The organism is Clostridium tertium, from assembly GCF_902652255.1.
GTDB classification, from domain to species: domain Bacteria; phylum Bacillota; class Clostridia; order Clostridiales; family Clostridiaceae; genus Clostridium; species Clostridium tertium_A.
On the sequence record NZ_CACRTO010000014.1, the window covers coordinates 1 to 57,671 of the forward strand.

Annotated in this window: 58 protein-coding genes (1 of these 58 running past the window's edge); 49 read left to right on the forward strand and 9 right to left on the reverse strand. The window is 27.4% G+C overall.

What is annotated here, in order from left to right; genetic code table 11:
* Positions 1 to 126: 126 nt before the first annotated feature.
* Positions 127 to 1,011 carry a cation diffusion facilitator family transporter gene (locus GPX08_RS06180; protein WP_156625971.1) on the reverse strand — a complete coding sequence of 295 codons (885 nt, stop codon included), beginning with the start codon at positions 1,009 to 1,011 and terminating at the stop codon, positions 127 to 129.
* 135 nt (positions 1,012 to 1,146) lie between these two features.
* Between GPX08_RS06180 and GPX08_RS06185 the strand changes: the two genes are divergently transcribed.
* Together GPX08_RS06185 and GPX08_RS06190 are read left to right on the forward strand one after the other, a co-directional pair.
* The gene (locus GPX08_RS06185) at positions 1,147 to 1,677 is read left to right on the forward strand and encodes a hypothetical protein (protein ID WP_156625972.1); all 531 of its coding nucleotides are present in this window, start codon (positions 1,147 to 1,149) and stop codon (positions 1,675 to 1,677) included.
* Between the two features lie 51 nt (positions 1,678 to 1,728).
* Positions 1,729 to 2,157 carry a DUF3783 domain-containing protein gene (locus GPX08_RS06190; protein WP_156625973.1) on the forward strand — a complete coding sequence of 143 codons (429 nt, stop codon included), beginning with the start codon at positions 1,729 to 1,731 and terminating at the stop codon, positions 2,155 to 2,157.
* Positions 2,158 to 2,339: 182 nt separating this feature from the next.
* On the opposite strand, the gene GPX08_RS06195 is transcribed toward GPX08_RS06190, so the two are convergent.
* Positions 2,340 to 3,182 (reverse strand): DegV family EDD domain-containing protein, encoded by an 843-nt coding sequence (locus tag GPX08_RS06195; RefSeq protein ID WP_156625974.1) that lies wholly within the window; start codon positions 3,180 to 3,182, stop codon positions 2,340 to 2,342.
* A 171-nt stretch (positions 3,183 to 3,353) separates the two neighbouring features.
* Here GPX08_RS06195 and GPX08_RS06200 point away from each other — a divergent pair, with 171 nt between their 5' ends.
* The 7 genes from GPX08_RS06200 (at position 3,354) to GPX08_RS06230 (ending at position 9,739) form a co-directional block, all read left to right on the forward strand.
* Positions 3,354 to 4,031 carry a cytochrome c biogenesis protein CcdA gene (locus tag GPX08_RS06200; protein WP_156625975.1) on the forward strand — a complete coding sequence of 226 codons (678 nt, stop codon included), beginning with the start codon at positions 3,354 to 3,356 and terminating at the stop codon, positions 4,029 to 4,031.
* 12 nt (positions 4,032 to 4,043) lie between these two features.
* A complete protein-coding gene (locus tag GPX08_RS06205; RefSeq protein ID WP_156625976.1) occupies positions 4,044 to 4,595 on the forward strand; it encodes a redoxin domain-containing protein in 552 nt (183 codons plus the stop codon).
* A gap of 65 nt (positions 4,596 to 4,660) precedes the next feature.
* Complete coding sequence (locus GPX08_RS06210; protein WP_156625977.1) at positions 4,661 to 5,824, forward strand: ATP-binding protein; 1,164 nt, start codon at positions 4,661 to 4,663, stop codon at positions 5,822 to 5,824.
* Positions 5,825 to 5,881: 57 nt separating this feature from the next.
* Positions 5,882 to 6,298 carry a rhodanese-like domain-containing protein gene (locus GPX08_RS06215; protein ID WP_156625978.1) on the forward strand — a complete coding sequence of 139 codons (417 nt, stop codon included), beginning with the start codon at positions 5,882 to 5,884 and terminating at the stop codon, positions 6,296 to 6,298.
* Between the two features lie 80 nt (positions 6,299 to 6,378).
* Positions 6,379 to 6,951, forward strand: coding sequence for a hypothetical protein (locus GPX08_RS06220; RefSeq protein ID WP_156625979.1), 573 nt, complete (start codon positions 6,379 to 6,381; stop codon positions 6,949 to 6,951).
* Between the two features lie 250 nt (positions 6,952 to 7,201).
* A complete protein-coding gene (locus tag GPX08_RS06225) occupies positions 7,202 to 7,885 on the forward strand; it encodes a helix-turn-helix domain-containing protein (RefSeq protein ID WP_156625980.1) in 684 nt (227 codons plus the stop codon).
* A gap of 75 nt (positions 7,886 to 7,960) precedes the next feature.
* On the forward strand, positions 7,961 to 9,739 hold the full coding sequence (locus GPX08_RS06230; RefSeq protein ID WP_156625981.1) for a M3 family oligoendopeptidase: 1,779 nt from the start codon (positions 7,961 to 7,963) through the stop codon (positions 9,737 to 9,739).
* Between the two features lie 514 nt (positions 9,740 to 10,253).
* On the opposite strand, the gene GPX08_RS06235 is transcribed toward GPX08_RS06230, so the two are convergent.
* On the reverse strand, positions 10,254 to 11,393 hold the full coding sequence (locus GPX08_RS06235) for a metallophosphoesterase (RefSeq protein WP_156625982.1): 1,140 nt from the start codon (positions 11,391 to 11,393) through the stop codon (positions 10,254 to 10,256).
* A gap of 151 nt (positions 11,394 to 11,544) precedes the next feature.
* Between GPX08_RS06235 and GPX08_RS06240 the strand changes: the two genes are divergently transcribed.
* The 6 genes from GPX08_RS06240 to GPX08_RS06265 all read left to right on the forward strand — a co-directional run bounded on the left by GPX08_RS06240 (position 11,545) and on the right by GPX08_RS06265 (position 18,238).
* Positions 11,545 to 14,157: an AAA family ATPase gene (locus GPX08_RS06240; protein ID WP_156625983.1), complete on the forward strand. Its 2,613-nt coding sequence runs from the start codon at positions 11,545 to 11,547 to the stop codon at positions 14,155 to 14,157.
* A gap of 48 nt (positions 14,158 to 14,205) precedes the next feature.
* Positions 14,206 to 14,619 (forward strand): UDP-N-acetylglucosamine pyrophosphorylase, encoded by a 414-nt coding sequence (locus GPX08_RS06245; RefSeq protein WP_156625984.1) that lies wholly within the window; start codon positions 14,206 to 14,208, stop codon positions 14,617 to 14,619.
* A 204-nt stretch (positions 14,620 to 14,823) separates the two neighbouring features.
* On the forward strand, positions 14,824 to 15,588 hold the full coding sequence (locus GPX08_RS06250; RefSeq protein WP_156625985.1) for a threonine/serine exporter: 765 nt from the start codon (positions 14,824 to 14,826) through the stop codon (positions 15,586 to 15,588).
* A 1-nt stretch (position 15,589) separates the two neighbouring features.
* The gene (locus tag GPX08_RS06255; RefSeq protein ID WP_156625986.1) at positions 15,590 to 16,060 is read left to right on the forward strand and encodes a hypothetical protein; all 471 of its coding nucleotides are present in this window, start codon (positions 15,590 to 15,592) and stop codon (positions 16,058 to 16,060) included.
* A gap of 134 nt (positions 16,061 to 16,194) precedes the next feature.
* Positions 16,195 to 17,121: an MBL fold metallo-hydrolase gene (locus GPX08_RS06260; RefSeq protein WP_156625987.1), complete on the forward strand. Its 927-nt coding sequence runs from the start codon at positions 16,195 to 16,197 to the stop codon at positions 17,119 to 17,121.
* Positions 17,122 to 17,335: 214 nt separating this feature from the next.
* Complete coding sequence (locus GPX08_RS06265; RefSeq protein ID WP_156625988.1) at positions 17,336 to 18,238, forward strand: oxidoreductase; 903 nt, start codon at positions 17,336 to 17,338, stop codon at positions 18,236 to 18,238.
* 142 nt (positions 18,239 to 18,380) lie between these two features.
* Here GPX08_RS06265 and GPX08_RS06270 read toward each other — a convergent pair whose 3' ends face one another.
* Positions 18,381 to 18,803, reverse strand: a complete 423-nt coding sequence (locus GPX08_RS06270) for a hypothetical protein (protein ID WP_156625989.1) — start codon at positions 18,801 to 18,803, stop codon at positions 18,381 to 18,383.
* Positions 18,804 to 18,914: 111 nt separating this feature from the next.
* Between GPX08_RS06270 and GPX08_RS06275 the strand changes: the two genes are divergently transcribed.
* The 4 genes from GPX08_RS06275 to GPX08_RS06290 all read left to right on the forward strand — a co-directional run bounded on the left by GPX08_RS06275 (position 18,915) and on the right by GPX08_RS06290 (position 22,556).
* On the forward strand, positions 18,915 to 19,247 hold the full coding sequence (locus GPX08_RS06275; protein ID WP_156625990.1) for a hypothetical protein: 333 nt from the start codon (positions 18,915 to 18,917) through the stop codon (positions 19,245 to 19,247).
* 29 nt (positions 19,248 to 19,276) lie between these two features.
* Entirely contained in the window at positions 19,277 to 19,951 is a 675-nt protein-coding gene (locus GPX08_RS06280; RefSeq protein WP_156625991.1) for a hypothetical protein, read from the forward strand.
* A gap of 16 nt (positions 19,952 to 19,967) precedes the next feature.
* Positions 19,968 to 20,381 carry a hypothetical protein gene (locus tag GPX08_RS06285; protein ID WP_156625992.1) on the forward strand — a complete coding sequence of 138 codons (414 nt, stop codon included), beginning with the start codon at positions 19,968 to 19,970 and terminating at the stop codon, positions 20,379 to 20,381.
* A 165-nt stretch (positions 20,382 to 20,546) separates the two neighbouring features.
* Positions 20,547 to 22,556, forward strand: a complete 2,010-nt coding sequence (locus GPX08_RS06290) for a hypothetical protein (protein ID WP_156625993.1) — start codon at positions 20,547 to 20,549, stop codon at positions 22,554 to 22,556.
* 60 nt (positions 22,557 to 22,616) lie between these two features.
* Here the strand turns inward: GPX08_RS06290 and GPX08_RS06295 are convergent, their stop codons facing one another.
* Positions 22,617 to 23,141, reverse strand: coding sequence for a DnaJ domain-containing protein (locus GPX08_RS06295; RefSeq protein ID WP_156625994.1), 525 nt, complete (start codon positions 23,139 to 23,141; stop codon positions 22,617 to 22,619).
* Between the two features lie 111 nt (positions 23,142 to 23,252).
* Here GPX08_RS06295 and GPX08_RS06300 point away from each other — a divergent pair, with 111 nt between their 5' ends.
* The 5 genes from GPX08_RS06300 to GPX08_RS06320 all read left to right on the forward strand — a co-directional run bounded on the left by GPX08_RS06300 (position 23,253) and on the right by GPX08_RS06320 (position 28,897).
* Positions 23,253 to 24,128, forward strand: coding sequence for a radical SAM protein (locus GPX08_RS06300; protein ID WP_156625995.1), 876 nt, complete (start codon positions 23,253 to 23,255; stop codon positions 24,126 to 24,128).
* A gap of 12 nt (positions 24,129 to 24,140) precedes the next feature.
* Positions 24,141 to 25,133, forward strand: coding sequence for an aromatic acid exporter family protein (locus GPX08_RS06305; RefSeq protein WP_156625996.1), 993 nt, complete (start codon positions 24,141 to 24,143; stop codon positions 25,131 to 25,133).
* A 32-nt stretch (positions 25,134 to 25,165) separates the two neighbouring features.
* Entirely contained in the window at positions 25,166 to 25,951 is a 786-nt protein-coding gene (locus GPX08_RS06310) for an ATP-binding cassette domain-containing protein (protein ID WP_156625997.1), read from the forward strand.
* A 4-nt stretch (positions 25,952 to 25,955) separates the two neighbouring features.
* Complete coding sequence (locus GPX08_RS06315) at positions 25,956 to 27,608, forward strand: hypothetical protein (RefSeq protein ID WP_156625998.1); 1,653 nt, start codon at positions 25,956 to 25,958, stop codon at positions 27,606 to 27,608.
* Positions 27,609 to 27,694: 86 nt separating this feature from the next.
* Complete coding sequence (locus tag GPX08_RS06320; RefSeq protein WP_156625999.1) at positions 27,695 to 28,897, forward strand: aminoacetone oxidase family FAD-binding enzyme; 1,203 nt, start codon at positions 27,695 to 27,697, stop codon at positions 28,895 to 28,897.
* A gap of 90 nt (positions 28,898 to 28,987) precedes the next feature.
* Here GPX08_RS06320 and GPX08_RS06325 read toward each other — a convergent pair whose 3' ends face one another.
* Positions 28,988 to 30,301 (reverse strand): hypothetical protein, encoded by a 1,314-nt coding sequence (locus GPX08_RS06325; RefSeq protein ID WP_156626000.1) that lies wholly within the window; start codon positions 30,299 to 30,301, stop codon positions 28,988 to 28,990.
* 579 nt (positions 30,302 to 30,880) lie between these two features.
* On the opposite strand from GPX08_RS06325, the gene GPX08_RS06330 reads away from it, so the two are divergent.
* The 9 genes from GPX08_RS06330 to GPX08_RS06370 all read left to right on the forward strand — a co-directional run bounded on the left by GPX08_RS06330 (position 30,881) and on the right by GPX08_RS06370 (position 41,210).
* Positions 30,881 to 31,687: a cation transporter gene (locus GPX08_RS06330; protein WP_156626001.1), complete on the forward strand. Its 807-nt coding sequence runs from the start codon at positions 30,881 to 30,883 to the stop codon at positions 31,685 to 31,687.
* 103 nt (positions 31,688 to 31,790) lie between these two features.
* Positions 31,791 to 32,969, forward strand: a complete 1,179-nt coding sequence (locus GPX08_RS06335; RefSeq protein ID WP_156626028.1) for a sensor histidine kinase — start codon at positions 31,791 to 31,793, stop codon at positions 32,967 to 32,969.
* Complete coding sequence (locus tag GPX08_RS06340; RefSeq protein WP_156626002.1) at positions 32,953 to 33,630, forward strand: response regulator; 678 nt, start codon at positions 32,953 to 32,955, stop codon at positions 33,628 to 33,630. The genes GPX08_RS06335 and GPX08_RS06340 overlap by 17 nt, the downstream gene beginning before the upstream one ends.
* 346 nt (positions 33,631 to 33,976) lie before the next feature.
* Positions 33,977 to 36,709: a PRD domain-containing protein gene (locus GPX08_RS06345; protein WP_156626003.1), complete on the forward strand. Its 2,733-nt coding sequence runs from the start codon at positions 33,977 to 33,979 to the stop codon at positions 36,707 to 36,709.
* A gap of 200 nt (positions 36,710 to 36,909) precedes the next feature.
* Positions 36,910 to 37,215, forward strand: coding sequence for a PTS sugar transporter subunit IIB (locus tag GPX08_RS06350; protein ID WP_156626004.1), 306 nt, complete (start codon positions 36,910 to 36,912; stop codon positions 37,213 to 37,215).
* A 40-nt stretch (positions 37,216 to 37,255) separates the two neighbouring features.
* Complete coding sequence (locus tag GPX08_RS06355) at positions 37,256 to 37,567, forward strand: PTS lactose/cellobiose transporter subunit IIA (RefSeq protein ID WP_156626005.1); 312 nt, start codon at positions 37,256 to 37,258, stop codon at positions 37,565 to 37,567.
* Position 37,568: 1 nt separating this feature from the next.
* A complete protein-coding gene (locus GPX08_RS06360) occupies positions 37,569 to 38,660 on the forward strand; it encodes a DUF871 family protein (RefSeq protein WP_156626006.1) in 1,092 nt (363 codons plus the stop codon).
* 972 nt (positions 38,661 to 39,632) lie between these two features.
* Entirely contained in the window at positions 39,633 to 40,961 is a 1,329-nt protein-coding gene (locus GPX08_RS06365; protein WP_156626007.1) for a PTS sugar transporter subunit IIC, read from the forward strand.
* A gap of 90 nt (positions 40,962 to 41,051) precedes the next feature.
* Positions 41,052 to 41,210: a hypothetical protein gene (locus GPX08_RS06370; protein ID WP_156626008.1), complete on the forward strand. Its 159-nt coding sequence runs from the start codon at positions 41,052 to 41,054 to the stop codon at positions 41,208 to 41,210.
* Between the two features lie 42 nt (positions 41,211 to 41,252).
* Here the strand turns inward: GPX08_RS06370 and GPX08_RS06375 are convergent, their stop codons facing one another.
* Positions 41,253 to 41,657, reverse strand: coding sequence for a hypothetical protein (locus GPX08_RS06375; protein WP_156626009.1), 405 nt, complete (start codon positions 41,655 to 41,657; stop codon positions 41,253 to 41,255).
* 167 nt (positions 41,658 to 41,824) lie between these two features.
* Here GPX08_RS06375 and GPX08_RS06380 point away from each other — a divergent pair, with 167 nt between their 5' ends.
* The 10 genes from GPX08_RS06380 (at position 41,825) to GPX08_RS06425 (ending at position 50,736) form a co-directional block, all read left to right on the forward strand.
* On the forward strand, positions 41,825 to 42,124 hold the full coding sequence (locus GPX08_RS06380) for an ATP-dependent Clp protease adaptor ClpS (protein ID WP_156626010.1): 300 nt from the start codon (positions 41,825 to 41,827) through the stop codon (positions 42,122 to 42,124).
* A 1-nt stretch (position 42,125) separates the two neighbouring features.
* Positions 42,126 to 44,354 carry an AAA domain-containing protein gene (locus GPX08_RS06385; RefSeq protein WP_156626011.1) on the forward strand — a complete coding sequence of 743 codons (2,229 nt, stop codon included), beginning with the start codon at positions 42,126 to 42,128 and terminating at the stop codon, positions 44,352 to 44,354.
* Between the two features lie 154 nt (positions 44,355 to 44,508).
* On the forward strand, positions 44,509 to 44,847 hold the full coding sequence (locus tag GPX08_RS06390) for a hypothetical protein (protein ID WP_156626012.1): 339 nt from the start codon (positions 44,509 to 44,511) through the stop codon (positions 44,845 to 44,847).
* 11 nt (positions 44,848 to 44,858) lie between these two features.
* Positions 44,859 to 45,788: a tetratricopeptide repeat protein gene (locus GPX08_RS06395; protein WP_156626013.1), complete on the forward strand. Its 930-nt coding sequence runs from the start codon at positions 44,859 to 44,861 to the stop codon at positions 45,786 to 45,788.
* 341 nt (positions 45,789 to 46,129) lie between these two features.
* Entirely contained in the window at positions 46,130 to 47,062 is a 933-nt protein-coding gene (locus GPX08_RS06400; RefSeq protein WP_156626014.1) for a 4Fe-4S dicluster domain-containing protein, read from the forward strand.
* A gap of 30 nt (positions 47,063 to 47,092) precedes the next feature.
* A complete protein-coding gene (locus GPX08_RS06405) occupies positions 47,093 to 47,980 on the forward strand; it encodes an RnfABCDGE type electron transport complex subunit D (protein WP_156626015.1) in 888 nt (295 codons plus the stop codon).
* 4 nt (positions 47,981 to 47,984) lie between these two features.
* The gene (locus GPX08_RS06410; protein ID WP_156626016.1) at positions 47,985 to 48,599 is read left to right on the forward strand and encodes an RnfABCDGE type electron transport complex subunit G; all 615 of its coding nucleotides are present in this window, start codon (positions 47,985 to 47,987) and stop codon (positions 48,597 to 48,599) included.
* Positions 48,600 to 48,620: 21 nt separating this feature from the next.
* Positions 48,621 to 49,334 (forward strand): RnfABCDGE type electron transport complex subunit E, encoded by a 714-nt coding sequence (locus GPX08_RS06415; RefSeq protein WP_156626017.1) that lies wholly within the window; start codon positions 48,621 to 48,623, stop codon positions 49,332 to 49,334.
* A gap of 13 nt (positions 49,335 to 49,347) precedes the next feature.
* A complete protein-coding gene (locus tag GPX08_RS06420) occupies positions 49,348 to 49,926 on the forward strand; it encodes an RnfABCDGE type electron transport complex subunit A (protein WP_156626018.1) in 579 nt (192 codons plus the stop codon).
* A gap of 12 nt (positions 49,927 to 49,938) precedes the next feature.
* The gene (locus tag GPX08_RS06425) at positions 49,939 to 50,736 is read left to right on the forward strand and encodes an RnfABCDGE type electron transport complex subunit B (RefSeq protein WP_156626019.1); all 798 of its coding nucleotides are present in this window, start codon (positions 49,939 to 49,941) and stop codon (positions 50,734 to 50,736) included.
* A gap of 38 nt (positions 50,737 to 50,774) precedes the next feature.
* On the opposite strand, the gene GPX08_RS06430 is transcribed toward GPX08_RS06425, so the two are convergent.
* Both GPX08_RS06430 and GPX08_RS06435 read right to left on the reverse strand, forming a co-directional pair.
* Positions 50,775 to 52,043 (reverse strand): FAD-dependent oxidoreductase, encoded by a 1,269-nt coding sequence (locus tag GPX08_RS06430; protein WP_156626020.1) that lies wholly within the window; start codon positions 52,041 to 52,043, stop codon positions 50,775 to 50,777.
* Positions 52,044 to 52,303: 260 nt separating this feature from the next.
* Positions 52,304 to 52,624: a cytochrome C biogenesis protein gene (locus tag GPX08_RS06435; RefSeq protein ID WP_156626021.1), complete on the reverse strand. Its 321-nt coding sequence runs from the start codon at positions 52,622 to 52,624 to the stop codon at positions 52,304 to 52,306.
* A 256-nt stretch (positions 52,625 to 52,880) separates the two neighbouring features.
* Between GPX08_RS06435 and GPX08_RS06440 the strand changes: the two genes are divergently transcribed.
* From GPX08_RS06440 to adhE, 6 genes are all read left to right on the forward strand, one after another.
* The gene (locus GPX08_RS06440) at positions 52,881 to 53,333 is read left to right on the forward strand and encodes a MarR family transcriptional regulator (protein WP_156626022.1); all 453 of its coding nucleotides are present in this window, start codon (positions 52,881 to 52,883) and stop codon (positions 53,331 to 53,333) included.
* A 224-nt stretch (positions 53,334 to 53,557) separates the two neighbouring features.
* Positions 53,558 to 53,977, forward strand: a complete 420-nt coding sequence (locus tag GPX08_RS06445; protein WP_156626023.1) for a hut operon positive regulator HutP — start codon at positions 53,558 to 53,560, stop codon at positions 53,975 to 53,977.
* Between the two features lie 330 nt (positions 53,978 to 54,307).
* A complete protein-coding gene (locus tag GPX08_RS06450) occupies positions 54,308 to 55,312 on the forward strand; it encodes an ABC transporter substrate-binding protein (protein WP_156626024.1) in 1,005 nt (334 codons plus the stop codon).
* Positions 55,312 to 56,229 carry an ABC transporter permease gene (locus GPX08_RS06455; protein WP_156626025.1) on the forward strand — a complete coding sequence of 306 codons (918 nt, stop codon included), beginning with the start codon at positions 55,312 to 55,314 and terminating at the stop codon, positions 56,227 to 56,229. Before GPX08_RS06450 ends, GPX08_RS06455 begins: the two co-directional genes overlap by 1 nt.
* Positions 56,195 to 56,989: an ATP-binding cassette domain-containing protein gene (locus GPX08_RS06460; RefSeq protein ID WP_156626026.1), complete on the forward strand. Its 795-nt coding sequence runs from the start codon at positions 56,195 to 56,197 to the stop codon at positions 56,987 to 56,989. The genes GPX08_RS06455 and GPX08_RS06460 overlap by 35 nt, the downstream gene beginning before the upstream one ends.
* Before the next feature lie 550 nt (positions 56,990 to 57,539).
* Positions 57,540 to 57,671, forward strand: the 5' portion of a protein-coding gene (adhE, locus tag GPX08_RS06465; protein ID WP_156626027.1) for a bifunctional acetaldehyde-CoA/alcohol dehydrogenase. Its footprint extends 2,493 nt past the window's final position; only the first 132 of its 2,625 coding nucleotides appear in the window; the start codon lies at positions 57,540 to 57,542; its stop codon lies beyond the right edge, outside the window.

The following is a 57,671-nucleotide window of genomic DNA, read 5'->3' on the forward strand; positions in this document are numbered from 1 at the left end:
TAAATAATCTTCAACAGCTTGGACTTTTATCTCGGTTGATACTTTTGATTTTCTTGACATAAAAAAATCCTCCCATTATAGAACAGTTTTATTATTTTAACTGTCTACTATAATGGGAGCATATCATTATAAGTAGTCACTTTTATTATTTTTATTAGGTTCAACATGAATTATTAAATCTACTTTTTTATTAAGCCTATAATTTAATGTATCTTCTATTTTATGAACTAGAGTATGGGCCTCATCAACATTTAGTTTTGAATCTACTTTAATATGCATATCTAGGAAAATATGATCTTTATAACCTCTAGATCTAATATTATGAATGTCTTCAATATCAGCGAAATCTTTTAATATATCTATGACAACCGACTCTTCTATCATAATTTTATCAGTTAATGAAGATATATTTTCTTTAATAATTTCATAAGAGGCATGTAGAATGAAGAAGGCTACAATAAATGATACAAAGGTATCTAAAGTAGGGGGCAGACCTAATTTAACGCCTATTAAAGTTACTAACACTCCAATTGATACAAATATATCACTTTTAGTATGAATGGAATCGGCAATTAGAATCTTACTATTTAATTTTTTACCTTGTTTATTTTCATATATGGCTACAAAAATATTTATTATTAAGGTTATCAATATAATAATTAGACTATCTATAGTAATTGTTAAAGTATATGGAATGAAAAGTTTGGAAATTGATGTTTTAATAACATTAATACCTAAAAGTAATAACATAAGTCCAATAAATATACTTGATATTGTCTCGAATTTTTTATGGCCATATGGATGTTCGGTATCTCGAGGTTTAGATGCCATTGTAATTCCTATTATACCAACTATATTTGATGCACTATCAGATATAGAGTGTAATCCATCAGCCATTACACTAGAACTATTAACAAATAATCCAATTATGATCTTAGATATTGCAACAAATAAATTTGCTAATAAAAGAATGAGTAAAATATTTTTTACTTTTTTATAGTTAGACTCTATTTTAATCTCTCCTTTTAAGTACTATAGTCTATCTTATTCTCAATAAATTAAAAAGTTTCATTGTATAAAATTAGGTATTTAATTAATTTCATTGGTTAAACTAAAAGTAAAATTTATTAAAGGTTGGTGCTTTTAATGACAATACTTAATTTTACTATATTTAACCTAATTTTATATTCTATAGTAGGGTGGATTATAGAAGGGATTTACAGTTATATAACTACAGGAAGATTTAAAAAAAATGGATTTTTAAAAGGACCATATAAACCTATGTATGGAATTGCCTTTACATTATTAATATTAATTAATGAATATTTTAATTTAAATATTATTTTTACTATAATACTTTACATAGCAATACCTACTGTAGTTGAATTTATAAGTGGTTATTTACTTTTAGAGATCTTTAATGAAAAGTATTGGGATTATAGTAACCTAAAATATAATTATAAAGGATTAATAACTTTAAAATTCTCAATATACTGGGCACTATTATCTTATATAGGAATAACTTATGTTAGCCCAATGATAACTAATTATTATTTAAGTTTAGAAACCATGATAAGGCCAATTAATGCTCTTTTAGCGATAATAATTTTAGCAGATACAATATTAACTGTTACATCAAAACTAAGCTTGAAAAAATCAAGGTTGCTTAATTCTTAAGTATTTTATATGATATAAATAAGAAATGTTTTTGAAGAAAAGGAGAAATTTATGTCATTTGAATTATTAGATACTAAAGAAACAACAATAGATGAAGGCAGAAGTTGTTTAATATTATGTAACTTTAATGGTAAGGAAGTTAAAACTGTAAGTAATTTGGCAGGGATGCTTGGAATAAGAGATAAGGTACTTGTAAATTATAAAAATGGGAATACTTTAGTTAAAGATGTTATAAATAATAACTTATTAAATGATGCGGAAGATGGAGTGAAAAGTAAAGCGGTAATATTTAATAACATACCAGGAAATAAGATAGGATTATTTATAGAAAATCTAAAGAAGTTTAGATTGAATAATGTGTTAAAAGCTACAGTTACTGAAACTTCAAGAGAATGGACAGTAGATGTTTTATTAAAGAACTTATTAGCTGAAAAAATAGCTATGCAAACAGGAAAAGACTTCGAACATGAAGAGCAATAAAAGTAATGATAATAAAAGGGATGCGAAAGCATCCCTTTTACAATTAAGAATTAAGAATGAAAAATGAAGAATTAAGGAGGTAATTCCGAAGGAATTACTGTAAATAAATTATTTTTTTAAAACTCCTAAGGGAGTTTTTTTCATTCATTTTACATTCTACATTATTCATATTACATTTTAAACTATTCTAGCATTACTGCTACAGCTAGTAGCTGTGGACCTGAATGAATTCCAACTGCTGGTGTAATAGTACCCTTGTATATAAATGTAGTATTTATATGATTTTCTAAGATTTCTTTTAATCTATTTGCTTCTTCGTGCATGGTTCCAGTCATAACTATTACTTTTCCCTTGCCTTTATCTAAAATGCTAGTTGCTAATGACGATAATTTATTAAAAGCTTGCTTTGATCCTCTTACCTTTGCATAATTAGTATAAGAACCATCTTCATCTATAGTAATTATAGGTTTCAAATTAAGAATTTCTCCTATACCTCCAGTAACCTTACCTATTCTACCACCTTTAATTAAGTATTCTAATGTATCAACTGTGAAATACATCCATAAATTTTCTCTAATCTTTGGAATTCTATTGCAAATATAGTCAAAGTCTTTATTGTCTTGGATCATCTTACCTACTTCTATAACTATTAATCCAACAGCCATAGATAAGATTTTAGTATCAAAAATAAAACTATTAATATTAGCAAAATCTTCACTAGCTAATCTAAAGCTATTTATAGTACCAGATAATCCAGATGATACAGGTAATACTATTGCATGAGTATAACCTTCAGCTTCTAACTCTCTGTATAAAGACTTAACATCTTCAACAGAAGGCATAGAAGTAGTAGGAAGTTCCTCTTCAAGTCTAGAATATACTTCTTCTGGAGTAATAGTAACTCCATCAATATATTCTTTATGCTTATATAATATTTTTAAAGGTACAATCTTAACATTGTATTTATCTACATATTCCTTAGGTAAACCACAAGTACTATCAGTTATTAAAGCAATTTTATTCATTCATAACAACCCTCTCATATCTTATTATATTAATAAGATATCATAAAAATAAGGATAGTGCAATATATAGTTTTCGAAACTATATAAAACTATATGAGTATAATAATCATTATCTTTATACATTATCCTTAGTATGATATAGTATAGTAAAAAAGAAAAAGGAGTGAAGGTGTGAATTATTTTATATTATTTTTAGAAGGTATAATTACTTTTATTTCTCCTTGCATTTTACCAATGATACCAATTTATATTTCATATTTTATAGGTGGAAATAAAGAAAATAAAAGTTCTAAGGCTTTAGTTAATTCAATGGGGTTTGTTATTGGATTTTCAATAATATTCACTATTTTAGGTGCAGCCTTTGGTACCTTTGGCGCTTTTCTAAAGGAATATATGAATACATTCAATATAGTGGCAGGAGTTATATTAATATTGTTTGGTTTGAATTATATAGGTATTTTAAAAATATCCTTACTTAATAGAAGTTTTAAACTAAATAGTAAAAAAACAAGAGATTTAAACTTTTTAGCTGCTATAACATTTGGAATGATATTTGCAATAGGTTGGACACCTTGTGTTGGAACTTTTTTAGGATCAGCATTAATGCTAGCTGCAAACAGTCAGACTACAATAGAAGGTATATTTATGCTTTTAAGCTATAGTTTAGGTTTAGGAATACCTTTTGTAATTTCAGCTTTATTAATAGATAGTTTAAAGTCGGCTTTTAAATTTATAAAAACTCATTATAAAGTTATAAACATAATTTCTGGATCATTACTTATTATAATTGGATTATTAATGATAACTGGATATTTTAATTTATTACTTTCATATCTTACATTGTTTTAAGGAGGGATAGAATTGAAAAATATAAGCAAGATTGTAATACTTACTTTAGCTTTAGTATTACTGATTTTAGTGGTTAAGTTTGGATACGGATATTTAACTGGGCAATATTTAAATGTGGCAGATAATAATGTTAACCAGGAAGTAAAAGAAGCAAAAGATTTTGAGGTTTATGATGAGGATGGTAACATTGTAAAATTATCAGACTTTAAAAATAAAAAGCCTGTAGTAATAAATATATGGGCAAGTTGGTGTGGTCCATGTAAAGCAGAAATGCCTTATTTTGAAGATGCTATTAATAAATATGGCGATAAAGTGGAATTTCTAATGGTAAACTTGACAGATGGTAAAAGGGAAACAAAAGAAAAAGCATTAAAGTTTTTAAAAGACAATAATTTAGAAATGGATATATTATTTGACTTAGATTATAGTGCAGCAGATGCTTATAATATTAGAGGAATTCCAAGAACTATTTTTATAGATAAGGATGGGAAAATAGTTTATGATAGGGAAGGTGCATTAACTAATGAAATGCTAGAAGATAATGTTAAAAAACTCATAAAATAATATACCTTAATTTTAGTTTATAGTAATATAATATTATAAAGTATAAAAGTGGGGTGTATCTTATTATGGACAGCAAAAGATTACTATCCTTAATAAAAAAGGAAGAGGGAACTAAGTTAGACTTTAAATTAAGACTGTCTTTAGAATACGAAAGTAGCAAAAAGGAATTAGCTAAAGATGTATGTGCGATAGCTAATTCTAGAGGGGGAAGAGGATATATAGTAATTGGAGTAGAAGACAAGACAAGGAGAATAGTTGGATTAAGAGAAGAAGATTTAATTAGAGAGGAACAAATTCAACAGATTCTATCTTCAAGATGTGAGCCTCCAATACCAATAGCTGTAGATACATGTATTATAGATAATAAAAAGCTTTGTGTAATTACTATTTATTCTGGAGAACAAAAGCCCTATCAAACTAGGGAAAATGGTGCTTTCTACATTAGAAGAGGATCTACTACAGATACTATGAGAAAGCAGGAACTTATAGAGGCTTTTGAAGAAAACTTAGATTTATTTATGGAAACAGCTATGATAGCTAAAAGTGATATTTCATATTTAAATACAGAGATTTTAGAAAGTTACTTTGATAATAAAGGAATAGAATTAAATGATGAAAATAAAGAATTCTTACTTGAAAGTTCAAGAATAGCTATTAAAGAAAAAGAGTCTCTTAAAATGAGTTGCACTTTAGGAGGGCTTTTAGTATTTTCAAGTTTTAATAGTCTTTGGTTACCACATAATATGATAAGAATTGTAAATAAGGTAAATAAGAATAAAAAAGAGATAATCATAATACAAGGAAGCATTATAGAAATGGTTGATAAAGCTAAAGAAGAGATATCTCATATAATACCAAAAGATTATCCTATTTCCGCTATACTAGAAGCAATTAATAACGCAGTTTTATATAGAGATTATTTAGCTTATAATAAGAACATAGAAGTAGTTATTGCTGATAAGAATATTAGTATTTTTAGTCCAGGCTCATTAATTAATAGTAATGTTAATAAAGAGAGTAATAGGAAAAAAAGAAATATGTGGCTTTATGAAAAGCTAATAACTTTAGATAAGGATAATAAGAGGTTTTTAAATAATGGTGGAGGCTTTTATAGAATGAAAAATTCATTTAAGTCAATAGGTAAGGTTAAAATGATTAATTCTATAAAAGAAGATTATTTTAAGGTTGTGTTTCCAGGAATCAGTGCATTTAAGAGTAGTGAGAATTAAGTTTGTGACTTTATTACAAACTTAATTCTTTTTTTATATTATAATATCTGTGAGGTGATGGATTTGAAGAAAAATATAATAGTATTATTTTTAATATTAGGTACTTTTGTGATTTCAGGATGTTCAACTCTAAATAAGGAAGTAAGTACAAATAACGAAGAATCAGTTAAGGTAGTAAAAATTACATCTGAAGAAGCAAAGGAAGAGATGAACAATGGAGATGTAACAATATTAGATGTTAGAACAGAAGAAGAGTATAACAGTGGACATATAGAAAATAGCATATTAATTACAGTAGATGATATAGAAAGTAAAGCTGAGGAAATATTATCTAATAAGGATGAAAAAATATTAGTTTATTGCAGGAGCGGAAATAGAAGTAAAAAAGCTGCTGATTTATTAGTTAAAATGGGTTATACTAATGTATATGATTTTGGTGGAATAAAAGATTGGCCATATGAAGTAGTTAAATAAATATAGGTTGGAAAGTTCACTTTATTATGTTATAATAATCATTATTAAATAATAATATACATAGGTAAGAGGAGTTTAATATGAATAGTAAAGTGGAATTAATATACGAAAATAACGAATATAGAGTTGAAGTTAACGGATCAGTTGTTAATAAGGATAATGATTTAGAAAAAGCTTTTGATCAATTTAAAAATGTTATTAGCAATAATAAAAGTGCTGAAGCAAGGGCTTGGGATGATATAGTAGAAAAGTTTGAGAACTTAAATAGTAAAGACTTAGAAATTAATAAAGAGTATAGAACTATGTCTTATGGAAATATGAAGTATTTTTACAATATGGGAAAAGTATTTTATATGGGAAATGGACAAATGATACCTTTAATTGGTGGATATAGTTTGTTTAAATTCACTTTAAATATAGTATCTAATGGGGATTTAGCCAAAGCAAATGACTTTGTAGAATTCTGTAAAGATGTAATGTTATGCAATGTAAATTATAGAGTAACAGATTCAGGTATAATAGTTTCAAGTGCTAGCTTCAACTATGGATCATGTGAATATAACTTTATAAGCAATAAGATTAATAAAGGTGCTTCTATATCAAGTGGAAGTTTTGAAGAATTTAAATCTTACGTTTTAGACATAATTAAATAATGTAACTATCAAATTGGTGCGTAAATAGAGTTCATTTATGCACCAATTTTTTCTATTTAAAAATTAAAAAACTAATAAAAATTAGAAATTAATATAAAATTAGCATTATAAATAGACATAACCTTTAAATTTGCAAAAAAGATGTACATTTTTTAGGTTATTGTAATATTTTAACAAGGTCATTGAAGAGGATTAAAAAAATATAATATAATGTGTATATAATTAATATTTTATAAAAGGAGAAGAGGATATGAGGGATGTATATGAAGGATATAATGATGAATTTAATATTTTAAATAATAAGGTTTCTTTATTGATTGAAGGTAGAAATAAAGATGAATTAATAGAGATAATAAAAAGTAAACATGTTTTAGAGTTAGAATATGAGCAAGATAAAAATAATAAAATAGATGACTTAATAATATGGAATGCTGTGTACGCTAGAGAAATTACGAGGAATGGCATTCCCAAAAAATATTTATTTGTTATTTATGAGAAATACTATAAAAAAATTAAAGAATCCTCTACATTGATAGAACTACAAGAAATTGAATTAAATATGGTTAAAGAATATATGGAATTACTCAATAATAATAGTGAAATTACTGAAAGTTTTACAGTAAATAAACTTATACAAGCCCTTCATTTAAATGTTGAAAATCATACATCTTTAGAAGAAATATGTAAGAAGCTTAATATATCAATAGGTTATGCATCATCATCTTTTAAGAAATATAAGGGTAAGTCTATAATGAGATATCTAAGAGAAATAAAGATTGAAAGAGCAAAAACCTTACTTCTAACTACTGAAAAAAGTATATTAGAAATAAGCATATTATTAGGATTTCATGATCAAAGTCATTTTACTAATACATTTAAGAAGTTTGTTGGAATATCACCATTAAAATTTAGAAATAAAAATTATATAATGTAGAGTGGTAAATTATTGAAAAACACATAAATTAATACTATAATTTTAGTATTGATTTATGAAAGGAGATTGATTGATATGACATATGAATGGAGTTTAAAAGAAATCTATCCTTCCTTTACTTCGAAGGAATTTTTGGATGATTTAAAAAAATTAGATAATAAGATAGAGGAGCTAAATGCTTTTTCTAACGGAGTTAAAGAAGGAAAAGGAGAGGTTAATGAATTAGAATCTTTTATAAGTAAACTTGAAGGAATTAATTTACTTTTAAATAGAATTGGTTCATTAGCTAATTTAGCAATAAGTGCTGATTCAAAAAATCAAATTGCAAGAAAGTATTTAGATATTGTAAATACTAAATATAGTCTTTTAGCTGAACCTTTAACAAAAGTTTATAAGTGGATTGCTTCTATAGGAAATATAGATGATTTAATTAGTTCATCCAATAAATTAAAGGAACATAGCTTTATAATTAAAGAGATAATAGAAAAAAATAAATATATGTTAAGCGATAAAGAAGAGTCAATCATTGCTAGAATGAGAAATACAGGATCAGATGCATGGCTTAATTATAAAGATTATTTAATTTCTACACATAAGGTAGATATAAATTTAGATGGAAAAGAAGAGGCTTTACCTTTAACTGTAGTCTTAAATATGGCATATAGTAAAGATGCTGAGGTTAGAAAGAAAGCATATGAAGCAGAAATAAAATCCTATGAAAAAATTGAAGAAGGAGTTGCAGCTGCACTAAATGGAATCAAGGGTGAAGTTTTAACTACTGCATCTTTAAAAGGATATGAGTCACCACTCCATATGACTTTAGAAGAGTCAAGAATGGATGAAGATATATTAAATTCAATGTTAACTGCAATTAAGGAAAGCTTACCTGTATTTAGAAAGTATTTAAAGAGAAAAGCTGAATTACTTGGACATGAAAATGGACTTCCATTCTACGACTTATATGCACCTGTAATAGAAAAAGAAATGAAGTTTAACTTTGAAGAAGGAAGAGACTTTGTATTAAAGAACTTTAGAAGTTTTAGTGATAACTTAGCTAATTTTGCTAAAAAGGCCTTTGATAATAACTGGTTAGATGTTTATCCTAAAGAAGGTAAAGTGGGTGGAGCATTCTGTGAAAGTATTAAAGAAATAGGTGAAAGTAGAATACTTCTAAACTATGGAGATAGTTTTAGTGATGTTGTTACTATGGCTCATGAGCTTGGCCATGGATTCCACGGAGAATGCTTAAATAGTGAAACAGCATTAAATTCAGAATACCCAATGACTTTAGCTGAAACAGCTTCAAATTTCTGTGAAATAATAATTAAAAAGGGTGCTGTTAAAGATGCTCCTAAAGAAGAAGCTTTTGCTATATTAGAAGCAGAGATATCAGACTGTACACAAGTAATAGTAGATATTTATTCTAGATACCTTTTTGAAAGCGAAGTTTTTGAAAAGAGAAAAGAAAGTTCTCTTTCAGTAGAAGAAATTAATGACGCTATGCTTAGGGCGCAAAAAGAAGCTTATGGTGATGGTTTAGATAATAATTATCTTCATAAATATATGTGGACATGGAAACCGCATTATTACTATGCCACTGCAAACTTCTATAACTTCCCATATGCCTTTGGTAATCTTTTTGCAAAAGGTTTATATGCTGAATATTTAAATAGAGGAGAGGCTTTCTGTAGTGAGTATGAAGAATTACTTAAGGTAACAGGAAAGAATAAAGTTGCTGACGTAACTAAAATAATGAATATTGATGTTTATGATGTTAATTTCTGGAGAAGTTCTTTAAAGCTTATTGAAGAAGATATAGAAAAATTTATTCAATTAAGTTATGAAGTAAAATAAAAGGCTGCCTTAGGGCAGCTTTTTTATTTAGGAAATTAATAGAAAAACATAAAATAATTCTAAGTTTATTATTAATTAAAAGTATGACACTTTATAAAATTAGAGGATTTATATCTATGAATCTAAATTCTATTTGTAGTGATAGCAGTTGAAGTATACAAGCGGCACTAAAGAGATTAGTAGATTCAGGGTGAGCAACTTATAAGGAATTTGTAGAGAATGGTTTAAATAAGTGAAGATATATTAAGGAAAAGAATGGGGCTGTCGCACAAACAGCCCAAATTAAGAATTAAAAATTAAAAATGAAGAATTATTGATGTAATTCTTACAGAATTACTAAAATTAACTTCTTTTAAAAACTCCTTAAGGAGTTTTTTCATTAATTTTTAATTATTCATTCTTAATTTTTCATTGTGCGACAGCACCATAAAAAATGTGATTCTAGATTATATTAAAAATAGCATCTGTCTTTATATTATGGCATGAACAGATGCTATAATTATTTATAAAAATATTAGTTTAATTGTATTTTAACTATTTCACTTCTACTGCCTATTCTTATAGGAGGTCCCCAGGTTCCGTAACCAGAAGATACTACAACATTTAAGTTATCTTTTTTTAAGTAACCATAGTCTACTTCAAATAAACTATTTGTAACTAGATCACCAGGAGTTATTTGACCTTTATGAGTATGACCAGAAACTTGAAGGTCAATATTTGCATCTAAGCTTTCATTTATATTTTTAGGATTATGATCTATAACTATAGTTGGTTTTGATTTATCTATATCTTTTGTTATATCTTCAATGGATGCCCTATCTTTATTAGAAAAACTGCTTACACTAGAGTCATCTCTACCTATTATATAAAGAGTATTATCTATAAGAAGCTTGTCATCTCTTAATACAGTCACAGAATTTTCATTTAAAAGATTAACTATTTCATCTTCAGATCTAGTTAAAAAGTCGTGATTTCCTAAGGCTGCAAAAGTTCCATACTTAGATTTTATTTTAGAAAATTCTTTTGCCATATTGTTATTTATAAATGGATTAATATCGCTATCGACAATATCACCTGCAATTAATACAATATCAGGATTAAGGTCATTAATTTCATTTACTAATGTTTCAAGACGTGAATTTTTAATAATATTGCCTAGGTGAATATCTGAAACCATAACTATATTTATAGGATTGTTTAAAGTTTTATTTTCTAGGTTAATATTATAAGATGTAACTTTAGAGTTCCTAGCATTAAAGCTACCTATAAGAGTTATTGTAGTAAATGCTATTAGAATTATTATTGTTTCAAATATAAATATTTTATTATTATTTAAACTGATTAAGTTAGATTTTCTTAAAATAGAATTGATTAGACCTATAATTGGAAAAGTCAGCAGGCTATACATAAGAATACTAAGCCAATAAGAGCCTATTAAATATAAGAAATCTGTTATTGATGAAGGAAGAAATTTACTTAAAGTCATAGATGCTATATAGGCTAATGATAAAAACCAAAATATAATCCAGAATATTAAAGGAGTTACTTTGAATATATAGTTAAAGCCATTAAATATCTTTCTACCAACATAATAATTAGTTAAAAAGTATAAAGAAAAAAATACTATAAAAATCAATATATATTTAATCTTCAATATAAATCAACTCCCGTCATTAATTTTTTATAATTATAGCATATCTACTTATTTTATCCAATAATAGAAGGCTTAACTATAATTATATGAGTTATTTTATGAAAATCATAATGATATAATATATATAAAAGTAAGTCTAGGAGGAGTAACTATGACTTTTAATAAAGAGCAGAACTTAGTTATAAATGAATTAGAAAACAATATTTTATTATTAGCATCAGCAGGAACTGGGAAAACTAATACATTAGCAGCTAGGATTTCTAATATAATAAATTCAAAAGATGTAAAAGCAGAAGAAATACTTTGTATAACATTTACTAATAAAGCTTGTGCTGAAATGAGAGAAAGAATAGAAAAGGTAGTAGGGGAAAGTGCTAATGATATTACTATTAGAACTTTTCATAGCTTTTGTTTTGATTTAATAAAGAGTGAAGCTAAAAAAAGAACAGATATATTTTCAAACTCAATAGTCTTTGATGAAGAGGATTGTAGAGAAATAATTAAAGAATGTAATTTTTATAATTATCCAATTAACAAATTACAAAACTTTATTGATTTAGTAAAGATTGAAAGGGCAAGACTTAGTTTATTTGGAGAAGACTTATTGAAGTCCTATAATGAAGCGGTTAATCATATATTTAAGTTTAATTACGAAAAGGTTAAATATTTATGTACCAATAAAGGAAGATATGATTTTTATATGGAAGAAAATTTAAAAAAATATGGTGGGAGATTAGTAGTTTTATATAATTCGTTATTATATAACAATCATGGATTAGATTTCGCAGATTTAACCACAAAGGCTAAAGAATTATTATTAGATGAAGAGTTAGTTTCAAACTTAAAAAATAAGTTTAAATATATTAATATAGATGAAGTTCAGGATACAAGTACCTTAGAGTATTCTGTTATAGAAAAAATGTTTGGTAACAACAATATTTTACTTTGTGGTGATATGTTTCAAACCATTTATGGGTGGAGAGGCTCCGAACCAGAAAAAATATTTGATTTCTTTAAAAGGGATTATGTACCTAAAACAATAGTATTCTCTAAAAATTATAGGTCTACAAAATATATTACTGATGGAGCATTAAGCTTTTTAGAAAATGCATTTAATGAGAGTTATAGCTCAATTTATAAAGAAAGAATAACTTCTGAAGCTGAAGAAAAAGGAGAGAAAGTTAAATTAAAAAAGACTAATTCCTTAAGGGAAGAGGCTAGATTTATCTTTGAGGAAATCAAGAAGTTGAATAATAGAGGTGAAGATATCTCTAAAGCTTGTATCCTAAGTAGAGATAATAATTATAATATTAACCTAAGTAGAGAGCTAGGAAGAATAATAGGGTATGAAGGCGCAGATTTTGAGTTTATTTTAGTTGATCAATTTAAGTTTTTTAGGAGACAAGAAATAAAGGACATAATTGCATTTTTAAAGCTTATTGCAAATAAATATGATAGTGTAAGCCTAAAGAGAATAGTAAAGAGATTGCCTACAGGTATTGGGGATGCTACATTAAAGAGTATTGAAAGTAAGGAATACAAAGAGGTAGGAATATCTATAACTGACTTTATAGATAAGAATACTTTAATATATGGAGAAAAATTTGCTTTGCTAATTGAGGAATTTAAAAAAGATAATATAATAGTTTTTGATGTTGAAAGTACAGGAACTGATGTTACTGAGGATGAAATTATACAAATTGCAGCTGTTAAAATTGATAGTACAGGCAATGTGATTCAAAGCTTTGAGAAGTTTTTAAAAAATAAGAAATCAGTTAAAGATTCTTTTAAAGTACATGGGTTTAGTGATGAATTTTTAAGAGATAAAGGTGAAGAGAAGACAAAGGTCTTAGAAGAGTTTATTGAGTTTTCTAGAGACTCTATAATAGTAGGACATAATGTTCAATATGATATTAACATTTTAACTAGTGAGCTTTCAAGAAATAAAATAGAAGGCCCTAAGTTTAAGGCTTTTTATGATACCTTAGATATTTATAGAAGATTCCATAGAAATTTAAGTAATTATAAATTAGAAACATTAAGTAAAATATTTGATACAGATAATAAACCAAGTCATGATGCTATGGATGATATATTGGCTACAAAAGATATATTGGTAAAGGCTATAAATAATGATTTAATACCTACTTCTCTTAAAAGAATTAGTTTAGTAAGTAATCATATTAAATCATTTTCTAAAATAAGTAATGTACTGAATGAACTATTTGTAAGAGCGGAAAATAAAAGACCTCAGGATATAATAGTTGATGTAATTAATAGTTTTAATATTAAATCCTTATATAGTGGAAGAAGTATGGAGATTGAAAAGGAAGCTCATGAAAAGATAGAGAGGCTTAGAGACTTCTATGTACTTGTAAAAGAGTTAGATGATGCCACTAAAAGTAATAGAGATTCTTTATTAGATATTATAAAAATAGTTGGATTGTCAAATGGGGAACTTGAAAGTTTAATAATAAATCGAACTAATAAAAAGAGAATACCAATTATAACAGTTCATCAAGCTAAAGGGCTTGAGTTTGATACAGTTTTTATCGCAGGCTTAAAAGAAGGGGTATTCCCTTCATATATTTCTATTAAGAATAATAGCCTTGAAGAGGAAATGAGAACCTTTTATGTAGCATTAACTAGGGCTAAGAAAAACTTATATTTAACTTATAATATTGAGGGAAGATATGAAAGAGAAGATGAGATAAGTAGTTTTATTAAATATATTAATAAAGAATGTATGGATAATGATTATTAATTGTAGTATAATGAAGAAAATTTAATTTATACAGCGAGGAAATGAGTTATGAAATATGATTTGAATATTTATGAGCTTGGACAATTACTAACAAAGCTAACTAAGAATTATAAAGTTGAACTTTTATCTAAAGCAAAATTAAGCGGTGGATGGATGACTATTACTGGAGAAGTAGACATAGTATCTGTACCTGACGATAAGGTTGTACTTAAGGGTAATAATATAATTACTATAAATATAAAGGACAAGGATTGTAAAGGTAGCTATATTAAAATAACAGGAGCTAAAAATGGAAGCTTTAATATAGATATTGCTAACACTAAGTATAAAGAATTTGGTGCTACTGGTCTTAATTTAAATAAGGTAAAAATAAATGAAAATGAATGCAAGCTTAGAATAGATGAAGATATGATTTTCACTATAAGAAATGCAAGGCTTCAAGATATTGAAGCTCTAATATAAAAATAAAACTTCCAGGTAATATAAGTCTAATCTTCGTAGAAGATTCTAGTGGATGAACTTATATCATCGTGGAAGCTTTTATATTTTCAGTAATTTGGAATCAATTACTTTGTTAATTGTGAATTACGACTTATGGAAAGATAGTCCATAAATAAATACTATACTTAGATAGAGATTAATTATATTCAATATAAGGGGATATATATGGAAGTTAATGAAATATTAGAAGTTGCATCTTATGCAGGGCAGATAATGCTGGAAAGTGGTGCTGAAGCATATAGAGTTGAAGAAACAATAAATAGAATTTGTTTGTCTCTTGGAGTAGAAATAGCAAGTAGTTATGCTACTCCAACAGTAATAGTTACTTCTGTTACTTCTAAGGGGAAGATAAAGTCTTTAGTAGTAAGAATAACTAATAGATCTGTTGATCTTCAAAAAATACATAAGGTTAATGATTTATCTAGAAATATAGATAAGGAGAATCTTGATTTAGATGAAATTAAGAATAGGCTAAAAAAAATACAAGAAGAAAAAAGATATGATAATAAGACTACCATATTATTTTCTGCATTAGGGGCCTTTGGGTTTGTATTTTTATTTGGTGGATCTATTATGGATGCTATAGCAGCATTCTTAATTGGACTAGCTGTTAAGGCTGTTTCTATTAAAGGTGAAGAAATAGGGATAAATTCCTTTTTTAATACTAGTATTTCAGCAGGAGTCTTAGCTTTGCTTGCAATTATATCTATTAAAATAAACTTAGCTAATGATATGGATAAAGTTATTATTGGATCAATAATGCTATTAGTACCTGGACTTGCTATTACAAATGCTATTAGAGATACTGTGGCTGGAGATTTAGTATCAGGCCTTGCAAGAGGTGCTGAAGCATTTTTAACAGCTATTGCTGTAGCAGTAGGTACTGGTGTTGTATTAAGTTTTTGGATTGGAATGTTTGGAGGAATATAATATGATAGTTGAGGTTTTATCTGCATTTATAGCAACCTTTGCTTTTGGAATAGTATTTAATATAAAAGGAAAAAATCTTATATTTTCAGCACTCTGTGGTGCAATAGGTTGGTTTGCCTATAAAATGGCATTATTTCTTGGCATTTCAGATATTACATCTTTATTTATAGCGGCAGTTTCATTAAGTATTTATTCAGAAATATTCGCAAGAATATTAAAAACTCCAGTTACCACTTTCGTAATTGCAGCATTAATACCTTTAGTTCCTGGAGGCGGGATGTATTATACTATGGTTGAAGCTATTACAGGAGACGTAATGATTTCTTTAGAAATAGGAATCAAGACCCTTGCTTCAGCTGGGGCACTTGCTTTAGGAATAATATTAGTATCAACAATTACAAAAACTATAATAAATATAAAAAATAGAAATTCAAATATTAAAGTGAATAATAATAGTACAATTTTCAAATAATAGTATTGTAGTCGGAAAGTTGATTAATTGACTATGACTATGGGGCACTGCAGGACACAATGTAGTGCCTTTTGACATTTACAGGCTTTATGAATATAATGATTAATAGCTTAATATCATAAGGAGGAAGAAATTTGACAAGAGAGAATGACTTAAAAAAATCCTTTGCAAGGAATATGAAGAAACATAAGGGAAATAAAAAAGCACAATTAATAGTTGTAGTAGTTTTTGCAATTATTGCAGTTGTATCATTTTACTTTAATAAAGATAAAGTAGAACCAAGTGTTTCAGCACCTAATGGGAATATAGAAATTTCTTATTTAGATGTTGGACAAGGTGATTCAGCCTACATTAGGGTTAATGATTTTGATATACTAATAGATGCAGGACCAAGAAGTGATTCTGATAAACTAATGAAACAATTAGAAGAAAAGAATATAGATGATTTTGAAATAGTTATTGCTACTCATCCACATGAAGATCATATAGGAGGAATGACTAAAGTCTTTGAAAAGTATGAAGTTGAAAACTTCTATATGCCAAAGGTTAGTCATAATACTAAAACCTTTGAAAATATGATTAAGGCAGTTAGTAATGAAGGAATAAAGGCTAAGGTTATTAAAGAAGGCACAAGTATTGAGCTTGGAGAAGGGGCTAGAATTGATGTTTATTCTCCAATGTATGAATCTTATGATAACTTAAATGATTACTCACCTATAATGAAATTAACATATGGAAATAATAAATTTATTTTCACTGGAGATGCTGAAGTTGAATCAGAAAAAGAAGTATTAGAAAAATATGCTGATAAATTAAAAGGAGATGTAATAAAGTTTGGTCATCATGGATCATCAACATCTTCAAGTAGTGCATTTGTTGAAGCTATTTCTCCAAAGTATGGAATTATAAGTTGTGGAGTAGATAATTCTTATGGACATCCACATAGAGAAACTTTAAGTTTAATAAAAGAAGAAGGTATTAAGGCTTATAGAACAGATTTACAAGGACAAATTACATTAACATCTGATGGAAATAATATAAGTTTTAAAACAGAAAAATAGTTTCATTAAAGAACTTTATGCAAATTATTATAAGGGCACTTAAATAGATATTAGGTGAACCTTATGATATATGCATAGAGTTCTTGTGGTTATAGAGATGATTTTAAAAGTGATAAGTTTTCTAGATTTAATTTTCATATAATTAAATTTTTGTATATTAAGCTGTGATATAATATTAATGTAAACTTTTAAATCAGAATAGGGAGGGGCTTATATGGAAAGAGTTAAATTAAATGATAAATTAGAATTTTCAAGGCTAGTTCATGGCTATTGGAGGCTAATGGATTGGAATCTCACAAATGAAGAGTTAGTTAAGTTGATTGAAGATGTCTATGATTTAGGAATAAGTACTGTAGATCATGCGGATATTTATGGTAACTTTTCTTGTGAAGAAAAATTTGGAGAAGCCTTAAAATTACAAAAAGGTCTAAGAGAAAAACTTGAGATAGTTACTAAGTGTGGGATTAAGTTTAAGTCAGAAAAAAGACCAGAAAATAAATCTCACTGCTACGATACCAGTAAAGAACATATTATAAAATCTGTAGAAAGATCTCTAAAGAATTTTAATACTGATTATATTGATGTTTTATTAATACACAGAGTTGATGCTTTATTAAATCCATATGAAGTTTCTGAAGCTTTTACTAAATTAAAAAAAGATGGGAAGGTATTGAATTTTGGTGTATCTAATTTTTTACCTGCTCAATTTAATATGTTAAATTCATATTTGGATGAAAAGTTAGTTACTAATCAAGTAGAGATTTCTCCTTTATGTTTAAATTCCTTTGAAGATGGTACTTTAGATTTAATGCTAGAAAAGAGAGTTAAGCCTATGGCTTGGTCACCTTTAGCTGGAGGAGAAATATTTAAGGGAGAAAGTGAAAGAGCTGTTAGAGTAAGAAAGGCTTTGGAAAAAGTAAAATATGAAATCTCAGCTAATGATATAGATGAAGTAATATATGCTTGGCTTTTGATGCATCCAAGTAAGATTATGCCGATAGTAGGTTCAGGGAAAATAGAGAGAATAAAATCTGCAGTTAATGGAAGTAAGTTAAAATTAACTAGGGATCAATGGTTTGAAATTTATGTTGCTTCAAGAGGTGTAGATATACCGTAATAATTAAAAATGAATAATGAATAATGAAAAATTAAGGAAGTATTTCTTTAAGAATTATTAAAAAAGAGATTTTTTATAAAACTCCTTAATGAGTTTTATCCTCAATTATACATTATACATTATTCATTATCCATTTTTAAGTTTATGTTCTTAAATCAAATTTATTATTACATCTTTTGCATGTAACAACAATTTTACCTTTTCTTCTAGGTAATCTTAATTTTTGGCCACAGCTTGGACATTTAGTTATTTTATATTTTGACCAATTCTTAAATTTATTAGCAAGTAGTGAAAAGGCATATATAAAATCATTTATAGTAATAGGATTGCTGTTATAAGGTAAAGCCATTCCAAGCTTTCCTAAAGGTTTATTTACTATTCTAACAAAGTTTTGATTTTCGCTTCTTCTTTTATAATGATTTTTAGAAAGCATTCTAAAGAAGGAAAGTATTAGGCAAATAAAGCCTAAAGGTACTGTGAATACCCAAATATTAAACAAAGAACTTAAAATAAGTAAGAATATAGTTAAATAGTCTATTCCGTAAATTCCATTTAAGAATTTCATTTTGTCACCTCGTAATTATTTATTAAAATAATTATAGTACAAAGATTATAGTCTATCAATTAACTAATATATTAAATTAATATTAACATTAGCATAAAGAGGAGTATACATATGAATAATAATGAAAAAGAATATCTAAAGAAAGCATCTAAAGCTTTAACTTATTTTACTTTTAATAATGGACCTATAAAGACTTTAAAAGAAGAAGGTAAAATAAATGAAGTAGAAGTAAAGGAAATACAAAAATACATAGAGAGCCATCTAGGATATATTCTTAAGGTTTTACTTGAAGAGGGTAATATAGAAAAATTTGATTTAATAGTTTCTACCTTAGATAAGTTTTATGTAAATGATAATGAAGAAGTAGAAATAAAAGATGATGGCTTTGATAATATATACAATAATTTGTTTAATATGAATTCTGGGATAAAGTTAAATAAATAGATAAATATAATTAACTAGGGGGAATGGATATGTGGTTTTTATATTTTATTATTTATAGTTTTTTAGGATGGATTTGTGAAGTAATTTATTGTTCGATTCCAGCTAAAAAATTTATTAACAGAGGTTTTTTAAAAGGACCAGTATGTCCCGTTTATGGTTTTGGAGCAGTATTTGTATTATATATTATGACTGAACTGAATATTAAATCACCTATTTTAATATTTATATTTGGTGGAGTTATAGCTTCTGTAATTGAGTTTATAGCAGATATACTTTTAGAATATGTTTTTCATACAAGGCTTTGGAACTATTCTAATAGAAAATTCAATATTAAAGGAAGAGTTTGTTTACTTAATTCTACTTTATTTGCAATGCTATCTCTTTTGTTAATGAAGTTTGTACATCCTCTAATTTCAAGTTTTGTAAATATGCTTTCAAATAAAATTGTTTTAATAACAGTAATTATATGTATAGCGATATTTATAACAGATATTACAATTACTGTTTTTGAAGTAATTAATTTAAATAGCACTCTTAAGAATATGAATATTTTAGAAGAAATTAAGAAAGAATTTAGTAAGAAAGAATTTAAATTTATAAGACTTATTAATGCCTTCCCGCAACTAGAACATAAAAAATATAAGGAAGAGTTTAATAAGCTTAAGATATTAATTAAAGAAGCTATAGAAAACAATATTAAATAATAAGCTGGAGGTAAATATGTATATAGCATTTGGTAATAGAGCACTAGATACTGATGAATTAAAGGATACAATTGAAAAAAATAGTGAGTTTAAAGTTTTAAAAGATATGAGCAAGGGCACTAAGAGGGAAGACACATTTGCATATAATTTAAGTATAAAAGTAGATGTATTAAATGAGATAATAAAAGATGATTATGATTTAGAAGATATTAATGAAGATGAGCTTTTCGATGAATACATAAGTCTGGCTGAAGAGCTAGCTACTGATTTTGAAGATTTTCTGCCAGAAGAATCAATAATAGATATTAAAGCATATAAGTGGGATTTATCAGACAATGATATTAGAATTGTATTAGCAGGAATTCATAAGGATATGAATGAAGGTAAGCTTAAAGACGTAATGAAAAGATTGCTTACTCAATTAGAATAATTAACAAGATAAATATTAAAAATATTATTTTAAATAGCTGCTTAGGTTGATAAATAGTATATTACTAAGGGTTTATTGCAAACTAATAGTAGATATACTATTTATTTACCTTTTTTTATTACAATTTTATGCAATATATGATATAATTAGATACGTCAAACGTGTATGGGGGGGATGAATATGAGTCAAAAAAAACTTACTAACAAGATAATTGGATATTTCATATCAATAGTGATTGTAGGCCTTGTAATAATGTCTTTTATAGCTTATTATTTCGCCAATAATTCACTTGCCAAAAGTAACACTGAATCTATTTTGAGTATTACTAATATATCTTCTACTATGATTAATGATGAAATTAATCATAACGTAATGATATTAGAAGACATTATAAAAAATGAAAAAATAGTCTCTAAAGATATTAAATTAGAAGATAAATACAACATAATTGCTAGCTATTTAAATAATAGAGATTTCGAATCTTTTGGTATAGCTTCAAAGGATGGAAACATAACTTATAATAATGGAAAAGTAGAGTCTTTATCTGAAAAGGATTTCTTTAAAAATGCTTTTAATGGTACAAGTATCTCGAGTCCATTTAGTGTGGATGATAATTTATTTATGTATTATTCAATTCCCTTTAATGATGGAGTAGAGGATAAGTTATTAGTAGCCATAAAAAATGCTAATGCAATAAGTAATATTTTAAATAATATTGATGAGGTTGATAATTCAAAGATATTTATATTAAACAAAGACGGAAATATTATTTTAGATAAGAATTATTTAAATAATGATGGCATTAAGAATTACATTACAGAGAAGGCTAGTGATAGTAATTATTCTGATATTATTAAAATTCATAACAATATGATCAATGGAAATAGCAATGTTGAAAAGTATAAAATGGGAAATGAACAAGGATATATAGCATATTCAAAAATAGATAGTGCTAATTGGTCTATTGGTATAGTAACTAATAAAGTTTCATTCTTAAGTGAATTAAATAGTCTAACTACTTGGCTTATTATTTCAATTATATTAGTAGTAATAGTAAGTATAATAATAGTTAAATCAATTCTAAATAGAATAGATAATATATTAGAGTTACTTAGGAATACAATGGATGAATTTTCTCATGGTAATTTACAAGTTGATTTTCATAAGAAGTATTTAGATAGAGAAGATGAAATTGGCAACATATGTAGAGCTGTAGAATCTACAAGAACTGCTGTAGGTAATATGATAATGGGAATCCAAAATAACTCTAATGATACTTTGGAAGATTCAGCTAATTTAGCGTATATTTCTGAAGTGTTAAATGGCTCTACAGAGAATATATATCAAGCAATGAATGAAGTTGCAAAGGGAACAGAAAAACAATCTAATGAGCTTTTAAATATAGTAAACATTGTAGAGGTACTAGGAGATAGTATAAAGGAAGCTGAAGGTAATATTAACAGAATTAAAAAAGTATCTGAAACAATTGATAGTGATTCTGAAAAAAGTAATGCTGATATGCTTAATTTAATTAAATCTATAAATAGATTTGATGAAAAATTTGATATCTTTATAAAAGGCATTAAAGCTATGAATAATGATATAGATACAGTGAAAAATATTTTTGTGCTTATAGATGATATAGCTGATCAAACAAATCTGTTAGCATTAAATGCAGCGATTGAAGCTGCAAGAGTAGGGGAAGCAGGTAAAGGCTTCGCAGTAGTTGCTGATGAGATAAGATCTCTTGCAGAAACATCTAAGGAAGCTTCAAATAATATATATAACATTTTAAATCAAATAGTAGGTAGCATGAGTCAGATCTCTAATGAGACGGAAGATATGGGAAATGAAGTAGTAAATCAAAGAGAAGTAGTACAAGAAACTATAGATTCATTTAATAATATTTCTAATTCTATTAAGATTGTAAATCCTAGAATAAAGGATATTAATGAATCATTTGAAAAAGTCGAATCTAATAAATCTGTATTACTTGAAAGAGTACAAGAAGTATCTGCATTATCAGAAGAAATTGCAGCTTCAGCTGAAGAAGTTTTAGCATCGTCTGAAGAACTTAAAAATAATGCTAATGGATTAGCTAGTAGTTCACAAAACCTTGCGTATAAAACATCAAGCATGAATGAACTTTTAGATGAATTTAGTATTTACGAATAATAAAAGGACTGTCAAAAGACAGTCCTTTTTATATGAAAAAGTATTATCATATAAATTAACTTAACACATACCGCTGCTTCCACCGCTAGGGTTTCCACCACCACCACATAGATTCATACCACTTTGTGGTGGGGTATTTTGATTAGTTTTTTTATAATAGTTAGCTATTTCATTAGAACGCTTTCTAAGGGTATCTAAAGTATCTAAGTATTCCTCATTATCTGGATCAAGATCCGTTGATTTTAATATATGTTGTATTCCTTGATCAAACCAGCCTTTTTTGAAATATACAAATCCCATTAAATAATTCCATTCAGCAGAGTTCTGTAAATCTAATAAGTTTAATTTACTTTCTGCAATAGAAATATTATTATTATCTATATAAGATCTAATTTCTTTATAAATTCCGCCATTAAGTAATAAATCATATGCCATGTTTGCATCGTTTAAAACATCTTCTGCTAATGGTCGGGAACTAAAGGGTTTTCCATCCCTTGAATATTCATTTAAAATATTTTTATAAGCCCTTTTGATTTCTTCTGTTGAAGCATTTTCAGAAACACCTAAAACCTTATATGGATCCAATACCTTCACATCCTTCTATTATTAATTAAAAATTTACTTATAATACTTAATATATTGGATGTATGGGAATAATATGATAAATTTATTTTATAAAAGTAAAAGGAGATACTAATGCCAAGATTTAAAAAAATATATATAGAGACTACAAATATTTGTAATTTAAGTTGTAATTTTTGTCCTAAAACAAGTAGAAAACTAGGATTTATGGAAGTTGAAAATTTTGAAAAGATTATAGAAAAGATAAAAGGTTATACAGACTATATATACCTTCATCTAATGGGAGAACCATTCTTAAATAAGAATTTAGAAAGTTTTTTAAGAATTGCAAAAGAAGCTAATATTAAGGTTAATATTACTACAAATGGAACGTTAATTAATAATGTAAGAGAAGTATTAATAGATTCTGGGGCAATAAGACAAATAAATATTTCATTACATAGTTTTGAGGCAAATGAAAGCAAAATAGATTTTTATGAATACTTAAATAATATTTTAAGTTTTATAAAAGAGGCCAATGAGAAAAGTGAAATTATATGTGCTTTAAGGCTATGGAATATTGATACTGAAGAGCTTAAGGCTAATAATAATTTAAATAGTAAAATTATAAAAACTATTGAAGATACTTTAGATTTAGATTTTTCCCTTTCTTTAGCATTAAGTGAGAAGAAAGGAATAAAGCTTAAGGATAGAATATACTTAAATATGGCTGAAAAATTTAATTGGCCAGATGCTAATATTTCATTAATAAGTGAAGAAGTTTTTTGTCATGGACTTAGGGACCAAATAGGAATATTGCTTGATGGAACTGTAGTTCCTTGTTGTTTAGATAGTGAAGGAAAAATACCTCTTGGAAATATCTTTGAAGAAGATTTAGGAGAAATAATTAATTCCAAAAGAGCTGTAGGCATTTATGATGGATTCTCTAGAAGAGTTGCAGTTGAGGACTTATGCAAAAGGTGTGGTTATGCAAAAAGGAGATTTAAATAGGAGGTTGATAATTTGAAATATATTTATAATTTGGCCTTTAAAATGGCTATAAGTGCAACAGTAGCATTAGTTATTGCAAATTTTTTTAATGTTCAATTTGCAACAGTAGCAGCAGTTATTGCAATATTAAGTATTCAAGATACGAAGAAGAAAGCATTAATAGTTGGAAAAAATAGAATTGTTGCTTGTATAATAGCCATATTTCTATCAATTGGTATATTTAAGATATTAGGACAAAATGCTATATCTTTTGCTATTTTTCTTTTGATTTTTATACCAGTTACATCAAGGTTTAATATAGCTGAAGGAATGGTTCCAGCTGTAGTATTATCCACTCATTTATTAGTTGCAGCTGATTTAAATGTATATTGGATATTAAATGAACTTTTAATTACTTTTATAGGGGTAGGAATAGCATCTATAGCTAATTTATTCATGCCATCACTTCAATATGAGTTTAATGAGGATAAGGAGTATATTGAGAAAAGCTACAAGATTATTTTATATAAAATGGCTAATTCTTTAGTTAGTTATACTGTTGATATTGATGAAGAGATTATAATGAATGAGCTTGAAAAAAGATTAACAGAATCAGTTAATAGAGCTTATAAAATAGCTAGTAATAATTTGTTAAATAGTGATTCATATTATATAGATTATATGAATATGAGAAAAAATCAGTTTGATATTATAAAAAAGTTAAGATCACATTTTGAAAAGTTCTATATGTCTTTTGAACAAACATATATGATATCAAAGTTTACAAAGAGTGTAGCAGCACAAATTAAGGATAGTAATGATTGTTTAGACTTATTAGAGGAGCTTGAAGTTTTAAAAGGAGACTTTAAAGAGATGGCTTTACCTAAGACTAGAGAAGAATTTGAAAACAGAGCACAATTACTTCAGTTTTTAAATGATATGGAAGATTTATTAAGAATAAAAAGAAACTTTATATTAAACCATCCTACTGAGAATAAAAGGTATAAATTTACAAAAAAAGAATAAAGAGTTATACTATTAAAAGGGGGGGAGAATTTATGGAAGATAATATAATATTAGAACTAAAAGATTTAAAAAAGAATTTTGGAGAAAAAGAAGTATTAAAAGGTATTAATTTAAAAATTAGTAGTGGTAGTATAGTTGGTTATATTGGCCCTAATGGTGCGGGTAAAAGTACTACAGTTAAACTGATATTAGGTCTTGTTACTGGCTATTCTGGAGAGATAAAGGTTATGGGGACTGATATTTCAAAAGGGGATGAAGAGTATAAAAAGAAAATAGGGTATGTACCTGAAGTCCCAGAAATATATGACAGTTTAACAGGAAAAGAGTATTTAACTTTTATAGCACAGATTTATGGAATAGATTATGATAAAGCTAACGATAAATCTTTGAAACTTATGGATGTTTTAGGAATTTCAGAAGCTTATAATAAAAGGATTTCTTCATATTCTAAAGGAATGAAGCAAAAGTTAATACTTATTTCTAGCTTGCTTCATAATCCAGAGATATTGTTTTTAGATGAGCCATTAAGTGGACTAGATGCCAATAGCGTTATGATTATAAAGGAAATATTATACCATCTTGCAAAAGAAGGAAAGACGATATTTTACTCATCTCACATAATGGAAGTAGTTGAAAAAATAAGTGATAGAATAGTACTAATCAATAATGGTGAAATCGTAGCTGACGGGAATTTTGATGAATTAAAAAATAGTTTTAAAGAAAGTAGTCTTGAAAGTATATTTAATGAGGTAACTGGATTTCATGAGTATAAGGAGCTTGCAGATAAGTTTATATCAATAGTAAAGGAAGAAGTATAAACTTATGAAGGAATTTAAAATTTTAAAGGTATTAGACAAGCTTTCTGGCTTTTATAAAAGAGCTGGTGTAGATTATGATGTTTTAAGGATAATATTAAAAGCTAAACTTACAATGGATGGTAGAAGAAAATCTACTGTGTTCAATGATAATAAGAAGAGAAATAAGGATTCAAATGAATTTTTTAAAGCTTTAATTATTTATGGCATTATAGGACTATTTATGAGTTTAATTTTATTATTTGATTTTAATATTATGTATATAATGTCAGCATATTTTTCAGCTATTATGATTATGATATTAACAGTTTTTATATCTGACTTTTCTTATGTTTTATTAGACGTAAGGGATAAGAATATTTTATTATCAAGAGGAGTAAGTAATAAAACTATAAATGCAGCTAAAATAACTCATATATTTATTTACGTTATGTACTTAACGATTTCACTTGTTGGTATTGCTTTTATAATTTCACTTAAAAAAGGAATTGGATTCTTTGTAATATTTGCTTTATCAATAATATTTATAGATATTTTTATGATAATTATAACTGCGCTTAGTTATTTATTAGTTTTAAAGGTTTTTGATGGTGAAAAGCTTAAGGATATGATAAACTTCGTTCAAATATTTTTAAGTGTACTAATGGTAGTAATTTATCAAATAGTACCTAGACTTTTTGGAGTAATTGATTTAAGTAATATAACTTATAATGAGAAACTTTGGCATATATTGATACCTCCTATGTGGTTTGCAGCTCCACTGTCTATTGTTTATGGGGAGGGTATAAGTAGTATTAAAATAATAATGTCTGCTTTAGCTTTAATAGTACCAGTATTGTCAATATTTATTTATATTAAGCTTACTCCAACTTTTGAAAGAAATCTTCAAAAATTAAATAATAATAGTGAAGAAGGAAAAGAAAAGAATAAGTATATAGTTAAGGCTAGTAATATTATTTGTAGAGATAATATAGAAAGAGCTTTCTTTAGATTTTCAGTAGGAATAATTAATTCTGAAAGGGAATTTAAACTTAAAGTTTATCCTAATTTAGGGCTTGGAATAGTTCTTCCGTTTGTATTTTTGTTTATAGGTCTTGAACATGGCGATTCTTTAAGAGATACTATATTATCAGTTAGAAATTCAAATATGTTTTTATCAGTGTATGCTTTTGCTTTAGTTATTCCTAATATAATTATTATGCTTAGTTATTCAGAAAGATATCTTGGCGCTTGGATATATAAGGTGGCACCTATTAATAGCTATAAAAATGTATTTAAAGGAGTAATAAAGGGAGCTTTTTATAAATTGATAATGCCTCCATTTATAATATTATCATTAATATTTATTTGGATTTTTGGAGGAAAAGTTATTATACATCTAATAATCGCAGTTTTATCTTTTACAATATTAACAGTATTAAACTTCTTAATCTTAAAAAAGGTAATGCCTTTCTCAAGAAAATTTGAAGCTACTAATAGTAGTGAAAGTTTAATTTCTGTATTTGCATCTATGTTCTGTGTATTATTGTTGTGGGGAGCTCATTATCTTGCAATAAAATTTAATATCGGCATAATATATGCTGTGGTGTTAATTATATTAAATATAATTTTATGGAATTTAGTTTTTAATTTTATAAATAAAAGGTTGAAATCATTATAAAAAATAAAATCACTTGGGACTTTCTAAGTGATTTTATTTTATTTTTAGTATATAATAGTAAAAAAAAGATTAACAAGGAGAAAAATATGTCAAAGGTGATAGTGGTTGGAGCAGGGCCTTCAGGTATAATGGCAGCTCTGTCAGCTTCAAGAAATAATGAAGTTATTTTAATAGAAAGAAATAGTGAAATAGGAAAAAAACTTAAACTTACTGGTGGCGGAAGATGTAATATTACTAATAATAGAGATATAGAAGAATTTTTTGAAAAGATAGTAACTAATAAAAAGTTTTTATATAGTGCCCTTTATACATTTTCTAATTATAATTTATTAGAGTACTTTAAAGGTAAGGGATTAGAGTATAAAGTTGAGTATGACCAAAAAGTTTTTACAAAAAGTGATAAAGCAGATGAGGTTATAGAAATATTTAAAAGAGATCTTATGAAAAATGATGTAAGAACTTATTATAATACAAAAGTCTCTGATTTATTAGTTGAAGATAATACTATTAAAGGTGTATTAACGGAAGAGGGAAATAAAATATATGCAGATAAAGTTATTGTAACAACAGGGGGGAAGAGCTATCCTACTACAGGCTCAGATGGTAGTATGTTTGATATATTGAAAAATCATGGTCATACTATTAATAACTTGCATCCTGCTCTTATTCCTCTTGTAATTAAAGAGGGTTTTGTAAAGAATCTACAAGGTATAGCTATAAAAGAAGCAGTAATAAGTACTACTATAAAGAAAAAGAAAATTCAAAGACAAGGTGATATGTTATTTACCCATTTTGGAATATCTGGACCAGGAGTTCTAAAATTTTCTTCTTATATAAACAAGATATTACAAGATAGGGAAGTAGAAATTTATATAGATCTTCTACCTGAAATATCAAAAGAAGAACTATCAAAAATAATAAGAGGTAGTAATAAGAGCCTTTTAAATAATTTGAAAGAATATTTACCTCAAAATTTTATAAAAGAAATCTTAAATATCTTAGAATTAACTGAAGTTAAAGTATCTGAACTTAAAAAGGAAGATGAATTAAAATTAATAGGATACATAAAAGAAATGAAGTTAACTGTAGTAGATACCATTACTATAAAAGCAGCTATGGTTACTAGTGGTGGAGTAAGTGTAAAGGAAATAAACTCTTCTACTATGGAAAGTAAAATCATTAATGGATTATTCTTTGCTGGGGAAGTTATAGATATTGATGCTGAGACAGGTGGATATAATCTTCAAATGGCATTTTCAACTGGATATTTAGCAGGGGAAGATAATTAATAATGAATAATGAAAAATTGAGGAAAAAGCTCCCTAAGGAGTTTTTTTATTAATTGTTAAATGAAAAAAGGGCTGTTATTAACAGCCCTTTTAGTTTGGAAGTGGTTGATAGGTACTTCTATCTAAAAATTCTTTATTTACAAGTTCTCCATTTGAGTTATAGGTATTTAAATAAACATCTGCACTTAAAGGACCTTGAGGTACAGATACTGGTTCATAAGTCATTCCATTCTTTATAGAAATATCTGACCAAAACTCAATTGTTAAGCTTCCGTTTCCAGCATAGGTATTAATAACTATAGGATAGTCGGAAGTATTAGTAAATTTTAAGTCTATTAAATTATCTGCTAAAGTCGCATCTAATCCTATAGGAACATATGAAACTGGCATCATATGATTTAATCTTTCAATAGGAATAATACCTGCTCTAAGCATAGCATTATATAAAGTTGAGGATACTTGGCATACGCCTCCTCCAACGCCAGGTACAACTTCTCCACCTACATAAGTATTAGCTTCAACGAAACCATTTTCCTTAGTAGTTGGACCTATTGCTTTTTCTGTTGAAAAAGTTTCTTCAGGCATTACTATTACATTGTCTATATTTCTTGCAGCAATTTGAAGGTTTGTTCCGCTTGGACCACTTGAATACTTAGTAGTAAAGGAAGAAAGTTTATTTTGTACTGTACCTAAAGCAGAGGCTTTAATATCAGCTTCAACTACTTCTACATTTCCTGTTACTTCAACTAAATTAGGAGCTTTTATATCTTTAATTTTATCTTTAATATTATTAATAAGTTCATCAGAGTTTAATTTAAGTCCAGTATAGTCATTAGATATACTAATGGAACCTCCAGATATATTGATTGAAGCATCAGTTGGAGCTACATTTACTGAACTTGAAATGTTTGATACAAAAGCATTTAATTTTTCCTCGTTAAATAAAACTTCAAATTCATATTCCCTATTTTCAGGCTTTTTAATTAAATTACGCTTTTTAAAGAAGCTTTCATTTTTACCAAAGTCTAAAATTTCATTTATTAATTCTTCAGAGTTTAAAGAAGCATCTAAGTCTTTGTAAAGAGTTTTAAACTCAGAATCATTTGCTTTAACTAAAAGCTCTTTATTACTTATATCCTGTAATAATTCTGTAATACTGTTTTTTAGTTCTTCTTCATTTAGGCCAGATAAATCCTTACTTAATATATAAGCACCAGGATAGACCTTATCTGCATAACTATTGATCAATTTAGTATTCTTTATAAAAAAGAATGCTACAAGGCATAGTATTACAAGTGATACAACAATAGATATTTTTAAAAACTTTGGTGTGAAAATTGTACTTTTTTTAGAACTTGTTACCACTTCCTTTTGTTCCTCGGTGTTAATGTTATTATTATCCATAAGTACCAACTTTCTTTATATTATTCAAGGATAACCTTGCATATATAGTTTACCTCCAAAGCCTATTAAATTCAATACAAAAATCAATAATACATACTAAAAATTACCAAAATACTATAATATATTTAAATCTTAATAAAAATACACGTAAATATTAACATTATATCTATATATGTTAAACTTAAAAAGTAAGTAATGGATTTATATAATAGGGAATGAAAATAATTAGTATAAGAAAAAGTAGCAGAAAAATTAAATAATTATTTAATAATAAAAACAAAGTATTAAATGAATTTAAAAAAATATAGGTACACTTTTAGGGATAAATAGAAAGAATATAAGGTACTTTTATGCTTTTTTTATAAATAACTACTTTTATAAATAACCATATTAATAGAAGTTATATAACATCTTAGTCAATTGAGATTTTTAGTTAAAAAGAATAAAATATCAATAAGAATAGTATGTTTAAGGAGTGATATTATGAAAGCGGAAAACAAAATGCTTAAATTTTCGGCTGTTGGTGGTTTGTTCTTCGCAGTTTTAGGTATTGCCTGGGGATGAGCTATAAATTCTAAAATGATTAGTTTTGATGGCCTTTACTCATTTATTAGCTTAGGACTTGCGATATTTGCAATTATTATTACAAATTTCATTAATAAGAAGGACTTTAAAAACTATCCTTTTGGAAAATCAACATTAGAACCTATATTAGTAATTATAAAATCTATAGTTTTACTTATAATGTGCTCAATTACTATGTTTTCAGCTATAAGACAAGTAATGAACGGTGGCAATAATGTAGATGAGGGCTTTGCTCTTGGTTATTCTATTATATCTTCAATTGGATGTACTTTGATTTACTTATACATGAAAAAATCATCAAAAAATCTTAATTCTGAGATAGTTAGGGTAGAAAGTGATCAATGGCTTATGGATGCCATGCTTAGTGTTGGTGTTTTAGTTGGTTTCATTATAGGTATAATCTTTAAGAAATTAGAATTGAATAATCTTTCAAGCTATGTTGATCCTGGAATGGTAATTTTAACATCGAGTATATTTTTAAAGATGCCAATTACTTCAATTATAGATGCATTTAAAGAGTTAATAAATACTAGTGCAGATGAAGAAATTAATTGTGATATTAATAATTTAGTTAAAACTATACAACAAGAATATAATATTGACGACTCTGTAGCTAGAGTAGCTAAGATCGGAAGAGAACTTAGAATTGAAATTGATTTTATAGTATCAAATGAATCTAAAATAAAGTCTGTAGAAGATATGGACAAGGTTAGAGAGTTTATTGATAATAATACAAATCATTTTGACTTGAAAAAATGGTTGAATATATCTTTCACTAAAAATAAAAAATGGGCTGTATAAAAATGTACTTTATTTGATAAGTTTTAACTTATCAAATAAAGTACATTTTGTTTTTTACGAAAAGAATAATATAAGGATTAATTTACGTAGTGCTGGAGGGGTAATAGTGGGACCGAAATATTCAAATGATAATATAAAAGAAATAATAAATGATGTAATTGAAGAAATAAATGATGGGAAAAGCAAAATTTTTAATATCTCTGATAAGATGAGAGATGACTTTGAGGTAAGTAAGCAAGAACTTAAAATGATTAAAGCAAAGTTAAGTGAAGTTATAGATGAAGTTGATGCTTTAGAGAAAATAGATAAATATATGAGGATTAAACTAGTTGAAGAGTCCAAAAAAACACCTAATGCGAATCAAGATTTTTTTAAGGAAGTATATGAAGAAGCTCTAGAAACTAGGGTTAAATTTATTACTAAACAAAATGAAGAAAAAGAGTTGATTCTAAAAAGAGATGTGCTAGAAAGAACTTTAAGAGATTATATAAAAAGTATAGAGGAAGCAGAAAGTGCAGTTAATCAAATTAATATAGCATTAGGTTACTTACAAGGTAATTTCTTTGAAATTCTAAAGGACGAGGACGATAACTCTAAGATGTTAAATGAAATTAAAATATTAGAAGCTCAGGAAGTAGAAAGAAGAAGAATTGCTAGAGAAATACATGATGGTCCGGCTCAATACTTAGCAAATGCAATGATGAGAATAGATTTTTGTAAAGTTGTAGTACAGAAAGATTTAGAAAAAGGAATAAAAGAACTTGAGGATTTAAAATCAAATGTAAAAATGGCTTTGAAAGAAGTAAGAGGAATAATCTATGATTTAAGACCTTTATCTTTAGAAGAAAGAGGGTTTAATGATGCAATAAATGAATTAATAAATATGATTACTCAAGAAAATAATATAGAGATACATTCATTCATAGAAGATTTCCCAAAGGAAATAGATAAAATAATTCAAATATCAGCATATAGAATAGTACAAGAAATATTAAATAATATAAAAAAACATTCGAAGGCTAAAACTGTTGATTTAAAAGTTAATTATATTGGTGATTACATATGTATATTTGTGAAAGATGATGGTATTGGTTTTAATGTAAGAGAAACATTGGCAAGTACTAAAAGAAAGGGAAACTGTTATGGGCTTTTAGGTATATATGAAAGAGTTAAATCATTAGGAGGAAGAGTTGATATTAAGTCCTTTGAAGGTGATGGGGTAACTTTTAAGATTAAACTGCCAATATGTAGAAAGGGTTGGAAAAATGAAAAATATAATTAATGTTATTGTAGTAGATGATCATGCTTTAATAAGAGAAGGGTTAAATAGAATAATAAGTTTCGAAGATGATTTGGTTATAACAGGAGAATTTTCTGATGGGGATGATCTTTTAAAAAATATAGATATTAATAAATGTAATGTAGTTCTTTTAGACATCAATATGCCAAGAAAAAGTGGAATTGATACCTTAAGAGAAATAAAATCCCTATCTAATGATGTGAAAGTAGTTATGTTAACTGTAGAAAATGATAGAAAAACCATAATGCAAGCAATAGAACTTGGAGCAGATGCATATATATTAAAAGAATCTGCAGGTGCTGAAGTAGTAAATGCAATTAGAACTGTATATGAGGGTGAAAAGTATATTGATAAGTCTTTAATAAAAGTAATGTTTAGTGACTTTAAAAAAGATATCAGCTTAAAAAATATCGAAAAAGAAAGTTTAGATTTTCTAACTAACAGAGAAATTAACATATTATTAGAAATTTCTAGAGGATTAAAAAATAAGGAGATAGCTGAGAAATTATTTTTATCTGAAAAAACTATAAAAAATTATATAACAAGCATTTTTAAGAAGATTGAAGTTGAGGACCGGGTACAAGCTACAATATTTGCTATAAGAAATAATATTGAAGAGTACTTTAAAGTAAGATTTAAATAAATTTTAAATTTACTTTATTGAGAAATATTATTTCGATTTTGTAGTCCATTATTAAAGCCTATGATTGCAGCTTTAATAATGAACTTAAGTTTAGGATCAGTTTTATTAAATACTTTAAGATTTAGAAATTTTATCACTAATATTTAGAAATTTAGAATATTTATTTTTGATTAAATATATTTAAATTCATTTATAGAAGTATTATCACTAAATGCTTTAGTGATGGTACTTCTATTTTATAATATTACAGTTTTGTGAAGTTATTAATAAATTATTAATGTAAATGGAATCAATATATGATAAAATAGATAGATGTAGAAGTTTACATTAGAATCGGGGGTAAATTATGAGTAAGATTAGTGAAGTTTTTGATGCATTAAAGAAGTTAGAAACTAAAAATAGTGATGGTGTGACAGCAAGTGATGTAAGCGCTTTTATGAACTTAGACAGAGCTAATGTAAGCAGATATCTAAATCAGCTCTATAAAGAGGGTGCTGTTAACAAAAGTGAAGGACATCCAGTTAAGTATAGTTGTGTAACTAAGCGAGATGGAAAAGACAAGGAAAAAGCAAAGAGTAATAAGGTTGAATTAAAAAGAAATACCTTAGATACATTAGTTGGAGCGAAGAATAGCTTGGAAGTACCTATTCAACAAGCGAAGGCTGCAATTTTATATCCACCTAGAGGTCTTCATACTTTAATACTTGGAGAAACTGGTGTTGGTAAATCTTTGTTTGCTGAAGCAATGTACAATTTTGCAAAAGAATCTGAGGTTATAGATGAAAATGCTCCTTTTGTAAGATTTAATTGTGCTGATTATGCAGATAATCCACAATTAGTAATGGCACAAATATTTGGTGTTAAAAAAGGTGCATATACTGGTGCAGATTCAGATAAAGATGGTCTGTTAAAAAGGGCTCATGGAGGAATATTATTCTTAGATGAAATTCATAGATTATCTCCACAGGGACAAGAGATGCTATTTACTTATATAGATAAAGGTTTTTTTAGAGTACTTGGTGATACTGAGAACTTAGTACATGTTGAGGCTCAAATAATAGCAGCGACAACAGAAGATCCACAATCTTTCCTATTAAAAACTTTTACTAGAAGAATACCAATGGTAATAACTTTACCATCATTAAAAGAAAAAACTATTAAAGAAAGATATTACTTATTAAGAGAATTTATTGAAAATGAATCTCATAGAGTTTCAAAGAGTATTTACTTCAATAAAAATGCGTTAATATCTTTTTTATTATATGATTGCCCGAGTAATATAGGACAATTAAAGAGTGATATACAGTTATCTTGTGCAAGAGCTTTTTTAAAGTATAAAGCTAAAAGTAAAGACTATATTTTAGTAGAGCAAGAAGACTTACATCAAAGAGTGAAGTTAGGTCTTATGAAGTTACAAAATTATAGAGATGAAATAGATGAAATTTTAAGCAATATGGGTGATGTATTAAAATTTTCTGCAAATAATAAAATGAATATTATCGAAGATGAGACTCTGATTGATGAAGTAAAAGATGGCAATATGTTTTATGATAGAATAGAAAAGAAAATTGAAGAATTAAAAAAAGAAGGTATTGAAGAAAAAGAAATAGATGAGATTCTAAATATTGATATTGAGAAATATTTTAGAAAATATATTAGAGATCTCCCGGAAAAGTTTAGAAAAGATGAGTTGTCTAAGGCTGTTGACAATGAAATAATTGACTTAGTTGAAGAAATACTAGAATATGCTTCTAATAAATTAAATAGGCAATTTGATATAAGAGTTTATTATGGTTTAGCTCTTCATATTCAAGGCAGTTTAGAGAGAATTAGAAAGGGTATAAAAATATTTCATCCTAAACTCAATTTTATTAGAGGAGAATATGCTCAAGAGTTCATAGTTTCTATGGAAATAGCAAGCATGATAGATAAAAGATTTGGAGTAGAAGTTCCTCTGGACGAAATAGGATATATAACTATGTTTTTAGCTACTAATCCTTACAAAAAGGATACGGAAAATAATGATAGAGTTTCTGTCCTAGTAATTATGCATGGACATACTACTGCTTCTTCAATGGTTGAAGTAGCAAACTCATTAATAGGAGAAGAGTATGTAAAAGCTTTAGATATGCCATTAAGTATGAAGGCTGAAGACATGTATAGAATAGCTAAAAATAAAGTTAAAGAAATTAAAAATGATAAAGGTGTGTTTATTTTAGTTGATATGGGTTCCTTAACTAATTTCGCTGATATGATTAAGGAAGAATTAGATGTTAAAGTAAAAACTCTAGATATGGTAACTACCCTTTTAGTAATTGAAGCTGGTAGAAAGGCTATAAATGGAAGAAGTTTAAATGAAATATATGAAGCGTGTTTTGAAATTAAGAGATATGGAATTCAAGGTATTGTTTCAAAAATAGATAGAAAAGAAAATATAATAGTAACATCTTGCTTTACAGGAGATGGTTCAGCTCAAAGACTTAAAGAAATTATTGAAAATAATATGCATAGTAAAGCAAATATAAAGATTTATGCTTTAAATATTATAGATAAGGATGATTTTTATAGTAATATAGAATCGTTAAGTAAAAAGTATAATGTTTTGGCAATAGTTGGAGTTATGAATACTTATTATCCTAATATACCTTTTATATCTGCTGCAGAAATTTTATCTGGAAGTGGAATAAATGATTTAGAAGGTTTGATAATACAAGAAGACGAATATTATAAAATCGTTGAAAGTATGGAAAAGCAAATTGAAAATATAGATTCTTATAAACTTGTTAGTGATATAAGAAGAACATTAGAAAAGATCGAAGAGCATTTAAGTATTAAATTAATTCATGAAGTTAAAATAGGAATATTAATTCATATTTGTTTCTTAATAGATAAACTTACTAAGGGTGGTAAAGAAACGCCTTTCGTAATGTTAAATGAATTCAGAAATGCTAATAATAAAGAATTTATTCTAATAAAACAATGTTTAAAACTATTAGAAGAAAGATATAATATAAATATAGGCGAAGATGAACTTGCACATATAGTTAAAATGGTTATTAACAATAAAATATCTGTGTAATTTTAAAATGCTAAAAAAAACAAAAATGAAAGTGTGTAATATTTAGTTACACACTGATTTTTTTATAGCAATTCGTCTGAAAGCAGTAATAGTGCACTTTAAATAAAATTTGTGTTAAAAATAATAGCATATTAAAATTGGCATTAAAATTGCTTTATATATTAGTGTAATTAGTTACATAAATTAAGGAGGTTTTTAATATGAAAAGAATATTATTAGTTTGTTCAGCTGGGATGTCAACATCTCTATTAGTTACTAAAATGCAAGCAGCAGCAAAAGATCAAGGTGTTGAATGTACAATAAATGCTGTAGGTGAAGCAGAATTAACAAAACATGAAAATGAAATAGATGTATTATTATTAGGACCACAAGTTAGATTTTTATTAAATAAAATGAAGGCTAAATTTGATCCAAAGAATATTCCTGTTGCAGTAATTAATACTGTTGATTATGGAACAATGAATGGACCAAAAGTTTTAAAGCAAGCATTAGATTTATTAAAATAGTAAGTTAATTAGTAGCATTAATCGTAAAAGGAGTGTAACGATGGAAGAAATAATTATGAATTTAATAGTTTTTAGTGGTGAAGCTAGAAGTTATGCTATGGAAGCTATGCAAGCGGCTAAAGAAGGAAAAATTGAAGATGCTAAGAAATTAATTGAACAAGCAAAAGAAACTTTAGGTAGTGCACATGCAACTCAAACAAACTTAATACAAGGGGAAGCTGCAGGTAATAAGACTGAAGTATCTTTATTATTAGTTCATGCTCAAGATCATTTAATGACTTCAATAGTTGTTAAAGACTTAGCTGAAGAAATAATAGCTCTTCATGAAAGATTAAATAAGGTGGAATGTTAAGATGCATAAGTTAGGTATTTCTATATATCCTAATAATTCAACTGTTGAAGAAATTAAGGATTATATTAAGCTTGCTGCAAAATATGGATTTAAAAGAATTTTTACTTGTTTAATCTCTGCAAGTGACAAAGATTTAGATTTAGTAATAAATGAGTTTAAAGAAATATTAAAAGTAGCAAATGAAAATGATATGGAAGTAATAGCAGATATAGATCCAACTGTATTTAACAATTTAAAAGCGTCTATATTTGATTTAAAAGTATTTAAAGATATGGGACTTTCAGGTATAAGGCTAGACATGGGGTTTAGTGGATATGAAGAGTCAGTAATGACTTACAATGAGTATGGGTTAAAAATTGAATTAAACATCAGTAATGGAACAAAGTATGTTGATAATATTATTTCATATAAAGCTAATTTAAATAATTTATATGGATGTCATAATTTCTATCCACACATATATACTGGATTATGTTATGATAACTTTATTTCATCAAGTAAACAATTTAAAGAACTTGGAATAAGAACAGCTGCTTTTGTAAACTCTCCATCTGCTAATTTTGGTCCTTGGCCAGTTTCAGAAGGATTATGCACATTAGAAATGCATAGAGATTTACCAATTGATGTTCAAGCTAAGCATTTATTTGCGACGGGGTTAGTGGATGATGTAATAATTGCAAATGCATTTGCATCAGAAGAAGAGCTTGAAGCTTTAAGCAATATTAATAAGGATATGTTAGAATTTAACGTTGAATTAATAGAGGGCATTAGAGATCTAGATAAAGTTATTGTATTAGATGAATTCCACTTTAATAGAGGAGATGCATCAGAATACATGGCAAGAAGTACACAAAGCAGGGTAAAGTATAAGGGTGAAAGTTTTCCACCATATAACGTGGTAGATATAAAAAGAGGGGACATATTAATTGATTCGGATTTATACACTAGATATGCAGGAGAATTACAAGTAGCTTTAAAAGATATGAAGAACACAGGTAAGACTAATGTAGTTGCTAGAATAGTTGAAGAGGAAGTATTCTTATTAGATTACATTAAACCATGGAGTAAATTCTCATTTAAGCTTAAAAAGTAATATGAGTTTAGTGTTAAAAAAATCTGGCTTAAGCCAGATTTTTTTTATTGTATTGAAAACTACTGGCTATGTCAGTAATTAAGAAGGCTAATCTTTAAAGAAAGAACTCTTATTATAAAATTAAAATGAATGATAATTGCAAAATGAAAAAATCATAGTAGGTGTACTGTATAGTTATTACAAGAAAACTTATCACACAAAAAAATGAAGATGCAAAAAGAATATATTAATCCATTTACGGGATCCTCATTAAAAGATAGCAAATAGAAAAAACATCAGATAATAGTGTTATATTTAAAAAAAGTATGGATTGTCAGCTTTTTAGAGTGATAGTAGTGCAGCAGTATAATGCTATTATAGGACTCAATTAAGCCATTAGATAATCTGGTAGTACATTACTTATATACTGTTGTAATAAGTTTAATATAAATATAATAAAATTGTAATAAAATAATAATTATAAGATATAACAAAATTAAGTAATAGTTACATAACTAAATGCAATAAAATATAAGGACTTCTAAATTTAATATAAATATAGAGTTATATTTGGAATTAAAGTTATATAGTACAAATCACGAGAATATAAATATATTCAAGAAAATAATAGTAATTCATTGAAGTGATTTACAATTGTAACATTTAATTACACAAACAAATTAGTTTGTGATTCTGTGTAATAATTTTACACAGAAGAAGAAGAAGAAGTGTGTAAAGGATTAAAGTCCTAGGACGTAGTAAAATAGCCAGGTTAGAGAAAAATACAACTTGTACAAAAGTTGGCATGCAAATTGCTTTATATATAGGCAAGAAAACAAAATACATTAACACCAAAAATTAGACAAGTTAATGTAAAGGGTTTTACTTTAATAAAGTTATTAACTGATTGACTCTATATAATGAAATTATTAGTACAAATATTTGAGGGGAAATCAGTCAATATAAAAACACAATTTTAAGGGGGAATTTTTCATGCAAAAATTTATGGACTGGATGGAACGTTATATTGTTCCTGTAGCATCTAAGATTGGTGCTCAAAGACACTTAGTTGCAATTCGTGATGGTTTCGCAACAATAATGCCACTTATGATCGTTGGATCTTTTGGATTATTAATCCATAACTTCCCAGTTGATTCAGTTAAAGCAATGTTCGTAGAAGGTGGAGCTTTACACTGGTTAGATGTTATAGCTCTTAACGTTTATGCTGGATCAATGTTCTTAATGGGATTATTTGCTGCAATATCTATAGGATATGCATTAGGTAAATCTTATGACGTTGACGGTTTTTCAACTGGATTAGTTACTATGGCTTCAAGCTTAATATTAACTAATATGATGGCATACAAAGCTCCAGTTACTTGGGGTGGATTTGACCTAGGTACAGTAGGTTGGGAACCTGGTATATTTGCAAAATGGTTAGGTTCTGCAGGACTTGTAACTATTCTTATTACAACATTAATTACTGGTACAATATTTGCTAAGTTAGTTAAGAGTGGTAAGTTAAACATTACTTTACCTGATGGAGTACCTCCAGCAGTTGCTAGATCATTCTCAGCATTATTACCAACAGCAGTTGTTTTAGTATTAGTAGGTATAGTATTTGCTATATGTGAAGCATTTGGATATGCTGATGTTTACTTACATGTATATAACGGAATTTCTAAACCTTTAATGGTATTCTCTAACTCATTACCAGTATTACTATTCATAATATTACTACAACAAGTATTATGGTTCTTTGGATTACACGGTTCAAATATTTTAGCACCAGTTATCAATGGTATATTCTTAGCATTAACTGCTGAAAATATGGCAGCTATAGCAGCTGGTAACACTGAAGGAATCAATATTATCAACAGCCAATTCTTAGACTCATATGTTAACCTTGGTGGATCTGGATTAACTGCAGCTTTAGTTATTGTTATGATGGTTAAATCTAAATCACAAATTAACAAACAAATTAGAAATGTTGCTGGTGGTCCTGCATTCTTCAATATTAACGAACCATTAATATTCGGTTTACCAATAGTGTTAAACCCAATTTATATTATTCCATTTATCGCTGCACCAATTATATCTGCATGTATCGCTTACTTTGCAAGCGTAGTTGGTTTCGTAGCACCAGCATCAGCAGTAGTTCCATGGACTTGTCCTCCAATCATCTCTGCATGGTTAGCAACTGGACAATGGCAAGGTGCTGCAGTAGCATTAGTTAACATTGTAATTTCAGCTTTAATTTACTTCCCATTCGTAGCATATGCTGATAAGAAGAACTTAGAATTAGAACAAGCTGAAGCATAATAAAGCCCTATAAATAATATTAAAATAAAATAAATGTAAGAAGGATAGTTTTATACTATCCTTTTTGCGCAAAGTTTAGGAGTTGGTAAAATGAAGGAACTTTTATATAAATTTACACATTTATTTAGTTACTCAACTGAAGATAAATCGGATGAGGTAGTTAAAAAAAGAAAATCCCAAGCTATTACTAATATTTGTGCTATAATTAGCATATTATTATTATTATATTTAATAAATGGAGCAATTTAATAAATAAGGCTATTGCATAATTAATTTGCAATAGCCTTAAAACTATATTTTCCAATGTTCTTTAAATTTCAAAACTTCATTAAAGTTTTTAGTTGTGATTTGTTGAGTTAATACAATTTCATCTTCAATATCACTAATCTTTCTTGCTAAGGATTGGTCTAAAGTCTTTAAATCATCTTCAAGTTGATCTATGTTGCTAAATTTACTAGAAATTATATTAAGTGCTCTTGTAACATCTTTTCTAAATTTTTCTTGCTCATCTTTCATTGATTTAACTTCATTTTGTAATATATTTAAATTATGAGTATTACTTAAAATGATATTTTTCATTTGACTTAATATTTTAGGTAATTGTTTTAATACTTCATTAGTTTCATATAGTGTTAAATAAGTACCATCCTCGTTAGATCTTACATTATTATATGAATTAAATCTTTCATCATCCAAGATAATCACCTCTATATAATATATGATATAGAGTCTATTCGTGTCTTAAAAGATAAAATATAACATAATCTTATTTAAACCATAGTATTTTTTGAACATAAATAATATAATATATAAAAAGATATTCATTCCTTTATTAAAGAAGCTAAATATGGAGGAGCTAAATTTTGGAAACTAATTCAAGAGTAATAGATAAGATTGAGTATAAGATAAAGAAGCCAAAAAATTATAAGGTTATAATGCATAATGACGATTTTACAACTATGGAGTTCGTAGTTGCAGTTTTAAATATAATTTTTAATAAGAGATTCGAGGAAGCTAATAAAATAATGATGGAAGTCCATGAAAATGGTAGAGGCGTAGCAGGAGTTTATCCCTATGATATAGCAGTATCAAAAGCTAATAAGGCTATGTCTATGGCAAAGGAAGAAGGATTTCCGTTTAAACTTACAGTAGAGGGGGATTAAGATGGATATAAGTAAGATTGTAAGAGATGTACTACTAAGAGCGTACAGTATAGCTAAAGAAAATAATAATGAATATGTAACTCCTGAACATTTATTATTAAGTGCTTTAGAAGAAAGTAGCTTTACAAATGTAATATCAAGATTAAATGGTAATATAGATGAGCTTAGAAGTGATTTAATTAAATATATTGATGAATATATAGATAAGCAAGAAGATGGAGATCCAGAAGAAAGTTACGGTATAAAGAATATATTAATAGTATCAACTCAACAAGCAGCATTTAGCGAAAGAAATTTTGTAGCATTAGAACATGTGATTTCAGCTTTATATGCATTAAAAGATAGCCACGCTGTTTATTACCTTGAAAAACAAGGAATAGATAAGCAAAAGCTATTATTTGAATTATCACATAACAAGTCAGAAGAAGAAAATCTTGCCAAGGATGCAATTAAGATTATAAAGGTAAACAAAGAAGAAGTTAATAAGGAAAAGAGCGTAGTAAATACCTATTGCAGAAATTTAACAGATTCAGTTGAAGAGGAAGAATATCCTTTAATAGGTAGACAGGATATTATCGATAGGACTATTCAAATCCTATGTAGAAGAACTAAAAATAATCCTGTTCATATTGGAGAACCAGGAGTAGGTAAGACTGCTATTACCATGGGACTTGCGAAATTAATAAAAGAAGGCAATGTTCCAGATAAATTAAAAAATGCCAAAATATTTTCTTTAGATGTTGGTGGTCTTTTAGCAGGTACCAAATATAGAGGAGACTTCGAAGAAAGAATTAAACAAGTTCTAGATGAAATAAAGACCTATGATAATCCAATAATCTATATTGATGAAATTCATAATATAGTAGGAGCAGGAGCCTTAAATGGTAGTTCCTTAGATGGAGGAAATCTAATAAAAGGCTATCTATTAGAAGGTAAAATAAGATTTATAGGTGCTACTACTTATGATGATTATAAAAAGTATTTTGAAAAAGATAAGGCTTTAGTTAGAAGATTTCAAGTTATAGAAGTTAAAGAAACTTCTATAGATGAAACTATTAATATATTAGAAGGATTAAAAGAAGGATTTGAAGGCTACCATAATGTTAAATATACTTCTGAAGCCTTGAGTTCAGCTGTTAACTTAAGTTCAAAATATATGAATGATAAATTTTTACCTGACAAAGCTATAGATATTATTGATGAAGCAGGAGCTTTTGTAGATATTAATAGAAGTAAATATAAAAATGGTATAGTTAATGAAGATGTAATTGAAGAAATTATCTCTAAAACTTGTCATATACCTAAGCAAGTAGTGGAAAATACTGAAGTTAAGTCATTGAAAATATTAGAAAAAGAACTTAAGAAAAATATTTTTGGGCAGAATGTAGCAGTAGAAGAAGTTACAAAATGTGTTAAAATGTCTAGGGCAGGTTTAAGTGATGAAAATAAGCCAATAGCATCAATGTTATTTGTAGGACCTACAGGAGTAGGTAAGACAGAAATAGCTAAGGTTTTGGCTAAAACTCTAGGGGTTGATTTAGTTAGATTTGATATGAGTGAATATGGAGAAAAGCATGCTGCAGCTAAATTAATTGGATCTCCTCCAGGGTATGTAGGTTATGAAGAAGGCGGACTTTTAACTGATACTATTAGAAAGAAGCCTAATTGTGTATTACTCTTAGATGAAATAGAAAAAGCTCATCCTGATATTTTAGGAGTATTACTTCAAGTAATGGATTATGCAACATTAACAGATAATAAAGGAAGAAAAGCTGACTTTAGAAATACAATTATCATTATGACCTCAAATGCAGGTGCAAGAGATATTGGAAAGAATCTTGTGGGATTTGGTAGAAAAAGTTTAAATTTAGATGCTATAGATGATGAAGTGAAAAGAAGCTTCACGCCAGAGTTTAGAAATAGACTGGATAAAATTATAGTATTTAATCAAATTAACAAAGAAATGGCACTAGATATTACTAAGAAAGAAATTAGTAAATTTAAAGAGAAATTAAAGGAAAAGAATATCGAAATAACAATAAGTAGTAAAGTTTTAAGTAATATAAGTGATAAAGGTCTATCAAAGGAATTTGGTGGAAGAGAAATTAAGAGAGTTATAAATTCTGAACTTAAAACATTACTAGTAGATGAAATATTATTTGGTAAGTTATCTAAGGGAGGAAAATGCTCCATAGGGATAAAAGATAATAAATTTGTAGTTAAATATTAAATATAAAGGAGCTGTCATTGACAGCTCCTAATTAATTTATTTCATTTTAGTTTATAAATTGAATCATCTGGGATAGACTATTTATGTTTAAAAAGTACAATTTATATTATACAATATGTATATTAGTCTTAATTAGAAATAAGGAGGGATAATTTTGATTTTAAAACTATGCATTTTAATATGGGGAATAATTGAAATCTTTATAGGGGGATCTGTAGCGATAAGTAAAAAACTTTTATATTTAAAAGGCGTTGTAGAGAGCTTAACATATATTAATAATAAATTTGATTTATCAAAAGTAAAAGATATTAAGAAATTTTCTGTATGGGTAGGAGAAACTGTATTAATAGAAGGTGGTTTATATATTTTCTTATCATCAGCATCTATATATTTTGAATTAAATAATTTTATAGTCTTATTTTTTATAGTGATAATAGAGTTCTTCTTCTTTAATGTTATAATAAAAGGAGTTCTTAATTTTATAGAGGAATAATAGAGGATTATATGAATAATAAAGAATATATATACGAGAATTACTTAAATATGGCAAGGAGTTTTGTAAGTAGTAAGGAATATGTTAAAGCCTTAAAGTTTTATAAGAAAGCTTATGTATTAAATGAAGGACAAAATGATATTGAGTTAATTTTAGATATGGCATTATTATATGATAAATTAGGTTTTAAAGATTTATCAGAGGAAAAGTATAAAAGAGTTATTGAAATTGATGATAAAGATGCAAGAGCATACTATGGACTTGGCGTAATATATGATGAACTAGAAAATTACAAAGAGGCAATAAGGTATTATAAGATTGCAACGGAAATTGATACAACATATGATAGAGCATATTTTTATTTAGCTAATGCATATGATGAATTAGGGAACAAAGAAGAAGCAATTAAATATTACAATATAACTTTAGATTTAGTTCCAAATGACTTATGGGCAAATGCTAATTTAGGTTGTATTTATGAAGAAAATGGTGATTATAATAAGGCACTAAAGTACATGAAGAAATCATTAGAAATTAATCCTAAGCATTTTAGAATATTATTTAATATGGGAGTAATATATAAAGCTTTAAAATGTTATAAGGAAGCAGAGTTTTATTATAGAGAATCTATAAAAGAGTATAAATACTATCCATTTAGTTATTTGAATCTTTCAATAATATATATTGAGAGAGGCGAATATAAGGAAGCAATAGAAATTATTTCTGAAGGAATTGAAAATAATTATGATGAAGCATTTCTTTATTATAATAGATGTTGCTTTTATATAAAGGCAAAAGAATACGAGAAGGCAATAAAAGATTTGTATAAAAGTGTTGAATTAAACAGTTTCTTTCTTGAATATATGCTGAAGGATAAGGAACTTGACTATTTAAGAAATCTGAAAGAATACAAAGAATTAATAAAAGTAAGTTTTAATTAAAACTTACTTTATTTTATTAAAATAATAAAAATGTAATAGTTTAATATGGATTTGTTAGAAAAATGTATAAGATATTAGTGAAAAATATTTTAACAATTTGTTAATTTATTCATTAGTACAATTACTTAAAGTTGTTCATAATGTGCTTTTATGATAATATTAGAACGTTGCTAAAATGAAATTTCAAATAAATTTTAATTTAGCTGAGGCATAATGTGTAATTTATAATGTAAAATTTATAAGAAACTTTTTAGTAATTTGTAACAAATTACATCATTGATTGTACATTTTAAATTTTAAATTTAGCTGTCTTTAAGGCAGCAATAGTAGGAGGGTTTATAGTGTTATGTAATCTGTTTAATAATGTAAATGTTTCTAATAAAATGTTTATGTTAAAGGATACTAAATTATTTGAAGTCTTGGAAGAAGAAAATAGTAATTTGGAAAGCTTTACTAAAGATGCGCAAGAAAGAATAAATGAATCTTTAGAAAAAATTAAAGGCAAAAAAATTATTATCAAGGCTTTTAGTTTTCAACCTAATTTAAATGGATATGAAATTATTTTAAATGAAAGAAAAGAAGACTTAAAAGTTGGGTTTGAAAAAATTAAAAATCTATGTGAATTTAAACTAGTAGCATCAAAGGAAGACAAGAAACTAGTAAATAGTTTAAAAGAATTTAATGATGTAATTGCTGTTAAAAGCATAGAAGAATTAAATAGTAAAAAACTATTTAAAAAGATTTTTGGTAGTGATGAAGATGTCCTTATTATTGATATTGTGGATGTAATAAGAATAGGACAAGCATCTGAAGGAAAAGCAATTGAAAACTTTGTAACTGTATATGGAAGTGCAGTAAAAGAAAAGAGAGTTTTAGTATTAAAGAAAGAAGCTACATATAAAGAAATATTTGAAGCAGTTAATGGAGGCTTTGAAAGTTTAGTTAAGATAGTTGATGGTGGATCTCTTAACGGAAAACAGGTATATGATATAAACAATAAAATAAGCTCTGAGTCAAGAGGTATTTTATTCTTATCTAATGAAGATTTACCTTCAAATGAAGTTTATAGCTGTATAAACTGTAGCAAATGCTTAAGAGTTTGTCCTGAAGGGTTGAATCCAATTAAGCTTTATGACTTATATAAAAGAAATGAAAAAGAAGAGTTTATAAAGTTTGGTGGGGACAAGTGTATAGATTGTGGCTTATGTAGTTATGTATGTCCATCTAATATTGAAATTGCACAAGCAATTAAAACAGCAAAAACTTTTAAATAAATTAAGAAAATCTGAATAGGAGTGAAGACTGTGGAAAAGAATAATCTTAAAATATCTCCAGCACCTTATATTAAAAAAGGTCTAGAGATTAATAAGATAATGATAGATTTTATTATTGCTTTAATTCCAGCAATTTTTGCGGGTATTTATTTTTATAAAATAGATGCAGTTAAAATAATTGTTGCAACTATTTTAACTTCTCTAATTGCAGAAGGAATTTGGAATAAGTATGTTAAAAAGACAAGGTTTATTACTGATTTAAGTCCTATTGTTTTAGGTATATTAGTGGCTCTTGTTATGCCTACTCATGTGCCTTTATGGATTCCTATAATAGGATCAGTATTTGCTAGCATAGTAGTTAAGCAATTCTTTGGTGGACTTGGTCAAAACTTTATGAACCCAGCTGCAGCAACGAAGGCATTCTTAATTGCTTCTTGGGCAGGGGTTATGGCAAAGCCTGCAAGTGATGCAACAACTTCAGCAAGTGCTACAGAAGTAGTAGTACCTTTAATAGATAAGATTATAGGACAAGCGACTGGAAATATAGGTGAAGTATCAATTTTAGCTTTATGCTTAGGTGGATTATACTTAGCGTTAAGAGGTAGAATTAGTTTAAGAGGTCCAATAGCATTTATAGCATCAGCTATGATTATGTATAGTGTATTTGATAAAGACTTATTATTACCTGGAGCATTTTTCCTAGCTGCAATATTTATGACTACAGATTATGGAACTACTCCAATGACAAAATTTGGACAATATATATTTGGAGCTATTGCAGGGGTTTGTGCATCAGTTATTGCAGTTCAAGGATTTAATCCAGAAGGTCCTTATTATGCAATAATAATTGTGAATTTATGTACACCTCTTATAGATTATTTAACAACTAAAAAATATAAGGTTAAGAAGGAGGCTTAATGTTATGAAGGAAAATTTTAAGCTAGGAGGAATCCTTCTTGTTATAACTATGATTGCTGGATTATTATTAGGATTTGCTAATGATTTAACTAAGGAAGCAATTATAGAAAACTCTAAAATCAGCAAAGAAGATTTAAATTATATAATGCCAACGGCTGAAAAAATTCAAGATATGGATGTTGAATTAGCAGAAGAAGGAAGCATTAAAGAAATATATGAAGCTGTTAATGGAAGTGATGTAGTAGGTTATGTTTTAAAAGTTACTAGTAAGGGATTCCATGGACCAGTAGATTTTGTAGTTGCAATTTCAAAAGATGATAAAGTTTCAGGTGTTAAAGTGTTAGCTCATAGTGAGACACCAGGCCTTGGAGCGAAAATTTCTGAGGATAAGTTTATATCAAGATTTAAGGATAAGCCAGCTACAGGACTTTTAGAGGTTGTAAAAGTTACTCCTAATAAAGATATTGAAGTAGAAGCTATTTCAGGAGCAACAACTTCAAGTAAGGCATCTGTTACAGCAGTAAATGAAGCTATCACTTTTTATTTAGAAAATATAAAAGGTGAAGAGGTAGAACAAAAGGAAGAAACTGATGCTGACACAAGTGCAAGTGCCAATTAGTAATTAATTAGGAGGAAAGTAATGAATAAATTAATTGAAAGATTAAAAAATGGAATAATAACAGAAAATCCAATTTTTGTTCAAGTTTTAGCTATGTGTCCAACTCTAGCAGTTACTACTAGTGCGAAAAATGCATTAGGTATGGGACTAGCTTCAACAGTAGTATTAATATTTTCTAATATGATGATTTCAGCAATTAGAAAACTTGTTCCTGATAAGATTAGAATACCTGCTTATATAGTAGTTATTGCATCTTTTGTTACTATTGTAGATATGTTAATGCAAGGATATATTCCAAGTCTTTACTCATCACTTGGTATATTTATTCCATTAATAGTTGTTAATTGTATTATTTTAGGTAGAGCAGAGGCATATGCTTCAAAAAATAAAATTTTACCTTCAATTTTTGATGCTATAGGTATGGGATTAGGTTTCACTATTGCACTGTTTTTAATAGGTACTTTTAGAGAAATTTTAGGCGCAGGTCAAATACTAGGATTACAAGTAATACCTGAGGCTATTAAGCCAGCTTCTATAATGATATTAGCACCAGGAGCTTTCTTTACACTAGGAGGGCTTATGGTAGTGTTAAATGCTTACAATATAAATAAAGCTAAGAAAACTGGTGAAGAAGTTAAGACTTTAGAGCATAGTTGTGGAAGTTGTTCAGGATGTGGTACTGGTGGATGTGGTACTTCAGATAAAATAGAAATAAAAGATATTAAGAAAAACTAGAGGGGTGTAACTTATGGAATTGTTTATGATTTTTATAGCAGCAATGCTAGTAAATAACTTTGTACTATCTAAATTCCTAGGGATATGTTCATTCCTTGGAGTTTCTAAGAAAAAAGATGCAGCAATAGGAATGGGACTTGCTGTAATGTTTGTAATGATATTAGCTTCTATTATGTCATGGCTTGTTTATAATGGCATACTAGTAACATTTGAACTTGAGTATTTAGATACTATTGCTAATGTATTAGTAATAGCTGCTTTAGTTCAATTTGTTGAAATGGCTATGAAGAAGCTTTCACCAGCCCTTCATAAGGCATTAGGTATATATCTACCACTTATTACTACTAACTGTGCAGTTCTAGGTATGGCTACTCTTAATATACAAGAGGGATATACATTTATAGAATCTGTAGTTAACGGATTAGGAGCATCATCAGGATATATGCTATCTATAGTTCTTTTAGCATTTATTAGAGAAAGAATAGATAATAATGAAAACATACCTGTTGTTCTAAGAGGGTTACCAATTACATTATTTACAGCAGCATTAATGTCAATTGCCTTTTTAGGATTCCAAGGATTAATACACTAAGGGAGGGTTAATATGAATATTTTATATGCAACTTTAAGCTTAGGAGTATTAGGATTAGTTTTTGGAGTGCTTTTAGGTTTTGCATCAAAGGCTTTTGAAGTAAAGGTTGATCCTAAAATACCTAAATTAAGAGAATGTTTACCAGGTGCTAACTGTGGTGGTTGTGGATTTGCTGGTTGTGATGCTTATGCAGAAGCAGTAGTAATGGAAGGCGCTAAGCCTAATCTTTGTTCAGTTGGTGGAGCTAAAACAGCAGCTGATATTGGAGAAGTCTTAGGAATATCAGTAGATGCAGCAGAAAAAATGACTGCTTATGTTAAGTGTAATGGAGATTGCGATTCAGCTAAGAATAGATATGAATTAGAAGGGGTTACTGATTGTCTTACTGCTTCATTAATGATAGATGGTGGAGCTAAATCATGTTCGTATGGATGTTTAGGACTTGGAACATGTGTAAGTGTATGTGAATTTGGAGCATTAGATATAGTTAATGGTGTTGCAAAGGTAAATGTAGATAAATGTACAAACTGTGGAGCATGTATTAACATCTGTCCAAAAGGACTTATAGAATCTGTACCTGTATCTAAGAAGGTAAGAGTAGAGTGTAATAATATTGAAATAGGAAGACATGTTAAGGAAAATTGTTCATCTGCTTGTATAGGATGTAAGTTATGTGAAAGAAATTGTCCAAAGGATGCAGTTCATGTAACTAATAACCTAGCTAAAGTAGATTATGATAAGTGTATAAATTGTCAAATTTGTACTAAGAAGTGTCCAACAGGGGCAATAAAGAATATATTTTTAAACTAATATTTTAGGAGCTGCCTTATGGCAGCTCCTATTAAAATTCAAGAATTAAATATTTCAAGTAAGGATAGTGATCTAACTCTATTTTTGATTTTTTCTTTATCTGTAGAATATAAGTTTAACTCCTTCATTCTATTAAAGTATTCTCCACCGGAGAAAGTATGTCTTATGCTCTTACCATTTTCTATTTCTAAAGTTTCATTTGCGTATGCAATAATATCGCCTATAGAAAGTTCTCTTGGTAATGCTAGTAATTCTTCTCCTAATATAAGTTTTACAGCATTATATCCGGCTAAAGCTCCAGTAGCAATTGCTTCTGTATGTCCTACGAAGAAACCTGATTTTTCTCCTGCGCAAAACATGTTATTAATCCCAATTACTTTCATTGTATTATCTCTAGGGCTTGAAGCTAAATATCTAATAGAATTAGATGTTCCACCTGATAATGGGTCAATATATCTTGCGTTTTCTAGACCTTTTATCTTTCTAAGTTTTTCTAAAGGATAATAAGATGTCATTAGTTTAATATGGCCAGTGTCTAAAAGAATAACATTTTCTGCAAATTCTTTAAGGGCATATTGCTGGCAAACTTTTTGACTTAATTTATCTAGATTAATATCTTCTTTAGGAATAGGTAATGATACTACTCCTTTAATGCGTAGTTCCTCTAAAAGGTCTTCAGATAAAGATTCTCTAGGCATTTCGCAAGAGCCACTCATAGCACCAGGGGTACCATTAGATCTCTCACCTATAATATCTTTAATTCCTGCCTTTAAGCTTAGACTTTCTCTGCTTCCAAATGTAGGACATCTTAATATACACATAGAACAGCCATTACCATATTTATTACAATTAGTCATAGAGCCAGTAGAACCTGTAGTTTCTATGAAAACATCTCCATCAACAAAGGTACCATCAGATAGTTTTATACTTTTAATATAATTATCTTCTAGTATTACATTTACACCTCTTGATTTGAAATGAATATTAATTCCTAAAGACTCTATATATCTTCTTATTATAGGTTCAGCTTTACCTATATCAGTTAAACTTGCATGTTTATGACCAGAAAAGTCAACGTCAGTATGAAGAGCTAAAGCATCCATAATTTCGATAATTTCACCTGCGCCAATATTGATTAATTCTTCAGTGGCAGTGAATCTTCCGTTATTTCTCATTATGCCACCAACATTACCTACTCCTAGCAGCATATCTGATCTTTCAATAATATGGACATCAGCTTTCATTTTTTTTGCTTGTATAGCAGCCTGACATCCTGCAAAGCCTCCTCCAATTACAACAACTTTCATTATTTTTACCTCAAAAATTACTGTTTATATTAAAATATTCCATGATTTTTAAAAAGGTTCATTATAATAAAAGTAATTTTAAAATGCAAAGCATTTTAAATGAAAAAGTTAAGGAATGAAAGAATGAAAAAATGAAGGAAGAGGTTTTGCAATGCAAAACCTCTTTTGTTTCAAAGATTTCTTAAAAAATTTGTAAGGATTTTTTTAGATGTTTTTTCATTTTTTTCTTTCATTAATAAAATGCTTCGAATTTTATGACATTAGTTTATTACTGGGATTATGTTATATACTGGTTCTTCGTAAGGATGAATATTCTTAATTACATTTATTACTTCTAAAGCTAAATCCTTTGAACAAGTAAATTCCATTTTAGCTTCTTTTTGAATAGATAAAGAATTAGCTTTTCCTAAATAAGGATCAGAGCCTTTTAAAGGTCTATAATAGCCACTTACCTCAGTGATTGAAATGCAATTATCGTACTTTCCTACAGTAAGGGCACCTGTTCTGTTAATTCCTTCTCTTAGTTTCTCTACAAAATCAAAAGGAAGATATATTTCAAATTTAACCTTTGTATAATTCATTATAGTAGCCTCCTAATATTAGTTATAATTAAATAATAGACTATTGACATTAATTAGTAAATATTTAATTTTAATTTATAAATGGAGAAAATATGAAGAAATATTATGTGAAAATCACTTGTTTGAAGAGTTTATGAGTATAAAAGCTTTGATTATCAAAATATTTTATTAAAAAGTAGATATTTAATTGAAATTTATAAGAAATTAGATTATTATTTAATTAAGTAACGATAGAAAAAGGATGGGATAATTAATTATGCAAAAAGAAACTAGTGTAGTTAATGAGCTTTTAGTAAAAATATTTAACGAAATTCTTCAAATAGAAGAAAAGACATTGAAGAGTGGTTATTTTTCTGACCTTTCAGTTAGAGAAATGCATACTATTGAAGCGATAGGAAGTAAGTCTAAAAAAATGATGAGTGAAGTAGCACAAGACTTAGGTATTACAGTTGGAACATTAACTACGTCTATAAATAGATTAATTAAAAAGGGATATGTAGAAAGAAGTAGGATAGAAGAGGATAGAAGGGTTGTTTTAGTTGAGTTAACTAAAAAAGGTAAGATAGCAAATAGACTTCATGAAAGATTTCATAATGAAATGGTAAAAGAAATGATGAATGGTCTACTAGATGAAGAAAAAGAAGTATTAATTAGTTCTCTTGATAAGTTAAATAAGTATTTTATTGAAAAGTGTGAGTCAATAAAGTAATATATAAGTTGTAATAAAGTTTTACATTTTAATAAGTTATATTTAATGAATAAAATAGATAGTTAAGGAAGTTTGTATTCAACTTAAATAAAAATAAAAATCTATGCTTTCAATTGATATAATTTACTTTTAAATTATTTTTCACTTAAAAATATATAAGACTACAAGATTTAAATTATTTATTGAAACATAGATTATTAAAAGAAGTACAGGAGGATAGTTTGATGAATGCAAGTTTAGAGGTTGCTAAGTATGCAACAAGGATGGCAATATCATCTAGGGAGGAAGAAGAAGAGTTAAAGGTTGAGCTTAAGAAAAAGGGTATATTAGCTACAGCTGTTAATATAGGTGGTAATATTAATGAATCTACATCGAAGATTTTAGAAAGAGCATTAGTAGCCTCCAAAAGAAATGGATTAATTAGAGAAGAACACTTGCATGAAGGCGGAGTAATTGGTGCAACTAGGGATGCTTTAATGCAAGTTTGGAATAGGGCTAGTGGACAAAATGTTGGAGGGAAAATCGGTATTGCTAGAAGAGATGAGCACTTAAGTGTATGTATATTTTTAAGTGTAGGGTTGTTACATCTAGATGAAGTAGTAATAGGGATCGGACATAGAGCTGTTCCAAGAATAGACGTATAATAAATAAAAGTTAGTGATAGTTATTACTTTTTATATAAAGAAATAAATTAAGGAGACTTATATAAGTATAAGTTTCTTTTTTTTATTAATAAAGAAGAGAGAGTAAAAAGTATTTACTAGAAAAGGTAATTTAATATTTACAATAAAAAGTAATTATGATATTATATGATAAATATTAAAATGATAATAAAATCTCTATTGTGATATTAATATAATATTAATTATTTGCAAATGTAAGTATTTTAATAATAATTAAAGGTTAAAAATGAAGAATTGTAGGTGGGAGATTTTAATATCATTTGTTATGTTATATTTAGGAGGATGGTTAACATGGTAGGAAAGAAAAAAATAGCATTAGGCTTAGCATGCGTACTAGCTGCTAGCGTTTTTGTTGGATGTAAAGATAATGGAGGATCTGCATCTAATGAAGATAAGGTTTATAGCATCGGGATTAATCAATTAATTCAACACCCTGCTCTAGATGCTGCAAAAGACGGATTTATTGAAGGGCTTAAAGAAAAGGGATATGAAGAAGGAAAGAATATAGAGATTGATTATCAAAATGCTCAAGGGGACAACCCTACAGCTCAAACTATAGCTCAAAAGTTTGCATCTGAAAAGAAGGATTTAATATTAGCTATAGCTACTACTTCAGCTCAAGCTGTATATAATGCAACTAAAGAAATTCCAACAGTATTTACAGCAGTTACAGATCCTGTAGCAGCAGAAATAGCAAAGGATTGGAAGAGTTCAGGTACTAATTTAACAGGGGTATCAGATATGGTTCCTGTAGATAAACAATTAGATTTATTACTAAAATTAAAACCTGATACTAAAACTTTAGGAGTAATATACAATACTTCAGAGGCTAATTCTATTGTTCAAGTAGATGCTTTAAAGGCTGAAGCAAGTAAATTTAATTTAACAGTTAAAGAAATAGGTATTACAAACGTAAATGAAATAAATCAAAACTTATCAGCAGTTATTAAAGATATAGATGCTTTATATACACCAACAGACAATACAGTTGCATCTGCTTATGATTTAGTTGGACAAATTGCTGTTAAAAACAATATTCCTATATTGGGTGCAGAAGAAGCAGTGGTTTCTAAAGGTGGATTATGTTCAATAGGCATTGACTACTTTAAATTAGGTAAAGAAACTGCATATAAAGCAGTAGAAATATTCGAAGGAAAGAAACCAGAAGAAATAGAAATTACAACTTTAAGTGATATGAGCATTACAATTAATACAGATGTAGCTAAAAAGTTAAATATTTCTATACCAAGTGATATTGAAGAAAGTGCTACTAAGGTAACTGGGGGCGTTAACTAGTGGATTTAATTATAAACGTATTAGAACAAGGCTTTTTATTTGGAATAGTAGCCGTAGGTGTTTATATTACTTATAAGATATTGGATTTTCCTGATTTATCTGTAGATGGAACTTATCCATTAGGAGCAGCTATATGCGCAGCTCTTTTGGTTAAGGATATAAATCCGTGGCTTGCAGTAATAATAGCAACACTAGGTGGTTCTTTAGCAGGACTTACTACAGCTCTTTTAAATGTTAAGCTCAAAATAACAAATTTAATGTCTGGAATATTAGTTATGATTGGATTATATTCAATTAATTTAATGATAATGGGTAAATCTAATGTGCCTTTATTTAGTACTAAAAGTGTTTTTGGGACTAGTTCTAAGATATTAATAATAATAGGAGTCCTTATTGTAATTAAGATAGCTTTTGACTTGTTTTTAAAAACTAAGCTTGGAAGTCTATTAATTGCAGTAGGAGATAATGAACAACTTGTTACATCTTTAGGGGTTAATAAAAATTCTATTAAAATATTAGGACTTATGATAAGTAATGGACTTGTAGCCTTAAGTGGAGCATTAACAGCTCAATATCAAGGCTTTGCTGATGCAGGTATGGGTACTGGAGTAGTAGTTATGGGACTTGCGGCAGTTATAATTGGTTCATCTATATTTAAAAAACTTACATTTATAAAAGCTACTACATTGTCTATAGCAGGTGCTGTTATTTATAAACTTGCTATAGCTATAGTTTTAAAGCTTGGATTAGATCCAAATTACTTAAAGTTAATGACAGCAATTATTGTTATTATTGCTTTAAGCTTAAATTCAAATGTATTTAAATTTAAGAGTAAAAAGAAATCTGTAAGTAATATTGTAGAAAAAGAAGGCGGTGATTTAGATGCTAAAAATTCAGGCGTTGCACAAGGTCTTTAATGAAAATACAATAAACGAAAATAAAGTTTTTTCAAATTTTTCTCTTGAGGTAGATGAAGGTGATTTCATTTCTATTATAGGATCGAATGGAGCTGGAAAATCAACACTTTTAAATATTATTTCTGGGAATATTCAAAGTGATGATGGAGTAATAGAGCTAGATGGAATTGATATGTCTAAGTCTGATGAATTTAAGAGGTCAAAAGTAATAGGAAGGGTTTTTCAAAATCCATCTTTAGGAGTTGCTCCTAATATGACAATATTAGAAAATTTAGCGTTAGCTGATAATAAGGGAAAAAGATATGGATTATCTTTAGGAATAAATAAGAAAAGAATATCATATTACAAAGAACTATTAAAGGAGCTTGATCTTGGATTAGAGGATAAGCTTTATAATAAGGTTGAGCTTTTATCAGGAGGTCAAAGGCAAGCATTAACTATGTTAATGGCTGTAATGTCAAAACCTAAGCTTTTGCTTTTAGATGAACATACAGCAGCTTTAGACCCAAAGACTTCTATGAAGATTATGGAAATAACAGAAAAGATTTTAAAGGAAACTAATATTACTACTATGATGGTTACTCATAATTTAAAGCATGCTATTAAAAATGGTAATAGACTTATTATGATGCATAGAGGAGAAGTTTTATTAGATGTAAAAGGTAAGGAAAAAGAAGAGTTAACTACTGAAAAACTTATGAATTTATTTAAAGAAGCAAGTTTAAATGAAGATTTAAGTGATAGAAGCTTACTTGTTTAATGAATAATGGAAAATCGATGAAGTAATTTATATGAAATTACTTTAAAGATGAGATTTTAAGAGCTGCTTTAGTAGCTCTTTTTATTTAAGAATTAATATTGAAGAAAGTTATATGAAATTTTTTTAAGTTATAGATATTATAAAATTTTAAAAGGGATTTTAGTTTTGAATAATTTAAGTAATAATAGGGGAATTTAATATAGAAAAAAATACTTTATTAGAAGTTTGTTATTTAAATAACGATTATTCAATAAAAAATCCTTATGAGAAAAAGTGCAAAATAAAGAGTCTTAAAAATAATTTTCTAACTATTCAAAATAATTAAAATAAATAACAAATTTAAAATGGCTTAATTACTAGCTTTGGAGAGGAATGAATTTTAATTGAAAATCTTTTGAAAAATTTGATATAAAAATATGAAAAAATTTCTTGAAAAAAGATTGACAAAAATTAAACAATATAATAAAATCAAATTGTACTTAAGTAAAAGGTACTAAATAAGCAAATAAATTTATTAAAAAATAAATTTTTATAAATAGGAGGAGTAAAAATGGCAGTAACTAATGCACAAGAATTAACTCAAAGAATTAAGGAATTAAGAGAAGCGCAAAGAGTATTTGCAACTTATACTCAAGAGCAAGTAGATGAAATCTTTAGACAAGCAGCTATGGCAGCAAATGAC

Bases quoted from the DNA above. Each gene is read 5' to 3' on its own strand.
- GPX08_RS06185 (WP_156625972.1), top strand. From the start codon at position 1,147: ATGACAATACTTAATTTTACTATATTTAACCTAATTTTATATTCTATA.
- GPX08_RS06190 (WP_156625973.1), top strand. From the start codon at position 1,729: ATGTCATTTGAATTATTAGATACTAAAGAAACAACAATAGATGAAGGC.
- GPX08_RS06195 (WP_156625974.1), bottom strand. From the start codon at position 3,182: ATGAATAAAATTGCTTTAATAACTGATAGTACTTGTGGTTTACCTAAG.
- GPX08_RS06210 (WP_156625977.1), top strand. From the start codon at position 4,661: ATGGACAGCAAAAGATTACTATCCTTAATAAAAAAGGAAGAGGGAACT.
- GPX08_RS06215 (WP_156625978.1), top strand. From the start codon at position 5,882: ATGGATTTGAAGAAAAATATAATAGTATTATTTTTAATATTAGGTACT.
- GPX08_RS06220 (WP_156625979.1), top strand. From the start codon at position 6,379: ATGAATAGTAAAGTGGAATTAATATACGAAAATAACGAATATAGAGTT.
- GPX08_RS06225 (WP_156625980.1), top strand. From the start codon at position 7,202: ATGAGGGATGTATATGAAGGATATAATGATGAATTTAATATTTTAAAT.
- GPX08_RS06230 (WP_156625981.1), top strand. From the start codon at position 7,961: ATGACATATGAATGGAGTTTAAAAGAAATCTATCCTTCCTTTACTTCG.
- GPX08_RS06240 (WP_156625983.1), top strand. From the start codon at position 11,545: ATGACTTTTAATAAAGAGCAGAACTTAGTTATAAATGAATTAGAAAAC.
- GPX08_RS06245 (WP_156625984.1), top strand. From the start codon at position 14,206: ATGAAATATGATTTGAATATTTATGAGCTTGGACAATTACTAACAAAG.
- GPX08_RS06250 (WP_156625985.1), top strand. From the start codon at position 14,824: ATGGAAGTTAATGAAATATTAGAAGTTGCATCTTATGCAGGGCAGATA.
- GPX08_RS06255 (WP_156625986.1), top strand. From the start codon at position 15,590: ATGATAGTTGAGGTTTTATCTGCATTTATAGCAACCTTTGCTTTTGGA.
- GPX08_RS06265 (WP_156625988.1), top strand. From the start codon at position 17,336: ATGGAAAGAGTTAAATTAAATGATAAATTAGAATTTTCAAGGCTAGTT.
- GPX08_RS06270 (WP_156625989.1), bottom strand. From the start codon at position 18,803: ATGAAATTCTTAAATGGAATTTACGGAATAGACTATTTAACTATATTC.
- GPX08_RS06275 (WP_156625990.1), top strand. From the start codon at position 18,915: ATGAATAATAATGAAAAAGAATATCTAAAGAAAGCATCTAAAGCTTTA.
- GPX08_RS06280 (WP_156625991.1), top strand. From the start codon at position 19,277: ATGTGGTTTTTATATTTTATTATTTATAGTTTTTTAGGATGGATTTGT.
- GPX08_RS06285 (WP_156625992.1), top strand. From the start codon at position 19,968: ATGTATATAGCATTTGGTAATAGAGCACTAGATACTGATGAATTAAAG.
- GPX08_RS06290 (WP_156625993.1), top strand. From the start codon at position 20,547: ATGGGGGGGATGAATATGAGTCAAAAAAAACTTACTAACAAGATAATT.
- GPX08_RS06300 (WP_156625995.1), top strand. From the start codon at position 23,253: ATGCCAAGATTTAAAAAAATATATATAGAGACTACAAATATTTGTAAT.
- GPX08_RS06310 (WP_156625997.1), top strand. From the start codon at position 25,166: ATGGAAGATAATATAATATTAGAACTAAAAGATTTAAAAAAGAATTTT.
- GPX08_RS06315 (WP_156625998.1), top strand. From the start codon at position 25,956: ATGAAGGAATTTAAAATTTTAAAGGTATTAGACAAGCTTTCTGGCTTT.
- GPX08_RS06320 (WP_156625999.1), top strand. From the start codon at position 27,695: ATGTCAAAGGTGATAGTGGTTGGAGCAGGGCCTTCAGGTATAATGGCA.
- GPX08_RS06325 (WP_156626000.1), bottom strand. From the start codon at position 30,301: ATGGATAATAATAACATTAACACCGAGGAACAAAAGGAAGTGGTAACA.
- GPX08_RS06330 (WP_156626001.1), top strand. From the start codon at position 30,881: ATGATTAGTTTTGATGGCCTTTACTCATTTATTAGCTTAGGACTTGCG.
- GPX08_RS06340 (WP_156626002.1), top strand. From the start codon at position 32,953: ATGAAAAATATAATTAATGTTATTGTAGTAGATGATCATGCTTTAATA.
- GPX08_RS06345 (WP_156626003.1), top strand. From the start codon at position 33,977: ATGAGTAAGATTAGTGAAGTTTTTGATGCATTAAAGAAGTTAGAAACT.
- GPX08_RS06350 (WP_156626004.1), top strand. From the start codon at position 36,910: ATGAAAAGAATATTATTAGTTTGTTCAGCTGGGATGTCAACATCTCTA.
- GPX08_RS06355 (WP_156626005.1), top strand. From the start codon at position 37,256: ATGGAAGAAATAATTATGAATTTAATAGTTTTTAGTGGTGAAGCTAGA.
- GPX08_RS06360 (WP_156626006.1), top strand. From the start codon at position 37,569: ATGCATAAGTTAGGTATTTCTATATATCCTAATAATTCAACTGTTGAA.
- GPX08_RS06365 (WP_156626007.1), top strand. From the start codon at position 39,633: ATGCAAAAATTTATGGACTGGATGGAACGTTATATTGTTCCTGTAGCA.
- GPX08_RS06370 (WP_156626008.1), top strand. From the start codon at position 41,052: ATGAAGGAACTTTTATATAAATTTACACATTTATTTAGTTACTCAACT.
- GPX08_RS06385 (WP_156626011.1), top strand. From the start codon at position 42,126: ATGGATATAAGTAAGATTGTAAGAGATGTACTACTAAGAGCGTACAGT.
- GPX08_RS06395 (WP_156626013.1), top strand. From the start codon at position 44,859: ATGAATAATAAAGAATATATATACGAGAATTACTTAAATATGGCAAGG.
- GPX08_RS06410 (WP_156626016.1), top strand. From the start codon at position 47,985: ATGAAGGAAAATTTTAAGCTAGGAGGAATCCTTCTTGTTATAACTATG.
- GPX08_RS06415 (WP_156626017.1), top strand. From the start codon at position 48,621: ATGAATAAATTAATTGAAAGATTAAAAAATGGAATAATAACAGAAAAT.
- GPX08_RS06420 (WP_156626018.1), top strand. From the start codon at position 49,348: ATGGAATTGTTTATGATTTTTATAGCAGCAATGCTAGTAAATAACTTT.
- GPX08_RS06425 (WP_156626019.1), top strand. From the start codon at position 49,939: ATGAATATTTTATATGCAACTTTAAGCTTAGGAGTATTAGGATTAGTT.
- GPX08_RS06430 (WP_156626020.1), bottom strand. From the start codon at position 52,043: ATGAAAGTTGTTGTAATTGGAGGAGGCTTTGCAGGATGTCAGGCTGCT.
- GPX08_RS06435 (WP_156626021.1), bottom strand. From the start codon at position 52,624: ATGAATTATACAAAGGTTAAATTTGAAATATATCTTCCTTTTGATTTT.
- GPX08_RS06440 (WP_156626022.1), top strand. From the start codon at position 52,881: ATGCAAAAAGAAACTAGTGTAGTTAATGAGCTTTTAGTAAAAATATTT.
- GPX08_RS06445 (WP_156626023.1), top strand. From the start codon at position 53,558: ATGAATGCAAGTTTAGAGGTTGCTAAGTATGCAACAAGGATGGCAATA.
- GPX08_RS06450 (WP_156626024.1), top strand. From the start codon at position 54,308: ATGGTAGGAAAGAAAAAAATAGCATTAGGCTTAGCATGCGTACTAGCT.
- GPX08_RS06460 (WP_156626026.1), top strand. From the start codon at position 56,195: ATGCTAAAAATTCAGGCGTTGCACAAGGTCTTTAATGAAAATACAATA.